The 57,671-nt window shown below is 69.8% G+C and carries 49 protein-coding genes and 1 riboswitch (2 of these 50 cut by a window edge); of the genes, 24 read left to right on the forward strand and 25 right to left on the reverse strand.

Features of this window, described 5'->3' with window-relative positions:
• From thiS to thiE, 3 genes are all read right to left on the reverse strand, one after another.
• Positions 1-138 carry the 5' portion of a sulfur carrier protein ThiS gene (thiS, locus tag ACFWQC_RS07760; RefSeq protein WP_378675421.1) on the reverse strand. 63 nt of this gene lie to the left of the window's left edge, so 138 of the gene's 201 nt are visible here — the first part of the coding sequence; it begins with the start codon at positions 136-138; the stop codon falls past the left edge of the window.
• Entirely contained in the window at positions 135-1,184 is a 1,050-nt protein-coding gene (thiO, locus tag ACFWQC_RS07765) for a glycine oxidase ThiO (RefSeq protein ID WP_378675423.1), read from the reverse strand. Before thiO ends, thiS begins: the two co-directional genes overlap by 4 nt.
• Positions 1,184-1,789: a thiamine phosphate synthase gene (gene thiE / locus ACFWQC_RS07770; RefSeq protein ID WP_378675426.1), complete on the reverse strand. Its 606-nt coding sequence runs from the start codon at positions 1,787-1,789 to the stop codon at positions 1,184-1,186. The genes thiO and thiE overlap by 1 nt, the downstream gene beginning before the upstream one ends.
• Positions 1,783-1,892: riboswitch (TPP riboswitch) on the reverse strand. It overlaps the preceding gene by 7 nt.
• A 281-nt stretch (positions 1,893-2,173) precedes the next feature.
• Between thiE and ACFWQC_RS07775 the strand changes: the two genes are divergently transcribed.
• From ACFWQC_RS07775 to ACFWQC_RS07810, 8 genes are all read left to right on the forward strand, one after another.
• Complete coding sequence (locus tag ACFWQC_RS07775) at positions 2,174-3,607, forward strand: Gfo/Idh/MocA family protein (protein ID WP_378675429.1); 1,434 nt, start codon at positions 2,174-2,176, stop codon at positions 3,605-3,607.
• A 35-nt stretch (positions 3,608-3,642) separates the two neighbouring features.
• Positions 3,643-4,644, forward strand: a complete 1,002-nt coding sequence (locus tag ACFWQC_RS07780) for an NEW3 domain-containing protein (protein WP_378675432.1) — start codon at positions 3,643-3,645, stop codon at positions 4,642-4,644.
• Between the two features lie 93 nt (positions 4,645-4,737).
• Positions 4,738-5,637, forward strand: a complete 900-nt coding sequence (locus ACFWQC_RS07785) for a Gfo/Idh/MocA family protein (protein ID WP_378675435.1) — start codon at positions 4,738-4,740, stop codon at positions 5,635-5,637.
• A gap of 166 nt (positions 5,638-5,803) precedes the next feature.
• Positions 5,804-7,492 (forward strand): fumarate hydratase, encoded by a 1,689-nt coding sequence (locus ACFWQC_RS07790; RefSeq protein WP_378675438.1) that lies wholly within the window; start codon positions 5,804-5,806, stop codon positions 7,490-7,492.
• A gap of 56 nt (positions 7,493-7,548) precedes the next feature.
• Positions 7,549-8,493: an ABC transporter ATP-binding protein gene (locus ACFWQC_RS07795; protein WP_378675441.1), complete on the forward strand. Its 945-nt coding sequence runs from the start codon at positions 7,549-7,551 to the stop codon at positions 8,491-8,493.
• The gene (locus ACFWQC_RS07800) at positions 8,490-9,356 is read left to right on the forward strand and encodes an ABC transporter permease (RefSeq protein WP_378675444.1); all 867 of its coding nucleotides are present in this window, start codon (positions 8,490-8,492) and stop codon (positions 9,354-9,356) included. The genes ACFWQC_RS07795 and ACFWQC_RS07800 overlap by 4 nt, the downstream gene beginning before the upstream one ends.
• Before the next feature lie 3 nt (positions 9,357-9,359).
• Positions 9,360-9,593 carry a helix-turn-helix transcriptional regulator gene (locus tag ACFWQC_RS07805; protein WP_378675447.1) on the forward strand — a complete coding sequence of 78 codons (234 nt, stop codon included), beginning with the start codon at positions 9,360-9,362 and terminating at the stop codon, positions 9,591-9,593.
• Between the two features lie 114 nt (positions 9,594-9,707).
• The gene (locus ACFWQC_RS07810; protein ID WP_378675450.1) at positions 9,708-10,022 is read left to right on the forward strand and encodes a zf-TFIIB domain-containing protein; all 315 of its coding nucleotides are present in this window, start codon (positions 9,708-9,710) and stop codon (positions 10,020-10,022) included.
• Positions 10,023-10,139: 117 nt separating this feature from the next.
• Here ACFWQC_RS07810 and ACFWQC_RS07815 read toward each other — a convergent pair whose 3' ends face one another.
• The 7 genes from ACFWQC_RS07815 to ACFWQC_RS07845 all read right to left on the reverse strand — a co-directional run bounded on the left by ACFWQC_RS07815 (position 10,140) and on the right by ACFWQC_RS07845 (position 14,781).
• Entirely contained in the window at positions 10,140-10,367 is a 228-nt protein-coding gene (locus ACFWQC_RS07815) for a hypothetical protein (RefSeq protein ID WP_378675452.1), read from the reverse strand.
• The gene (locus ACFWQC_RS07820; protein WP_378675455.1) at positions 10,364-10,930 is read right to left on the reverse strand and encodes a GNAT family N-acetyltransferase; all 567 of its coding nucleotides are present in this window, start codon (positions 10,928-10,930) and stop codon (positions 10,364-10,366) included. Before ACFWQC_RS07820 ends, ACFWQC_RS07815 begins: the two co-directional genes overlap by 4 nt.
• 93 nt (positions 10,931-11,023) lie before the next feature.
• A complete protein-coding gene (locus ACFWQC_RS07825; RefSeq protein ID WP_378675458.1) occupies positions 11,024-11,476 on the reverse strand; it encodes an adenylyltransferase/cytidyltransferase family protein in 453 nt (150 codons plus the stop codon).
• Positions 11,477-11,863: 387 nt separating this feature from the next.
• Positions 11,864-12,892, reverse strand: coding sequence for an SPFH domain-containing protein (locus tag ACFWQC_RS07830; RefSeq protein ID WP_378675460.1), 1,029 nt, complete (start codon positions 12,890-12,892; stop codon positions 11,864-11,866).
• A gap of 15 nt (positions 12,893-12,907) precedes the next feature.
• Positions 12,908-13,354, reverse strand: coding sequence for an NfeD family protein (locus ACFWQC_RS07835; RefSeq protein WP_378675463.1), 447 nt, complete (start codon positions 13,352-13,354; stop codon positions 12,908-12,910).
• Between the two features lie 60 nt (positions 13,355-13,414).
• A complete protein-coding gene (locus ACFWQC_RS07840; protein WP_378675466.1) occupies positions 13,415-13,915 on the reverse strand; it encodes a DUF6328 family protein in 501 nt (166 codons plus the stop codon).
• Complete coding sequence (locus ACFWQC_RS07845) at positions 13,915-14,781, reverse strand: glucose 1-dehydrogenase (RefSeq protein ID WP_378675469.1); 867 nt, start codon at positions 14,779-14,781, stop codon at positions 13,915-13,917. The genes ACFWQC_RS07840 and ACFWQC_RS07845 overlap by 1 nt, the downstream gene beginning before the upstream one ends.
• A gap of 45 nt (positions 14,782-14,826) precedes the next feature.
• On the opposite strand from ACFWQC_RS07845, the gene ACFWQC_RS07850 reads away from it, so the two are divergent.
• Both ACFWQC_RS07850 and ACFWQC_RS07855 read left to right on the forward strand, forming a co-directional pair.
• Positions 14,827-15,504 (forward strand): spermidine synthase, encoded by a 678-nt coding sequence (locus ACFWQC_RS07850; RefSeq protein WP_378675738.1) that lies wholly within the window; start codon positions 14,827-14,829, stop codon positions 15,502-15,504.
• Positions 15,505-15,522: 18 nt separating this feature from the next.
• Positions 15,523-16,911, forward strand: coding sequence for a class II fumarate hydratase (locus ACFWQC_RS07855; RefSeq protein WP_378675471.1), 1,389 nt, complete (start codon positions 15,523-15,525; stop codon positions 16,909-16,911).
• Between the two features lie 14 nt (positions 16,912-16,925).
• Here ACFWQC_RS07855 and ACFWQC_RS07860 read toward each other — a convergent pair whose 3' ends face one another.
• The 3 genes from ACFWQC_RS07860 to ACFWQC_RS07870 form a co-directional block, all read right to left on the reverse strand.
• The gene (locus tag ACFWQC_RS07860; RefSeq protein WP_378675474.1) at positions 16,926-17,636 is read right to left on the reverse strand and encodes a lytic transglycosylase domain-containing protein; all 711 of its coding nucleotides are present in this window, start codon (positions 17,634-17,636) and stop codon (positions 16,926-16,928) included.
• Positions 17,637-17,832: 196 nt separating this feature from the next.
• The gene (locus ACFWQC_RS07865; protein ID WP_378675476.1) at positions 17,833-19,242 is read right to left on the reverse strand and encodes a PhoH family protein; all 1,410 of its coding nucleotides are present in this window, start codon (positions 19,240-19,242) and stop codon (positions 17,833-17,835) included.
• Positions 19,243-19,542: 300 nt separating this feature from the next.
• The gene (locus ACFWQC_RS07870; RefSeq protein ID WP_355018188.1) at positions 19,543-20,319 is read right to left on the reverse strand and encodes an isoprenyl transferase; all 777 of its coding nucleotides are present in this window, start codon (positions 20,317-20,319) and stop codon (positions 19,543-19,545) included.
• Positions 20,320-20,407: 88 nt separating this feature from the next.
• Between ACFWQC_RS07870 and ACFWQC_RS07875 the strand changes: the two genes are divergently transcribed.
• Entirely contained in the window at positions 20,408-21,148 is a 741-nt protein-coding gene (locus ACFWQC_RS07875) for a hemolysin III family protein (protein ID WP_355018189.1), read from the forward strand.
• On the opposite strand, the gene ACFWQC_RS07880 is transcribed toward ACFWQC_RS07875, so the two are convergent.
• Positions 21,109-22,374, reverse strand: a complete 1,266-nt coding sequence (locus ACFWQC_RS07880) for an MFS transporter (protein WP_378675480.1) — start codon at positions 22,372-22,374, stop codon at positions 21,109-21,111. The genes ACFWQC_RS07875 and ACFWQC_RS07880 overlap by 40 nt on opposite strands.
• Positions 22,375-22,429: 55 nt before the next feature.
• Between ACFWQC_RS07880 and ACFWQC_RS07885 the strand changes: the two genes are divergently transcribed.
• Positions 22,430-23,392, forward strand: coding sequence for a DUF5937 family protein (locus ACFWQC_RS07885; RefSeq protein ID WP_378675483.1), 963 nt, complete (start codon positions 22,430-22,432; stop codon positions 23,390-23,392).
• A 50-nt stretch (positions 23,393-23,442) separates the two neighbouring features.
• Here ACFWQC_RS07885 and ACFWQC_RS07890 read toward each other — a convergent pair whose 3' ends face one another.
• Positions 23,443-24,942, reverse strand: coding sequence for an amino acid permease (locus ACFWQC_RS07890; protein WP_378675486.1), 1,500 nt, complete (start codon positions 24,940-24,942; stop codon positions 23,443-23,445).
• 54 nt (positions 24,943-24,996) lie between these two features.
• Positions 24,997-26,664, reverse strand: a complete 1,668-nt coding sequence (locus ACFWQC_RS07895; RefSeq protein ID WP_378675489.1) for a tannase/feruloyl esterase family alpha/beta hydrolase — start codon at positions 26,662-26,664, stop codon at positions 24,997-24,999.
• Between the two features lie 189 nt (positions 26,665-26,853).
• Between ACFWQC_RS07895 and ACFWQC_RS07900 the strand changes: the two genes are divergently transcribed.
• Genes ACFWQC_RS07900 through ACFWQC_RS07920 form a run of 5 tightly spaced genes read left to right on the forward strand, consistent with a single transcriptional unit; the run spans position 26,854 to position 31,502 of the window.
• Positions 26,854-27,627 carry an ABC transporter ATP-binding protein gene (locus ACFWQC_RS07900; RefSeq protein WP_378675491.1) on the forward strand — a complete coding sequence of 258 codons (774 nt, stop codon included), beginning with the start codon at positions 26,854-26,856 and terminating at the stop codon, positions 27,625-27,627.
• Positions 27,620-28,312, forward strand: a complete 693-nt coding sequence (locus ACFWQC_RS07905; RefSeq protein WP_378675493.1) for an ABC transporter ATP-binding protein — start codon at positions 27,620-27,622, stop codon at positions 28,310-28,312. Before ACFWQC_RS07900 ends, ACFWQC_RS07905 begins: the two co-directional genes overlap by 8 nt.
• A 50-nt stretch (positions 28,313-28,362) precedes the next feature.
• A complete protein-coding gene (locus ACFWQC_RS07910; protein WP_378675496.1) occupies positions 28,363-29,610 on the forward strand; it encodes an ABC transporter substrate-binding protein in 1,248 nt (415 codons plus the stop codon).
• A gap of 24 nt (positions 29,611-29,634) precedes the next feature.
• On the forward strand, positions 29,635-30,507 hold the full coding sequence (locus ACFWQC_RS07915) for a branched-chain amino acid ABC transporter permease (protein WP_355018197.1): 873 nt from the start codon (positions 29,635-29,637) through the stop codon (positions 30,505-30,507).
• On the forward strand, positions 30,504-31,502 hold the full coding sequence (locus ACFWQC_RS07920; protein WP_378675500.1) for a branched-chain amino acid ABC transporter permease: 999 nt from the start codon (positions 30,504-30,506) through the stop codon (positions 31,500-31,502). Before ACFWQC_RS07915 ends, ACFWQC_RS07920 begins: the two co-directional genes overlap by 4 nt.
• A gap of 7 nt (positions 31,503-31,509) precedes the next feature.
• On the opposite strand, the gene ACFWQC_RS07925 is transcribed toward ACFWQC_RS07920, so the two are convergent.
• The 6 genes from ACFWQC_RS07925 to ACFWQC_RS07950 form a co-directional block, all read right to left on the reverse strand.
• Positions 31,510-33,405 (reverse strand): helix-turn-helix domain-containing protein, encoded by a 1,896-nt coding sequence (locus ACFWQC_RS07925; RefSeq protein WP_378675503.1) that lies wholly within the window; start codon positions 33,403-33,405, stop codon positions 31,510-31,512.
• 123 nt (positions 33,406-33,528) lie between these two features.
• Positions 33,529-35,670, reverse strand: a complete 2,142-nt coding sequence (locus ACFWQC_RS07930) for a thioredoxin domain-containing protein (RefSeq protein ID WP_378675505.1) — start codon at positions 35,668-35,670, stop codon at positions 33,529-33,531.
• Between the two features lie 32 nt (positions 35,671-35,702).
• The gene (locus ACFWQC_RS07935) at positions 35,703-37,454 is read right to left on the reverse strand and encodes a beta-galactosidase family protein (protein ID WP_378675508.1); all 1,752 of its coding nucleotides are present in this window, start codon (positions 37,452-37,454) and stop codon (positions 35,703-35,705) included.
• A gap of 74 nt (positions 37,455-37,528) precedes the next feature.
• Positions 37,529-38,872, reverse strand: coding sequence for an ABC transporter substrate-binding protein (locus ACFWQC_RS07940; RefSeq protein WP_378675511.1), 1,344 nt, complete (start codon positions 38,870-38,872; stop codon positions 37,529-37,531).
• A gap of 15 nt (positions 38,873-38,887) precedes the next feature.
• Positions 38,888-39,748, reverse strand: a complete 861-nt coding sequence (locus ACFWQC_RS07945) for a carbohydrate ABC transporter permease (protein ID WP_378675514.1) — start codon at positions 39,746-39,748, stop codon at positions 38,888-38,890.
• 8 nt (positions 39,749-39,756) lie between these two features.
• A complete protein-coding gene (locus tag ACFWQC_RS07950; protein WP_378675517.1) occupies positions 39,757-40,692 on the reverse strand; it encodes a carbohydrate ABC transporter permease in 936 nt (311 codons plus the stop codon).
• Positions 40,693-40,802: 110 nt separating this feature from the next.
• On the opposite strand from ACFWQC_RS07950, the gene ACFWQC_RS07955 reads away from it, so the two are divergent.
• The 4 genes from ACFWQC_RS07955 (at position 40,803) to ACFWQC_RS07970 (ending at position 47,035) form a co-directional block, all read left to right on the forward strand.
• Positions 40,803-41,843, forward strand: coding sequence for a LacI family DNA-binding transcriptional regulator (locus tag ACFWQC_RS07955; RefSeq protein WP_378675520.1), 1,041 nt, complete (start codon positions 40,803-40,805; stop codon positions 41,841-41,843).
• A complete protein-coding gene (locus ACFWQC_RS07960; protein WP_378675523.1) occupies positions 41,840-43,900 on the forward strand; it encodes a beta-galactosidase in 2,061 nt (686 codons plus the stop codon). The genes ACFWQC_RS07955 and ACFWQC_RS07960 overlap by 4 nt, the downstream gene beginning before the upstream one ends.
• The gene (locus tag ACFWQC_RS07965; protein ID WP_378675525.1) at positions 43,897-46,068 is read left to right on the forward strand and encodes an alpha-galactosidase; all 2,172 of its coding nucleotides are present in this window, start codon (positions 43,897-43,899) and stop codon (positions 46,066-46,068) included. The genes ACFWQC_RS07960 and ACFWQC_RS07965 overlap by 4 nt, the downstream gene beginning before the upstream one ends.
• Before the next feature lie 148 nt (positions 46,069-46,216).
• Positions 46,217-47,035 carry a substrate-binding periplasmic protein gene (locus ACFWQC_RS07970; protein ID WP_378675528.1) on the forward strand — a complete coding sequence of 273 codons (819 nt, stop codon included), beginning with the start codon at positions 46,217-46,219 and terminating at the stop codon, positions 47,033-47,035.
• A 98-nt stretch (positions 47,036-47,133) separates the two neighbouring features.
• On the opposite strand, the gene ACFWQC_RS07975 is transcribed toward ACFWQC_RS07970, so the two are convergent.
• On the reverse strand, positions 47,134-49,374 hold the full coding sequence (locus tag ACFWQC_RS07975) for a LuxR C-terminal-related transcriptional regulator (protein WP_378675530.1): 2,241 nt from the start codon (positions 49,372-49,374) through the stop codon (positions 47,134-47,136).
• Between the two features lie 227 nt (positions 49,375-49,601).
• On the opposite strand from ACFWQC_RS07975, the gene ACFWQC_RS07980 reads away from it, so the two are divergent.
• The 3 genes from ACFWQC_RS07980 to ACFWQC_RS07990 all read left to right on the forward strand — a co-directional run bounded on the left by ACFWQC_RS07980 (position 49,602) and on the right by ACFWQC_RS07990 (position 51,782).
• Positions 49,602-50,039, forward strand: a complete 438-nt coding sequence (locus tag ACFWQC_RS07980) for a hypothetical protein (protein ID WP_378675533.1) — start codon at positions 49,602-49,604, stop codon at positions 50,037-50,039.
• Between the two features lie 113 nt (positions 50,040-50,152).
• Positions 50,153-50,482 (forward strand): carboxymuconolactone decarboxylase family protein, encoded by a 330-nt coding sequence (locus tag ACFWQC_RS07985; RefSeq protein ID WP_378675535.1) that lies wholly within the window; start codon positions 50,153-50,155, stop codon positions 50,480-50,482.
• 109 nt (positions 50,483-50,591) lie between these two features.
• Positions 50,592-51,782 carry a hypothetical protein gene (locus ACFWQC_RS07990; RefSeq protein WP_378675538.1) on the forward strand — a complete coding sequence of 397 codons (1,191 nt, stop codon included), beginning with the start codon at positions 50,592-50,594 and terminating at the stop codon, positions 51,780-51,782.
• A gap of 22 nt (positions 51,783-51,804) precedes the next feature.
• Here ACFWQC_RS07990 and ACFWQC_RS07995 read toward each other — a convergent pair whose 3' ends face one another.
• Together ACFWQC_RS07995 and ACFWQC_RS08000 are read right to left on the reverse strand one after the other, a co-directional pair.
• Complete coding sequence (locus ACFWQC_RS07995; RefSeq protein WP_378675541.1) at positions 51,805-57,321, reverse strand: carboxyl transferase domain-containing protein; 5,517 nt, start codon at positions 57,319-57,321, stop codon at positions 51,805-51,807.
• 109 nt (positions 57,322-57,430) lie between these two features.
• Positions 57,431-57,671, reverse strand: the 3' portion of a protein-coding gene (locus tag ACFWQC_RS08000; RefSeq protein WP_378675543.1) for an agglutinin cell wall attachment protein. Its footprint extends 218 nt past the window's final position; only the last 241 of its 459 coding nucleotides appear in the window; its start codon lies off the right edge, out of view; the stop codon is at positions 57,431-57,433.

Here is a 57,671-nt window from a genome sequence, read left to right on the forward strand (position 1 = left end):
CCAGTCGTCGCGCGGCACGATCTCCTCGTCGACGGCGACGGCGATGCCGCTCGGCCGCCGCTCGCCGGTCCTGGCCTCGAGCAGGTCCGCGACGGTGCCGCTGACCTCCATCGGCGCGCTGTTCACGGTGATCTTCATCCGTCCTCCTTCGTCCGGAACCGGCGCGGATCGACCGCGGATTCCACTGAACCTGTCTCGATGTGATCGGCCACCAGCTGCGCGATGAGCGGCGCCAGCAGGACCCCGTTGCGGTAGGCACCCGCGGCGAGCACGACGCCCGGCTCGTGGGTCGGGCCGACCAGGGGGAGGTTGTCGGCGGTGCCCGGGCGGTCCCGCGAGGTCACCTCCACCACGCTCGCGCGGTCGAGCGCCGGCACCACCCGGCGGGCGGAGTCGAGCAGCCGCCACACCCCCTCGACGGTCGGCAGCAGCGGACCGTCGCGCTCCTCGGTGGTGGCCCCGATGACCACCTCGTCGCTCTTGATCCGCGGCACCACGTAGATCTGCTCGCCGTGCGCCCAGGCCCGCACCGTCCGCTCCACCCGCTCCTGCGTCCGTACGCGCACCACGTCCCCGCGCACCGGGCGGATGAGGGAGGAGTACGGAGCGGGCAGTTGGGCTCCGGTCGCGATGACGGTGAGCGTGTTGGTCTCGACACGCCTCCGCCTAGCTGCTCCGGCGGCTCGACCAGCGGATTCGTCGAGACCAACACGGTCCCCGACTCGTTCGAGCAGGGACGCGACGACGGCACGCGGGTCCACCGAATGGTCCTCGGCGAGGAAGGCCCCGCCGGCGACGCGGCCGAGTCCGGGCTCGCGGGCGACCAGCTCGCGGCGCAGGAGTCTTTCGTAGGAGACCCCGGCGAGATCGAGCACCGAGAGCTGCCGCTCGACCTGCTGGACGTCCCCGGCATCGACACCGACCAGCAGGGTCCCGCGGGTGTGCACGGCAACCCCGAGCCTGGCGGCGAAGTCGGGCCAGAGCGCGAGGGAGGACAGGCAGAGCCGGGTCAGGTCCTCCTCGCCGTACCAGGCCTCACCGGCCGGGCTGAGCATGCCGGCCGCGGCGTACGACGCACCCGAGCCCGGCGCCGGATCAACCACCGTGACCTCGTTCCCACGACGGATCAGCTCGTCGGCCACGGACAGCCCGACGATCCCGGCACCGAGGATCCGCACCCGCATCAGCCGACCGCTTCCACGAGCTCCTTCGCGGCCTGGAGCGGATCGGGTTGTCGCCAGAGCCCGCCGATCACGGCGACCCCGTGAGCGCCGGCGGCACGTACAGCCCCGGCGGAAGCCGTCGAGATCCCGCCGATCGCGATCAGCGGGAGGACATCGGCCGCCTCGGAGACCGCGGAGACCCCCAGCGGATCGGGAAGCCCGGCCTTGGAGGTGGTGGCGAAGACTGGTCCGAAGCCGGCGTAGTCAGCGCCCGCGGCGGCGGCCGCCTCGACCGCAGCACGGTCCCGGCAGGTCGCGCCGATGATCAGCCCCGGCGCGGCCGCGTCGGCGATCCGCCGGGCCTCCGCGAGCGGAAGGTCGGAGGCGCCGAGGTGGACGCCGTGCGCACCGGACGCGAGCGCCACGTCGAGCCGGTCGTCGACGACCACACATGCCTCGTACGCACCCACTCGCTCGATCACGGCCGCCGTCAGCGCGAGCAGCTCCCGGGTGGTCGCGGACTTGTCTCGGACCTGGAAACCGGACACACCGGCCCCTGCGAAAGCGGGCAGCAACTCGAGGTCATCCTGCGAGGAGACCAGAGAGAAAATACGTGGAAGAGGCACAACCAATCACTTCCTTCGCCGGCATGATCCGGATCAGGTGTAACGGTCGGAGCGGCCTTAGCTCCCTCTCAGCCCGCTGCCGCGGACTCCCGTGTGGACGTCTCCGACCATAGCGCGCACCACCGAGAACCCCCAGCCCTAGGCCCATCCAGCGGGATACCTCTGGTAGGTCGAGATCCGCGGCGCCGTCGCCCCGTCGCCCCTGACCCCCCGCGGCGAGCCGATCGTGTCGATCGACGATCGCGGCGCGCGAACGTCTGGCGCCGCGATGTGACGTGCCCTACAGTCTTCCCTGAGCGATTGATTCTGCCGATACAAGCGTTGATTCGATCATAAACGATCACTCAGGCCGTGTCGGCCCGACCTCGACTTCGGAGCGAAGACATGCAGACGACGTCCATCACCACGCCCGACACCAAGCTCGCTACCGGGTTCTCCCGGCGCAGCGTCCTGGGCTCCGCCGCCGCAGTGGGCGGGGCCGCCCTGGGCATCGGCGCCCTCACCGCCGGCGCCACCCCGGCGCGGGCCGCCGGCCAGCGCACCATGGTCAACCAGGCCTTCGAGGCGCACGAGATCGTCCGCATCGGACTGATCGGCCTTGGCAACCGCGGCTTCGGCATGGCCCGTGGCTGGGCCGACATCCCCGGCGCGCAGGTGGTCGCGGTGTGCGACATCCGCGCCGACCGCGCCACGCGGGTGGCCGACGACCTCGTCGCGCGCGGCAAGACCCGCCCCAAGGAGTACGGCGGCAAGCGTGGCTCCTTCAAGCAGATGCTCGACCGTGAGGAGCTCGACCTCATCTACATCGCCACCCCCTGGGAGTTCCACTACGACCAGGCGCGGACCTCGATGCTGGCCGGCGCGCACGTCGCTGTCGAGCTGCCGATCGCCACGCAGCTCAACGAGCTGTGGGACCTCGTCAACACCTCCGAGATGACCCGGAAGCACCTGCTGCTCGCCGAGAACTGCAGCTACGGCCGCAACGAGCTGGCGATGCTCAAGATGGCGCACGAGGGGGTCTTCGGCGACATCACCCACGGCGCCGGCGGCTACCTGCACGATCTGCGAGCCCTGCTGTTCAACGACGGCTACTACACCGACGACTGGCGGCGCCTGTGGCACACCCGCAGCACCGCCAGCTTCTACCCGATGCACGGCCTGGCGCCGATCGCTGCCGCGATGGACGTCAACCGCGGCGACCGAGCCGTCACGCTGGCCGCCACCGCGACCGCGCCGCGGGGCCTGGCCGACTACCGCGAGCGCTTCGTCCCCCGCGACCACCGGTCGTGGAAGGAGGAGTACATCAACGGCGACCGCATCAGCTGCGAGATCACCACTTCCGGGGGTCGCACCATCAGCGCCGAGCACAACGTGAGCCAGCCCCGGCCCTACAGCCGCATCAACAGCATCGAGGGCAGCCGCGGCCTGTTCGAGGACTACGTCGGCGGCGACTCGACCGGCGCCCGCGTCTACGCCGAGCCGTTGCACAGCGGCGACACCTGGCGCGGCTTCAAGGCGCTGCGCCAAGAGTTCGACCACTGGCTCTGGAAGGAGCTCGAGGACGACGCCTCCGGGAGCGGTCACGGCGGCATGGACTACATCCTGCAGTGGCGTCTCATCCAGACGATGCGCGCCGGGCTGGTCCCCGACATCGACGTCTACGACTCGGCCATGTGGTGCTCACCGGTCCCGCTGAGCGTCGAGTCGCTGGCCAAGAACGGCAAGCCGGTGGAGATCCCCGACTTCACCCGGGGCAATTGGCGCAAGCCGAGGGTCGGCCTCGACTCGCGCCAGACCGAGATGCCCCCCGTCCCCTGATCCCTACCGACCTCACCTTCCGAAAGGCACCTACCATGGTCGCTCCGTCGTTCATCGCCCGCGCGGCTCTCGCGCTCACGATCGCCCTCGGCGGTCTTCTGGTGGCCCCCGCCGCCACCACAGCGGCACCGGCAGCGGCTGAAGCGACCACGGACACGGTCGGTGTCACCATCGGAGCGGTCGACCTCGACGGGCCGGCCATCGTCGAGGTGCCGGTCACCGTCCGCAACCAATCGACGGCGGCGCTGCGCAAGCTCACGGTCTCGCTCCGGGGACCGGTGGGCTGGCAGGTCGCCCCTGCTTCGCGGTCGGTCTCGGGAGCCGTGAAGCCGGGCGCCAGCGCCACCGTCACCTTCTCGGTGCGGGTGCCCGCGCGGCGTCCGGGCTTCCATCTGCGCACCTTCACCGCCACGGCCGCCTACCGCGGCGGTGACGGCGCGGGTGCCGCGGTCGGCACGCGGGTGGAGCGCTCCGGCGAGCCGATGGCCAATCTGGCGGCGGCCTTCAACAACACCGGGGTCACCGACGAGAGCGCCACCACCGCCGGGAACTTCGACGGTGCCGGCAACAGCTTCTCGGCCCAGAAGCTGGCCGACGTGGGCCTGGGCCGGGGGGCCGAGGTCGAGGCGCTGGGCGCCACCCTGACGATGCCCGACGTCGCGCCCGGCACGGCCGACAACGTCGCCAGCGGCGGCCAAGCCGTGAAGGTGAGCGGCAGCGGCGACGCGCTGGTCCTGCTCGGCTCGGGCAGCAGCTTCGGTGCCACGGGCACGGTCACCGTCTTCTACACCGACGGCACGTCGTCGACGGACGAGACCGGTCTGCCCAACTGGTCGTTCCAGGAGGCCGACGCGCACGGCGCGACGTTGGTCGCCTCGAGCGTCGGTCGCAACCGACCCGACGGGTACGGCGACGCGGCCTACCAGTACCGGGTCTTCGCCAACTGGGTGCCGCTGACCGCCGGCAAGACCGTCGACTTCGTGGTCCTGCCCGCCAACAGTGCCCTGCATGTGTTCGCGATGGGCCTCGCCGGCTGACCCGCTCCGGTAGGTTGCCGAAGTCAGGAGAGCACCCGAGCGAGTTCGAGGATCACATGTCCAGGCACACCCGGCTCGTGGCGGTGCTCACCGATGCCTGAGCGCGTCCTGCGCGTGGGGCTGGTGGGCTCCGGGCCCTGGGCCCGGCTGACCGTGGCGCCGGCGCTCGCCGCCGCACCCGAGGTGCGGCTGACCCACGGCTGGTCGCGCAACGACGCCGACCTCGCCGACCTGGCCCGCCGACACGGCTTCGAGCCGGCGAGCACCTACGTCGACCTGCTGGACCGGGTCGACGTCGTCGCGTTCTGCGTGCCGCCCGACGTCCAGGCCGGGCTGACGCCGGCGGCGTTGGACGCCGGCAAGGCGCTGCTGCTCGAGAAGCCGGTGGCCCGTCGGGTCGAGCAGGCCGAGAGGCTGCACGGACATCCCGAGCCGGTGCTCGTCCACTACTCCCGGCTGCTCGACAGCACCGTCGCCCCGTGGTTGGACGCCGCGGCCGAACGCACGTGGTCATCGGCGAGGGCGGTGCTCACGAACACGGCCACGGTCGGCGACGACCCCTTCGGCCGATCTGCGTGGCGGCGCGAGACCGACGGCGCCCTGTGGGATCTCGGACCCCACGTGCTCGCCGCCCTGCAGGTCGCGCTCGGTGACGTGACGACCGTCTCGGCCCGCCGTACCGACGAGGGCATCGTGCTCGAGACCACCCATGCGCGAGGGGCGAGCGCGCGGTCGCTGGTGTCGGTCTCGGCGTCCACGAAGCAGGACGTCCTCGAGCTGGTCGGCACCGACGACTGCGTGCACCGCCTGCCCCGGGACCCACGGCAGGGCGGGGTCCAGACCTACCGCGCGCTCGTCTCCGGCCTGGTGCCGCCGTCCGGCCCGTCCCTCGGCCCGTGCGCCGCGGCGGTGATGGATCCCGCCTTCAGTACCTCCGTGGTGGCGACGCTGGTCGCGGCATCGGCTGCCCTGCGAGCCGGGCCCGCCGCCTGACGGCCGGCTCCCAGCCCCCGCCCCGCCCCGCGCATAACAGCCACGACTCCACGCCGCTCTCGAGCAGGCTGGCGCCAACATCCTCTGCCCTCGATGTCGCGGCCCCGGAGCCGACGCCGGGACCGAGGCCGGGACCGAGGCCGGGGGCGGCGTACGATTCTCTTCCGTGGCTGACGTTGAGTTCCGATACTCCGACCTCCTCCCGACCGGCAAGGACGACACCCCTTACCGCTTGATCACGAGCGAGGGGGTGGAAGAGATCGAGGTCGACGGGCGCAAGTTCCTCAAGGTCGACCCCGAGGCGATCCGCCGGCTGACCGCCGAGGCGATGAAGGACATCAACCAGTACCTCCGCCCGGCCCACCTCCAGCAGCTCCGCAAGATCATCGACGATCCCGAGGCCTCCGGCAACGACCGCTTCGTCGCGCTCGACCTGCTCAAGAACGTCAACATCTCCGCCGGCGGGATCCTGCCGATGTGTCAGGACACGGGCACCGCGATCGTGATGGGCAAGAAGTCCGAGGGCGTGCTGACCGGCGCCGACGACGCCGAGACCGTCTCGCGGGGAGTCTTCGACGCCTACACCAAGCTCAACCTCCGCTACTCCCAGCTCGCGCCGCTGACCACGTACGAGGAGAAGAACACCGGCTCCAACCTGCCCGCGCAGGTCGAGATCTACTCGACCACGGAGGGTGAGAACGGCCCCGAGTACAAGTTCCTCTTCATGGCGAAGGGCGGCGGCTCGGCCAACAAGTCGTTCCTGTTCCAGGAGACCAAGGCGATCCTTCACCCCGACCGGATCCTGACCTTCCTGGACGAGAAGATCCGCTCGCTCGGCACGGCCGCCTGCCCGCCGTACCACCTCGCCGTCGTCATCGGCGGGACCTCCGCGGAGTTCGCGCTGAAGACGGCCAAGTACGCCTCAGCCCACTACCTCGACAACCTCCCGACCGAGGGCTCGATGAGCGCCCACGGCTTCCGCGACACCGACCTCGAGACTCAGGTCTTCGAACTCACCCAGTCCTTCGGGATCGGGGCCCAGTTCGGTGGCAAGTATTTCTGCCATGACGTACGCGTCGTCCGGCTCCCCCGCCACGGCGCCTCCTGCCCCGTGGCCATCGCGGTCTCCTGCTCCGCCGACCGCCAGGCGCTGGGCAAGATCACCCGCGACGGAGTCTTCCTCGAGCAGCTCGAGACCGACCCGGCGCAGTACATGCCCGACGCCGGCATGGCCGAGGAGATCGCGGCCGGCGAGGTCGTGGACATCGACCTGAACCAACCGATGTCGGAGATCCTGGCGACGCTGTCGCAGCACCCGGTCAAGACCCGTCTCTCCCTGTCCGGCCCGATGGTCGTGGCCCGCGACATCGCGCACGCCAAGATCAAGGAGCGCCTCGACGCCGGCGAGGAGATGCCGGACTACCTGAAGAACCACCCGGTCTACTACGCCGGGCCCGCCAAGACGCCCGAGGGGATGGCCTCAGGCTCCTTCGGCCCGACCACCGCCGGCCGGATGGACTCCTACGTCGAGCAGTTCCAGGCCGCGGGCGGCTCGATGGTCATGCTCGCCAAGGGCAACCGCTCCAAGGTCGTGGCCGAGGCCTGCGGGACCTACGGCGGCTTCTACCTCGGCTCCATCGGTGGCCCCGCCGCTCGGCTGGCACAGGACTGCATCAAGTCGGTCGAGGTGCTCGAGTACCCCGAGCTCGGCATGGAGGCGGTCTGGAAGATCGAGGTCGAGAACTTCCCGGCCTTCATCGTCGTCGACGGCGAGGGCAACGACTTCTTCACCGACCCCTCCGGCACCACCACCATCCCCCTCACCGGGATCAGGGTGCGGTCGAAGGAGCGCTGAGCCGGCGCCGCCCAATTCGCTGTCGCACTTCGTCTATCGGTCGTAGTATTCCTGCTATGCCCGATAGCGAGAGCACAACGGCGCTCACCGACCTGGCGCTCGACGTACGCGACCTGCGGGTGCGCTACGGCAGCAACGAGGTGCTCAAGGGCGTGACCTTCTCCGCCCGTCGCGGTGAGGTTGTCGCCCTGCTCGGCCCCAACGGCGCCGGCAAGACCACGACCATCGAGGTCCTTGAAGGATTCCGGATGCCGACCTCAGGCGACGTCTCGGTGCTGGGCTCCGACCCGGCACGGGGCGACGAGCGGTGGCGCGCGCGGGTCGGCGTGGTGCTCCAATCATGGCGGGACCACAGCCGCTGGCGGGTGCGCGACCTGCTCGACTACCACGCGCGGTTCTACGCGCCGTACGCCACCGCTGAGGTCCCTCGCCCGTGGGACGTCGACGAACTCCTCGCCGTCGTCGGCCTCACCGCCCACGCAGACCAGAGGGTGATGCGGCTCTCCGGCGGCCAGCGCCGCCGGGTCGACGTCGCGATCGGCATCGTCGGCCGTCCTGAGCTGGTGTTCCTCGATGAGCCGACGGCCGGCTTCGACCCGCACGCGCGACGAGAGTTCCACGAACTGGTGCACCGGCTCTCCGACTTCGAGAACACGACCGTGCTGCTGACCACCCACGACCTGGCCGAGGCGGAGAAGCTCGCCGACCGGATCCTCGTGCTCGACCGCGGCACGATCATCGCCGACGGCAGTCCCGACAAGCTGGCCCTCGACCTCACGACCAAGGCGGAGGTCCGCTGGACCGCCGGAGGCGAGCGGCACGTGCATGCGGTCGAGGACCGCGACCCGACCGAGTTCGTACGCCGCCTGCTCGCGACCGACCCCGACGTGACTGAGCTCGAGGTGAAACGGGCCAACCTCGAGGACACCTACCTCGCGCTCGTCCAGCGGGTCGAGAGCGGCCAGGCCGAGGAGCACGAGAAGCTGGAGGCGCTGTCATGATCACCACCGGGACGAAAGGCACGCGCGGCGTCGCCGTACGCGCTGGGCTGCACCGCGGCTGGCTGGAGACCAAGTATTCGCTGACCGACGTCGGCGACATCTTCTGGATGCTCCTGTTCCCGGTCAGCTTCACGGTGACGCTGCTGTTCATGCGCGGCAACACCGTGCCCGGCACCGACCTCGCACTGGGTGCGATGGTGCTGCCGAGCCTGATCGGGATGTCGATCGCCTTCGGCGGCCTCGCGGGCCCGGCGATGCAGATCGCCACCGACCGTGAGGACGGCACGCTGCTGCGGGCCAAAGCGACGCCCGACGGGATGCTCGGCTACCTGATCGGCAAGATCTGGTTCTTCGGGCTGACCACGCTGGCCAGCCTGGTGCTGCTCGCGATTCCCGCGATGACGGTGATCGGCGACCTCCGGATCGACGGCCGCACGGCGCTGCTGCTCCCGGTCATCTTCGTCGTCGGCATGGTCGCGACCGTTCCGATCGGGTCGGCGCTCGGCTCGATCTTCAAGTCGAGCGCCCAGTCGATGCTGATCATGCTGGCCTCGATGCTGTTGATCGCGATCTCCGGCATCTTCTACCCGATCACCGCGATGCCCACCTGGCTGCAGTGGGTCGGGCAGATCTTCCCCTTCTACTGGCTCGGGCTCGGCACACGGTCCGCGATGATGCCGGCAGGGGCGGAGGCCGCGGAGATCGGAGACTCCTGGCGCACGGTCGAGATGTTCGGCGTCCTCGGCGTCTGGGCCGTGGTCGGCCTCGTCCTGGCACCGATCGTGCTCCGCCGGATGGCTCGCCGCCAGACCGGCTCCGCGATCGCGGCCGCGCGCGACAAGGTCATGACCAGGGGCTACTGACCTGTGGCCAACGAATCGGACACCGTCTACAACCGGATCGCGATGCTACGCGCCGAGCGCGGCATCTCGCGTCGGGAGCTCGCCGACGCCCTCGGCGTCCACTACCAGACCGTGGGCTACCTCGAGCGTGGCGAGTACAGCCCGTCGCTGCACCTCGCGCTTCGGATCGCCGCCTACTTCGGGGTCGCCGTCGAGGTCGTCTTCGCCATCGAGCCGTTCAAGCGTCTCGGCGACTGATCCCATTCCTTCCGGAGCAGCCGAAGACCGGACCTCCCCCGGCGCTGAGCCTCGGCGATGCGGGGCGACCGGCTAGGTTGAAGGGCGCCGATCCCCGACGACGAGGAGACCCCCATGCAGTGCCCCATCGACGGTGCCACCCTGGTGATGAGCGAGCGCCAAGGCATCGAGATCGACTACTGCCCGCAGTGCCGTGGCGTGTGGCTGGACCGCGGCGAGATCGACAAGATCATCGAGCGGTCCGTCGGTGCCCCGCAGCCCGGCAGCTACCAGCAGCCCCGCCAGGAGCAGAAGCGTGACGAGCGACGCTATGAGAAGCGGGACTACGAGAAGAAGGAGTACGAGCGGCGCGACTACGACGACGACCGGCGCCACGACAAGCGCCACAGCCACCACCGTGAGTCCTGGTTGGGTGACCTCTTCGGCTGATCCGGCTGGAGGCCACGAACGCGCTCGATGGCCCCTGCGACACGCCGACATGCGGTGTGTCGCAGGGGTTTCCCGCCCGCCCTGTGGCCGCAGGACCTGCCAGGACAGAGGTTCCCCTTAGACGTCGTTGTCGCGCCGGTTCTCCGGTGGCGCCTCGCTCGGTCCGGAGCCCTGCGTGTCCGGGCTGCCGGACTCGGAGTCGGGATAGCCGGCGGTGGCGTCCGACGGCGCGATCGGGGTCTCCTCCTCGTCCTCGTCGAGGCGCTGGGTCTCGGAGACCTGCCCGGACTCCTCGGTGTATCCGGGGTCGTCGGGCCCCTCTGCTGGAAGTTGCTCGTGGCTCATGCCCGTGCGGTACCCGGTTGGCGGGCGAACCACTCTCTCCGGAGCAGCCCGAACACCCACGAGTCGGAGACATCGCCGTTCACGATGCAGTCCTCGCGTAGCGTGCCCTCCAGCTTGAACCCGAGCTTCTCCAGCACCTGGGCGGAGGCAGCGTTGCGAGTGTCGGCCTCCGCTTGGACCCGGTTGAGGTCGAGAGTGTCGAAGGCCCAGGTCAGCAGGGCACCAGCCGCCTCGGTCGCATAGCCCTTACCCCAGGCCGCCTCGCCGAGGCAGTAGCCGAGCGACGCGCTGCGAAAGTCCGGGTTCCACGAGTTGACGGTGCACCAGCCGAGGAACACGGAGTCCCGTTCGATGGCCACCCGGACGCCAGCCCCCTCCTCCGCCATCTCCTGAGACCTGGCGATGAACTGCCCGGCGCGGGCCCGATCGGTCCACGGCGGCGAGTCCCAGTAGCGCAGTACGTGGGCGTCGCTCTGCAACGCGAAGAGGTCATCCGCATCCGTGTCGGTGAACGGCCGCAGCCGCAACCGGGTCGTGGCGAGCGTCGGAGTGGGCAGCGACATGGCCCGATGCTGTCAGCCCGTGACCGCTCGCCGCATCAGGTTTTCGGTCATCGATGCTGAGGCTCCGATAGCCCGACCAGTTCGGCGTGCCCGTTACCCCAGGGCACCAGCCGCCTTCGCGTCGAGCACTCGCTGGATGAGACCAGTGGTCGAGATCCCCGTCGTACGCGAGACGTACTCGAGCTTGCCAGCGGCGAGCGCTGCACCGTAGACGGCTTCCGCGCCAGCGGGTGAGAGGTCCTCGCCATGAACGACGGTCGCGATGTCGTGCTCGCGCAGGAAAGCATCATCGACCTGAAAGGGTGCGTCGCTGATGACCTCATCGACGTACCTACATGCCTCGATCACCGTGACTCGCTCTTCCAAGGTCATGATCGGCGTGCGCTTGTAAGCCGCCGCAGTCCCGTCCGACAGGACTCCGACGATGAGGTGGTCGCCGCGAGCGCGGGCTGCACGTAGCAGTTCGACGTGGCCCGCGTGGAACAGGTCACCGACCATGTCGACATAGACCCGGGAGGTGTCGGGGCCTGCGGGCAGATCGTCCATACCAACACATCATGCCGCGGGCGCTCGCCATCATGACTGTCGGTGGTCGGTCTCATACTGACCCGCATGGATGCAGTCGGGGCGCTGGAGCAGCTGGGCGGGATCGCCCGCGCTGCCGATATCGTCGCCCTCTCCAGCCGCCGTCGCCTCCGCACCGCGGTGTCGAACGAGGCGATCGTCCACGTCGATCGCGACCGTTACGCCCTCCCTGTGACCGACCTCGGCAAACGGCTCGCGGTGAAGCACAGCGGGCTGCGGCAGCCTGATGCGTACGAAGGCGGCCACAACCTGTGCCGAGAGGGCCACGGCACGCCGACATCCGGCGTGTCGCGCGGCAGTACGGCAGCCGCGATGGCCGCCGAATCGAGGCGGGGCCGCTCACTGATCTCACCCGATGATGCGATCCGCCCGCGCCGACTCCTCGTGGGCCGCTTCGACCGCCTTGGCCGCCTCGTGCTCGGCCTGCTCGATCGCGTCGCGAGGCGAGGGAAGCGGCGGCGTACGTCCTGCGTCGTGGCCGTTGTCCGACCCCTTCGCCGACTGCATAGAGGAGTCGTTGTCGGCGAAGGCGCCGGTGACTGTGCGCATCGCCTCGGTGAGCTCGCCGGGGATGACCCAGAACGAGTTGCCGTGCGAGGCGAGCGAGGGCAGCATCTCGAGGTACTTGTAGGCCAGGACCTTGGGGTCGGCGTCGTTGGCGTGGACCGCCTGGAAGACCCGCTCCAGCGCAGTGGCCTCACCCTCGGCCTCGAGGATCCGGGCCTGCTGGTTGCCCTCCGCCTCCAGAATGGACTTCTGCCGGGTGCCCTCGGCCTCGAGGATCAGCGAGGCCCGCTTGCCCTCCGCGTGCAGGATGGCGGCGCGCTTGTCACGCTCGGCGCGCATCTGCTTCTCCATCGCCTCCTTGATCGACGCCGGCGGGTCGATCGCCTTGATCTCGACCCGGTTGACCCGGATCCCCCACTTCCCGGTGGCGTCGTCGAGCACCTCACGCAGCCGCGCGTTGATCGTCTCGCGCGAGGTCAGGGTGCTCTCCAGGTCCATCGAGCCGATCAGGTTTCGCAGGGTCGTGACGGTGAGCTGGTCGATCGCCTGCAGGTAGTTGGCGACCTCGTAGGCGGCCGACCGCGGGTCGGTGATCTGGTAGTAGAGCACCGTGTCGATGTTGACCACCAGGTTGTCCTCGGTGATCACCGGCCGCGGGTTGGAGGAGTAGACCGTCTCGCGTACGTCCAGCTTGGTGTTGACCCGGTCCACCAGCGGGATCACGAAGTTGAGCCCCGGCTGCAGGGTGATCCGGTAGCGCCCGAAGCGCTCGATGTTGTAGCGCCTGGCCTGCGGCACGATCCGCACCGTCGAGGCGACGGCCCCGACCACCAGCCCGACCAGAACCAGAACGATCAGTAGAAGTTCCATGTCGTACGTCTCCTCCTAGGGCGACAGCGACAGCGGGTCCCGCGGATGCACGAGCGCCGTCGCGCCTTCGATCTCGAGCACGTCGACCCGGCATCCGACAGGGATGACCAGGTCCTCGTCATAGGGGCGGGCGGTCCATTCCTCGCCCGCGAGCCGGACCAGCCCGTGCGCGTAGCTCACCTCCGCGACGACGACCGCCTGACGGCCGACCAGCGCGTCGGTGCCATCACGCACCGGCGGCGGCAGGGCCATGTGACGGCGTGCGATCGGCCGCACCAGCAGCACGCTGCCGCCACCGGCGACCGCGAAGATCAGCATCTGCAGGAGCACGGGCGCCCCGAGGGCGGCGCTGCCCGCGGCAAGCAGCGCCCCGCCGGCGACGAAAGCGAACGCCAGCGTCATCGTGAACGCCTCGGCAACTCCGAGCAGTACCGCGACGATGATCCAGAAGTACGACCACATAAGCCCACCAGACTTGGTTCCTCACCAGGGTACTCCCGGCGTGGTGGACATCACATGGGATCAGTGCGAGTTATTTCGCCCGCTCATCAGCGGCAGTCCCGCCCACAGCGAGACGAACAGGACGAGGACGCCGAGGGCGGCGACGACCCCGGCTCCGAAGGAGAGGACGACGTCGAAGACGAGCAGCACGACCAGCGCCGAGGTGATCGCGAAGCCCGCCAGGCCGGCCCGCGCACAGGCGTGCGAGGCCGTGACCAGCCACGGCCGCTGGCGGCGCCGGAACAGGATCCGGTGGAAGGAGACGGGGGCGATGATCAGGGACGTGGTGACGACCGAGCCGACCAGCACCACGAGGTAGATCGTCTGCTGATGGTCGGCCAGGTCCGGGAAGCGTGGTGAGAACGGGACCGTCAGCAGGAACCCGGTCAGAATCTGCACACCCGTCTGCAGCACCCGAAGCTCCTGGAGGAGCTCGTTCCAGTTACGGGTGATCCGCTCCGCCGGGCCCTCGTCCGGCCCACCACCGTCGATCGAGTCGTGGTGAAAGCTGCTCGCGGCCATCAGAACACCGGCCGTCCCCCAGTCACCCCGAGGACGGTGCCGGAGACGTAGGACGCCTCGGCCGGAGAGGCCAGGAACACGAACGCCGGCGCGACCTCGGCCGGTTGACCGGCGCGCCCCAGCGGTGTGTTGGCCCCGAACTTCTGCACCTTCTCCGGCGCCTGCGTCGCCGGCTGCAGCGGGGTCCAGATCGGCCCCGGCGCCACCGCGTTCACCCGGACCCCATCGGGCCCGAGCTCGGCGGCGAGGTTGACGGTGAAGTTGTTGACGGCCGCCTTGGTCGCGGCGTAGTCGAGCAGGCTGGTCGTGGGTTCGTACGCCTGGATCGAGGCGTTGTTGATGACGCAGCCCTTGCTCTTCTTCAGGTGCGGGACGGCGGCCCGGCTCAGCCAGAGCAGGGCGTACAGGTTGGTCTTGAACGTCCGGTCGATCCGCTCGTCGTCCATGTCCGTCAGACCCTTGTCGCGGGCGAACTGGTAGCCGGCGTTGTTGACCAGGATGTCGAGGCCGCCGAGCTCCTGCACGGTGCGTTCGACGACCTCGTCGCACGCCTCGCGCTCGCGCAGGTCGATCGGGATGGCCAGCGGCGTACGTCCGGCCTCCTCGACCAGCTTGGAGGTCGCCTGCGCGTCCGGCTCCTCCTCCGGGAGGTAGGTGAAGGCCACGTCGGCCCCCTCACGGGCGTACGCGATGGCGACCGCGCGGCCGATGCCGGAGTCGGCACCGGTGATGAGCGCGACCTTGCCATCGAGGCGACCGTGGCCCTGGTAACTGGACTCGCCGTGGTCGGGCGGCGGGTCCATCTCGCCGGTGAGCCCGGGAGGCTCCTGCTGCTGGGCTGGGAACTGGGTGTCGTCATCGCTCATGTCCGACCCGGTACCCACATCCGACACAATGGAACCGTGAATGGGATGGAGTCGGTGATCGTCGACGGTGGGTTGGCCCTACGGCATCGAGCGGACGGCCACCTGGAGCTGCGGGCCAACGGGATCTTCGTGATGGACACCCGGGAGACCTCGACCGAGAAGGCGTTGGCCACGCACGCCCTCGAGCTGCACCCGGCGCCGAGGCACGTGCTCATCGGTGGCCTCGGGCTCGGGTTCACCCTCGAGGCCGTGCTGACCGACTCACGGGTCGAGGCGGTCACGGTCGTCGAGATCGAGCCGCGCCTGGTCGAATGGATGCGCACCGGGAGGATTCCTCACGGGCCCCATCTCCTCGACGACGAGCGCGTCCACATCGAGGTCGCCGACGTGGCGGTGGTCCTGCGGGAGAGCCGGGCCGAGGCGTACGACGTCGTGCTGCTGGATGTCGACAACGGCCCCGGCTACCTGGTCCACGACGCCAACGGAGCGCTCTACGAGGCGCCCGCGCTGGCGGATGCCCGGCGGGCGACGGCCCCGGGTGGCACCGTGGTGGTGTGGTCGGCGGCGAAGGCTCCGGCGCTGCTGGAGGTGATGGCGCAGGTCTTCGACGACGCCGAGGCGCTCTCCTATCCCGTCGACCTGCAGGGGCACTCCGAGACGTACTGGCTCTATGTGGGCCGGCTCTCTGCCGGCGGGGTCTCGCGAGGGAATGGCACCAACTAGTCAAAGGTTGAATCAGACATGGACGACATGAGCTTTCGCATCGAGCACGACTCCATGGGAGAGGTCCGGGTCCCGAAGGACGCGTTGTGGCGCGCCCAGACCCAGCGGGCCGTGGAGAACTTCCCGATCTCGGGCACGCCCATCGAACCGGCGCTGATCCATGCGATCGGTCATGTGAAGGCGGCTGCCGCCAAGGCCAACTTCGACCTCGGCGTCCTGCCCGGCGACAAGGCCGAGGCGATCATCGCCGCCGCGGGCGAGGTCTCCGAGGGCCGCCACGACGACGCGTTCCCGATCGACGTCTTCCAGACCGGTTCCGGCACCTCCTCCAACATGAACGCCAACGAGGTGATCGCGTCCTTGGTGGCGCGGGCGGGTGGCGACGTACATCCCAACGACCACGTCAACGCCTCTCAGTCCTCCAACGACACCTTCCCGACCGCGATCCACGTCGCGGCCGCCGTCGCCGTCACCGAGCAGCTGCTGCCCGCGATCGACGTGCTGGCCGGCTCGCTCGAGGCGAAGGCCGAGGAGTTCTCCGGACTGGTGAAGTCGGGGCGTACGCACCTGATGGACGCGACGCCGGTCACCCTGGGCCAGGAGTTCGGAGGGTACGCAGCCACCATCCGCTACGCGGCCGAGCGGCTCGAGTCGGTGCTTCCACGATTGCGCGAGCTGGCGCTGGGCGGCACCGCGGTCGGCACCGGCATCAACACGCCCGCCGGGTTCCCGCAGGCGGTGATCGCCGACCTCTCCAACCGCACCGGTCAGCCGTTCACCGAGGCCCGCAACCACTTCGAGGCCCAGGGCACCCGCGACTCGCTGGTCGAGCTATCCGGCGTCCTGAAGACGATCGCCGTCGGCCTGATCAAGATCAACAACGACCTGCGCTGGATGTCGTCGGGCCCCACCACCGGCCTGGCCGAGATCCACCTGCCCGATCTCCAGCCGGGCTCCTCGATCATGCCCGGCAAGGTCAACCCGGTCGTACCGGAGGCCACCTTGATGGTGGCGTTCCAGGTGATCGGCAACGACGCCGCGGTGACCGCCGCCGGAGCCTCGGGCGCCTTCGAGCTCAACGTCGCGATGCCGGTGATGGCCCGCAACGTCCTGGAGTCGATCCGCCTGCTCTCGACCTCGATGACCGTGCTGGCCAAGCGCACCGTCGACGGCATCGTGCCCGTCCCCGAGCGCCTCCGCGCCTACGCCGAGTCCTCCCCCTCGATCGTCACGCCGCTCAACAAGTACATCGGCTACGAGGCCGCCGCCAAGGTCGCCAAGCAGGCCCTCGCCGAGGGCGCCACGATCAGGGACACCGTCATCAAGCTCGGCTACGTCGCCGACGGCACCCTCACTGAGGCTCAGTTGGACGAGGCTCTGGACGTCGAGTCGATGACCCACCCCTGAAACGCCGAGTCGGCTCAGTACCAGCCGACGGACTGGGAGTGGCCCCAGGCGCCGCAGGGGGAACCGTAGCGGTCGTTGATGTAGCCGAGGCCCCACTCGATCTGGGTGGCGGGGTTGGTCTCCCAGTCGTCGCCGGCAGAGGCCATCTTGGAGCCGGGGAGGGCCTGCGGGATGCCGTACGCGCTGGAGGAGGGGTTGGCGGCGGTGTGGTTCCAGCCGGACTCCTTCTCCCACAGCGGCTCGAGGCAGGAGAACTGGTCCATCCCCCAGCCGAAGTCGCCGAGCATCGACTTGGCGATGTCCTTGGGGTTGCGAAGATCGATCTCGATCTCTTCGACGCCGGCGATGGCCCGGACCTCGTTGCCGGCCGACAGCGCGGCCTGCTTGCCGGGGTCGGCGACCTCACGACGGTCACCGGCCGAACGCGACAGGGAGGTCTCGCCGCCGCGGGCAGCGGACTCGGCCTCGATGGCGGCGCGCTGGGCATCGGTGAGCTCGGGGATGTCGGCGGCGGCCGACTCACCCGCGCTCAGCGTCGGGTCGTCGGTGGCTGGCCCGGAGTAGGCCACCCCGCCTGCGACGGCGGCGCCGGTCCCGCCGAGGGCGAGGACGGAGAGGAGGAGGGTTGTCTTGGCGGTCGTACGCGCAGCCTTGTGCGGAACGTCGACAAGCGGATTCGCTGGCGCACCGCGATGTCGCGGGGCGCGATGAACAGGCTTGGTCACGGGCTCTCATTCGGGGGCTGAGGCATTGCAGACCCGCAAACAATGCATGAGCACCCACCTCGTATCAAACCGGACGCACCGTTTGTAGGTCAGAAATGACCGTCCTGAGCATCACTTCCGTAACATGAGTCACAGAAATCACAACGGCCCCAGACCTTACCGGTCTGGGGCCGTTGACGTGACAATGATTACGGCATCACGGGACCACGTTCTCCAGCATCTCGGTGACCAGCGCCGCGATCGGCGAGCGCTCGGAGCGGGTCAGGGTGACGTGGGAGAAGAGCGGGTGGCCCTTCAGCTTCTCGATCACCGCGACCACGCCGTCATGGCGTCCGACCCGGAGGTTGTCGCGCTGGGCGACGTCGTGGGTGAGCACTACCTTCGAGTTGGCGCCGATGCGAGAGAGCACCGTCAGGAGCACATTGCGCTCCAGCGACTGCGCCTCGTCGACGATCACGAACGAGTCGTGCAGCGAACGGCCGCGGATGTGGGTCAGCGGCAGCACCTCCAGCATGCCCCGGTCGATGATCTCGTCGATCACGTCCTGCGTGGTGACCGCGGAGAGCGTGTCGAAGACCGCCTGGCCCCACGGCGACATCTTCTCGCCCTCGGTGCCGGGGAGGTAGCCGAGCTCCTGGCCGCCGACGGCGAAGAGCGGGCGGAAGATCAGCACCTTCTTGTGCTGGTTGCGCTCCATGACCGCCTCCAGCCCGGCGCACAGCGCCAGCGCGGACTTCCCGGTGCCGGCCCGGCCACCGAGGGAGACGATGCCGACCTCGGGGTCGAGCAGCATCTCGAGCGCGATCCGCTGCTCCGCGGAGCGGCCGTGGATCCCGAAGACCTCCCGGTCCCCGCGGACGAGGTGGACCTGCTTGTCGGGGCCGACCCGGCCCAGCGCGGTGCCGCGGTCCGACATCAGCACCAGACCGGTGTGGCAGGGCAGATCGCGGGCCGCGTCGAGCTCGAGGACGCCGTCGTCGTAGAGCTCGTCGAGGGCCGCGGCGGCGACGTCCAGCTCGGCCATCCCGGAGTAACCCGGGTCGGAGTCGTTGATCCGCTCACCGCGGTAGTCCTCGGCCTTGAGCCCGACCGCGGACGCCTTGATCCGCATCGGCAGGTCCTTGGAGACCAGGGTGACGTCGAGCCCGTCACCCTTCAGGTTGCGCGCGACCGCGAGGATCCGGGTGTCGTTGTCCCCGAGCCGGAATCCGCTCGGCAGCGAGGACGGGTCGGTGTGGTTGAGCTCGACACGGATGGTGCCGCCGTCCTCGCCGACCGGGACCGCGGTGTCCAGGCGACCGTGGGTGATCCGCAGCCCGTCGAGCTGCCGGAGTGCGGAGCGGGCGAAGTAGCCCAGCTCCGGATGGTGCCGCTTTCCCTCCAGCTCGGTGATCACCACCACCGGGAGCACGACCTGGTGCTCGGCGAAGCGCGTCATGGCCTTCGGGTCCGAGAGCAGGACGCTGGTGTCGAGAACGAACGTACGCGCTGAGGGCGCCTCGCTCGCGGAGGGAACTCTTCCCGATTCTGGGGCATCCGACGCCGGTGTCGGAGCGGCCGACGTATCGGCCTCGGTGACGTGCTCGTTCGTGGTTGGGTTGGCCACGCGGATCACCTCTCGCGACCGGCTCATACACCCATGAGTCCGGTCATTTCATCACTAATCAGATGGACCGGACGGTGGACCGTCAGTCGGGGTGCCGACCGCCTCACACCCGTCGGGATCGATGAGATCCTGACGCAGGTTCGGTTCGTGACTACTCACGTAACGGGCCTCCAGGTGCGACGGGAATTTGTTCCCCGCCGTTGGTACAACGCTACGACGCCGAACCAACGGTCCGTGGCAACACGAACGATTTTTCTTTGTGAACTCCTGGTGACACCACCGAACTGTTCCGTTCAGCGGTCACCTTCCGAGGCGACGCTCGCGGTGGGCGTAGGCCCGCAGGGCCCGCAGGAAGTCCGTGCGGCGGAAGTCGGGCCAGTAGGCCTCGCAGAAGTAGAACTCCGACTTCGCGCTCTGCCAGAGCAGGAATCCGCCCAGGCGCTGCTCCCCCGACGTACGGATCACCAGGTCGGGGTCGGGCTGGCCCTTGGTGTAGAGGTGGTCGGCGATGTGCTCGACGTCGATGATCTGGGCGAGCTCCTCCAGCGAGGTGCCGCGGGTGGCGTGCTCGTTGAGCAGGGCGCGTACAGCATCGGCGATCTCGCGGCGGCCGCCGTAGCCGACCGCGACGTTGACCAGCATCCCGTCGACGTCCCGGGTCGCCTCCTCGGCGGCCTTGAGACGCTGGGACAGCCAGTCGGGCAGGAGGTCGAGCGCGCCGACCGGGTGCAGCCGCCAGCGGCGTACGTCCGCGAGCGAGTCCACCGCGTCGGCGATGATCTCGAGGAGCGGTGCCAGCTCGTCGGCGGGGCGGTTGAGGTTGTCGGTGGAGAGCAGCCACAGGGTGACCACCTCGATGCCGATCTCGTCGCACCAGGTGAGCAGCGGCTCGATGTTGGCCGCGCCGGCCCGGTGGCCGTGGGCGGTCGACTGGCCGACCTCCTTGGCCCAGCGACGGTTGCCGTCGAGCATCACCCCGACGTGCTTGGGCAGCTTGGAGGAATCGATCTTGCGGAGCATCCGCGCCTCGTAGGCCGGGTAGAGAACCCGACGTACGCCTTCCTTCCAGTCTGCCACGTGCAGAAGGGTATCGGCGCCGTGCCCACATCTCCCAGCGGGACGGGGTTCACCAGGTCTTCAGGTCGAGCCGATAGTCTTGGCCGTTATGAGTGAGATGACAGACGCGATGCGCCTCAAGGTCGGCACGATCACCGACTCGGTCTCCTCGAGCGTTCACGAGGCCCTCCCGAAGCTGCGCGGCTGGATCCATCTGGCCACCGCACCGCTCACGCTCGCGGCCGGCATCGTCCTCATCGTGCTGGCGCCGGCGGGGGCGCCGCGGGTCGGCGCGGCAGTGTTCACCATGGCCGCGCTGCTGCTCTTCACCGTCTCCGCCGTCTACCACCGGGTCAACGCCCTCGGCCGCTGGAACGAGCGCTGGTTCACGATCATGAAGCGCTGGGACCACGCGAACATCATGCTGATGATCGCCGGCTCCTACACGCCGTTCTCGCTGCTCCTCCTCGACGGCGCCACGCAGGTCGTGCTGCTCTCGGTCGTATGGACCGGCGCGATCCTCGGTGTCCTGTTCCGGGTCTTCTGGAACGACGCCCCGCGCTGGCTCTACGTCCCCAACTACATCGCGCTCGGCTGGGCGGCGATCTTCTTCATCCCGTCGTTCTTCACCGGCGCGGTCGCGCTCGGCCTCGGCATCGGCATCGCCACCTTCACGCTGATCTGTGTCGGCGGTGCCCTCTACACCGCCGGCGGCGTCATCTACGGCTTCAAGCGCCCCAACCCCTGGCCTCGCTGGTTCGGCTTCCACGAGGTCTTCCACACCTTCACGATCCTGGCATTCGTCGCGCACTACACCGGCGTCTCGCTGGCGACGTACTCGCTGCGCTGAGGCTGATCCCCGGCGCGTGCCGCGGCCGCGTGCCGGGCGAGCAGCGCGGTGAGGATGCCGGTGGCGGCGAAGAGCCCGCCCAGCACCATCCAGCCGCCGGTGCCGTGGTCGATCGCGGTGGCGGTCACCACCAGGGGCGCGAGCATGTGCGCCAGCGCGTAGCCCATCTGGCTCACGCCCTGGTAGGCGCCGGCACGTTGCTGGTCGGCGAGCTCGAAGGCCAGTCCCCAGCTGCCCGCCTCGCCACGCGTCTCGGCCGCCGAGGACGCCAGCGCGGCGAGCAGCAACAGGCACGTGGCGAACACCGGGCCCGCATAGGCCGCCCCCGCGAAGAGCAGGCAGGCGGCGAGCAGCAGGAACCCGGCGCCTCTCACGGCCCGGCCCGCCGTGGCGATGTCGTGGGTGCCGCGCGAGGCCCGCACCTGGAAGAGCGCGACGTAGACGGTGTTCACCACCAGGAGGAGCGAGACGAGGACCGTCGGCGCGTCGGTGTGGTCGGCAACCCACAGCGGCACCCCGATCGAGGTCACCCCGAAGTGGATCGCCATCACCCCGCTGAGCACGGTCGCGGTCACATAGGTGCGGTCACGCAGCGGTGAGGGTCCCGCGGCCATGGTCGGCCCGGAGCCGGCGTCCATGCACGCGGCCAGGCCGGCGACCCGGCGCCTGAGGCCGATGAGCGGCACCGCCGCGAGCGAGGTGAGCACCCCGACGAGCACCATCGTGGCGCGATAGGCGGCCCCGGTGTCGACCGCCAGGGCCAGGGCGGCGAGCAGGGTGCCGACGCCGATCATCACGTTCATGACCACGCGCAGCCGGGCACGTACGGCGACCCGGTCAGGGCCGTCGAACCAGCGCGCGACCAGCGTCGACTGGGCGCTCGACTGGAAGCCTCGCGAGGCCGAGACCCACGTCGCGACCAGCACGAACGCGGCGACGTCACGCGCCAGGGCGTAGGCGAGCAGGGCGATGCCGTAGCTCGCCATCGCCCACAGCTGCACCCGGTCGGCGCCCCACCGGTCGCTGAGCCGCCCGCCTGCGTACGTCGCCACGACGCCGACTCCCCCGGCGAGGGTCAGGCCGATGCCGACGGTCACCGCCGAGAGGCCGATCGTGCGGGTGAAGTAGAGCGCGCTGACCGCGAAGAACATGCCGCGGGCGAGCGAGAGGGCGGCGACCGCGCCGACGAGCGGGCGCTCGACCGGGTCGCTGGGAAGGCGGATCATGGGCCAGTTGTCGCACCCAGCACCCGCGCGCGCTAACGATGTAGCGTATTGCTTCATGATCAGGTACGAGCTGGCCGGCCCCGACCTGAGCGAGGTCCGGTTCGCCATCTCACCGCTCAACGAGCTCACCCTCTCGTTGCGAGCGCTGCGCGACCCCGGCCGGTTCCCGCTCCACCTGCCCTGGCTGCGCACGGTCGCCGCGGCGGACCTGGATCGGGAGACCCTGCTCGCGCTGACCAACGAGCGCCTCTGGACACCCGACTTCCTCAACCCGCGACCGCGCAACCCGCTCGCCCGGCTCGAGGACGAGCTCGAGGTGATGGCGGCGACGTCACCGCAGCGCGTACGTGCCGATCTCGACGCGGTCCACTTCGACAGCGGCCCGCCGCCGATCCTGAGCGGACGCCCGCAGGAGGTGCTACGCCGCGTCCTCACCGCTCTCCGCGGCTACTGGGACGCCTGCTTCGAGCCCCACTGGCAACGGATGCGCGCGGTGCTGGAGGCCGATATCGTCCATCGCGGCCGGACGATCGTCCACTCCGGCATGGCGTCGATGTTCGCCGGCATCTCGCCGCGGGTCACCCTTGCCGACGATCTCCTCACGATCCGGCTCACCACGTCGAAGGTCGACTACCGGCGTACGACCGCGGGCGACGGGCTCACCCTGGTGCCCACGCTGTTCAGCCGCAATCCGTCGACGCCGATCTCGCCCGAGGAGCCGCCGGTCATGTTCTACCCGGCACGCGGTCTCGGCACGCTGTGGACCAGCGACCGGCCGCAGGCGCCGCACGCGCTGCGCGACCTCATCGGCGAGACCCGCTCCGGGCTCCTCACCCTGCTGGAGGCTCCGGCATCCTCGACCGAGCTGGCCGTACGCCTCGGGGTGACCCCTACGGCCGTCAACCAGCATCTGCGGGCGATGCGCGCAGCCGGACTGCTGACCTCGGCCCGCCACGGCCGATCGGTGCTCTACCTCCGCTCCGACCTGGGCGATCGCCTCCTCGACGCCGGCAACTGAGAAGGGGCGCGCGGCCATCGGCCCCGCGCCCCTTCCTCGTCATACGAGCCTCACATGTGCAGCGGCTCGACAGTCTTGTCGTCGCCACCCTTGCCGACCCGCGAGTTGCGGTAGCCGTAGAGGAAGTAGATGGCGAAGCCGATCGCCATCCAGACCAGGAACCGCAGCCAGGTCTCGACACTCAGGTTGAGGGTCAGGTAGATGCAGATCAGCGCGGCCACGATCGGCAGCACCGGGCTGAACGGCACCTTGAAGGAGCGCGGCAGGTCCGGGCGGCGCTTGCGCAGGATCGGCACGGCGATCGAGACCAGCGCGAACGCGGTCAGGGTGCCGATGTTGACCATCTCCTCGAGCTGGCCGACCGGGGTGAAGGTGGCCACGATCGCGACGAAGATGCCGATGGTGAGGGTGATCCGGACCGGGGTGCCGGTCTTCGGGTTGACGTGGGCGAACCTCACCGGGAACAGACCGTCGCGGCTCATCGCGAAGACGACCCGGATGGCGCCGATCATCAGGGTCATCACGACGGTGGTCAGACCGGCGACGGCGCCCGCCGAGATCAGGGTCGCGAAACCGCCGCGGCCGACGTCGCGGAACGCGGTGGCGAGCGCGGCCTCGGTATCGATCTGGTCGTACTTCACCATGCCGGTGATGACCAGGGCGACGGCGACGTAGAGGATCGTGCAGATCACCAGCGAGCCGATGATGCCGCGGGGCAGGTCACGCTGGGGGTTCTTGGCCTCCTCCGCGGTCGTGGCGACCACGTCGAAGCCGATGTAGGCGAAGAAGACGACCGACGCGGCGGAGATGATCCCGAGGACACCGAAGGTCTGCGGCTCCAGGCCGAAGGCCCACTGGATCAACGGCTGGTGGATGCCCTCACCGCTGACGGTACCGGCGCGTTCGGGGATGAACGGGTCGTAGTTGGAGCCGGAGACGTAGAACATGCCGGCGACGATGACGAACAGGACGATGAAGAGCTTGACGGCGACGAGCGCGAGGTTGACCCGCAGCGACTCCTTGATGCCGATCGTGATCAGGCCGACCAGGACGATCACGAGCAGCAGCGCGGCCAGGTTGGGCTGACCGAAGTCGGCGTTGGCATCCGGCCCATAGCCTTCGGGCCAGCCGAGGCCGATCTCCTCGAGGAACGTCACCAGATAGCTGCTCCAGCCCTGCGCGACGACGGAGGCACCGAGCACCATCTCCAGGATCAGGTCCCAGCCGATGATCCAGGCGAGCATCTCGCCGAGGGTGGCGTAGGAGAAGGTGTACGCCGACCCCGAGACCGGCACGGTCGAGGCGAACTCGGCGTAGCACAGCGCCGCCAGGCCACAGCAGATCGCGGCGATGATGAAGGAGAAGACCACACCCGGCCCTGCATACTCGGCCGCGGCTCTACCGGTCAGCGTGAAGATTCCCGCTCCGATGATGACGCCGATCCCGAAGACGGTCAGGTCGACGGAGGTGAGCCGCCGTTTGAGCTTGAAATCAGGGTGGTCGGCATCGGCGAGGGACTGCTCGATGGACTTTGTTCGCCAAACAGACATGAGGAATAGCAAACCATCTCGATCGGTGGACTCGATAGGTCGGGGGGCAAACCTTTATCCGCCGCACCGGAAGCTGCTCGCCTCCGAGGCGGGGCCGCCGACGTACGCGGGCCAGGCCGGCCATTCGCACAGCGGCCGCGTCCGGGCGGCTCCGGCGTTGCCGTCGGCGACCACCTGGTTCTCGCCCGGCGCGACGCCCCGCTCGGCCCACTTCTCCAGGGCCGTGAGCGAGTCGTACGAGGCGGAGAAGGCGACCGGGGCGAAGTTGGCGTGGTTGGCTCCGGACACCAGATAGAACCGGGAGAACCCCTCGGTCGCCCGCTTGCCCATCACCCGCTGGACGCGCTGGTAGTAGTCGATCGTGGAGCGGTGGCTGACCAGCTCGTCGGCGGCCCCGTGGACCATGATCAGCCTGCCGCCGGAGCGGGCGAACGGGCGCAGGTCGGCGTCGTTGACGTCCTGCAGCGCGGTCAGCTCGCTGATCCGGCGCTGCCACTTCCCCGGCGCGGCCGGGTCGATCGCGAAGGGGCTGATCTGCGGGTCGCGGGCGACGAAGTACTTGGCCCACTGGTTCCAGAACTGCATGCCGTAGCCGGCGGTCACCGGCATCGGGTCGGCCGGCGCGATGGTGCCGAAGCCGAGGACCGGCGTCGACATCCGTGCCCCGGACAGCAGCGGGAACCCGGGGTAGCCCCGCTCCCCGCTCGCCACCCGGTAGGGCAGCCGCCAGCTGCTGTCGGCGACCACCACCGCGTCCACCTGCTCGCGGGAGAGGCAGGTGTCCTCGGGCGTCTCGCCCTCGCCGCACAGCAGCGACTCCGGGTCGAAGTCGCAGCCGGCCTCGTCGGAGATCACTCCGTCCGCGAGCCCGTCGCCGCCGTCGCAGGCGGCCAGGACCCGCTGCGCCACGAGGTCCTGCTGCGCCTTCGACGGGAACGCACCGGGCTTGGCGAACTCGTGGGTGATCCGGCCGAAGAAGAGGTCGAGGGTGGCGGCGTTCCAGGCGGGGTAGGCGGAGATCACCCCGTCGAAGTCGCGCGGCCAGCGCTGCGCGACCGCGAGGGCCTCGCGCCCGCCGGTCGAGCCCCCGGCGAAGTAGGTCGTGCCCGGTCCGCGTCCGAATGCCGTCGCGATGACGAACCGGGCGGTGTCGTGCACCTTCTTGAGCGCGTCACCGGAGAAGTTGCGCACCGCCTCGTCGTTCTGGCCGAACCAGCCGTCCAGGCTGGCGATCGGGTGGCGGCCGGTGTCGGCCTGATGGCCGGAGTCGCTGGCGTAGGTGGCGTAGCCGCGTCCGAGCGGGGTGCGCTGGTCGACCGGCCCGAAGGGCACGTTCTGAGCGAGGTTGGGGACGGTGCCGTTGTAGCCGCCACCACCGAACATCATCGACTTCCCGTTCCACCCCTGCGGCAGCGCCAGGCCCATCCGGATGTCCGGAGCGGCGGGGTCGACCGGGTGGATCGCGACGTCGGCGCGGCAGTAGGCCGGGAGCGCGGTCGGGCCGGTCCCGGAGGCCGGCATCGATGTCGTCGCGGTGACCTCGGCACCGGTGGTCGGCAGGCCGATGCGGTGGGCGGGGATCATCAGCCCGACCAGCGACTCGCAGGCGACGGCCGTGGACGGGGCGGCAGACGCGGGCGTCTGACCGGCGACCAGGGCCGCGGCGGCGAGGGCGAGCGAGGAGCCGACGGTCAGGGATCTGCGTACGAGGGTGGGGGCCATTGCTCCAGGATCGCGACGCGGTGTGACCTGCGCCATGTGGCCGCCGCACACAACTCCGGTGCGCGCGATGTGGCCAGCCGAGAGTGGAGCACCGAGAGGCCGGCATGGGGACGAGCCACACAACGGATGGGTCCAGTGTGTCCCGAACCCCTATGGCGTACGTCTCACCACTTCCCTAGCGTCGCCCCTGTGACGAGCACCACACCGGCGCCGAGGTGCGCACTACGGACCGAGGGTCTCACCAAGGACTTCCGCGGCTTCCGCGCGGTCAGCTCCGTCGACCTGGAGGTCGCCGAGGGCACCGTACACGCGCTCGTCGGCCCCAACGGCGCCGGCAAGACGACCCTGTTCAACCTGCTGACCGGGTTCCTCAAGCCCACCGGCGGACGGATCACGGTCTTCGGTGACGATGTCACCGGGATGGCACCGGAGCGGATCACCCGCCACGGGGTGGCCCGCTCCTTCCAGATCACCAGCCTCTTCGAGAACCTCACCCCACGCGAGCACGTCGAGATCGCGCTCCAGGGGCTGACCAACCAGGGGCTGAAGTTCTGGCGCTCGGAGAAGCTGCTCGGGCGCCGCCGCGAAGAGGTCGACCGGCTGCTGGCCGAGGTCGGCCTGACCGAGCTGGCCGACAAGCCGACCGGGCTGATGGCGTACGGACAGAAGCGGGCGCTCGAGCTCGCCCTCGTCCTCGCCGTCGAGCCCCGGCTGCTGCTCCTCGACGAGCCGACGGCAGGGATGGGCATCGAGGACGTGGACCGCACCATCGAGCTCGTCCGGCGCATCGCCATCGGGCGCACCGTGGTCTTCGTCGACCACAACATGCACGTCGTCGCCCACCTCGCCGACCGGGTCACCGTCCTGCAGCAGGGCGCGGTGCTCGCCGAGGGGCCCTACGACGAGGTGCGCGCGGACCCGCGCGTCATCACCGCCTACCTCGGAGAGGCTCACAGTGCTTGAGGTAGAGAAGCTGAGCGCGTGGTACGGCGAGGCGCAGGCCCTGCGCGAGGCCACCCTGAGCGTCGGCGCGGGCGAGGTCGTCACCCTCGTCGGCCGCAACGGCGCCGGCAAGACCACGCTCGTACGCTGCCTGATGGGCCTCCACAAGCACCTGACCGGGTCGATCCGGCTCGACGGCCGAGAGATCACCTCGCTGCCCGCGCACAAGCGGGCGCGCGCGGGGCTCGGCTGGGTGCAGGACGACCGCGGCATCTTCGCCAACCTGAGCGTGGAGGAGAACCTCCTGCTTCCGCCTCGCGTCTCCGAGTCGGCGTGGACGTTGGAGCAGGTCTACGACGCCTTCCCGGCTCTCGGCAGCCGCCGGCGAGCGGGTGGCACGACGCTCTCGGGCGGTGAGCAGCAGATGCTCGCCGTCGCCCGGGTGCTCCGCACCGGTGCCCGCCTGCTCCTGCTCGACGAGCCCTCCGAGGGGCTGGCCCCCGTCATCGTCGCCCAGATCGGCGACATCGTGCGGACCGCGAAGCAGTCCGGGATCGGCGTGCTCCTGATCGAGCAGAACGTACGTTTCGCCGCCACCGTCGCCGACCGCCACTACCTGCTCGCCCAAGGCCGCCTGGTCGAGAGCCTCGACAACGACGAGTTCGTCGAACGTCAGGACGAGCTACTCGAACACCTCGGGATCTGACGTACGTCCCCAGAGATCGAGCACAGCCCTACCCCACGAGGAGAGACACGATGAACAAGCGACGCACAGCCGCCGGCGCCTCGATACTGATGGCAGGCGTCCTGGTCACCGCAGGCTGCGGAGCCGGCGGGCCGAGCGCGAGCGGGGGCGACTTCACCGACGACAAGGTGGTTCTCGCCCTGCTCAACGACGCCTCCGGTGTCTACAAGGACGTCTCCGGCCCCAACTCGAAGATCGCGATCCAGATGGCGATCGACGACTACCAGGAGAAGTACGGCGACGAGGCCGTCGTCGACGACATCGAGGTGACCTCTGCCGATCACCAGAACGAGCCTGATATCGCCAACACCAAGGCCCAGGAGCTCTACGACCGCGAGGGCGCCGACGTGATCCTGGACGTGCCGACCTCGTCGGCGGCGCTGGCCGTCGCTACGCAGGCGAAGAACAAGAAGAAGCTCTACATGAACATCGGCGCCGGGACGACCGAGCTCACCGGCGCGCAGTGCAACAAGTACACCTTCCACTACGCCTACGACACCTGGATGCTGGCCAACGGCACCGGCACCGTCGTGACCGAGGAGGGCGACAAGAACTGGCAGCTGATCTACCCCGACTACGCCTTCGGCCAGGACATGGTGAAGTCGTTCACCGGCGCGATCGAGAAGGGCGGCGGCAAGGTCGCGGGCACGATCGCGACGCCGTTCCCGAACGACAACTTCGCGACGTACATCACCAAGGCGGGAGCCGCGAAGCCGCAGGTCATCGGCACCATGCACGCCGGTGGCGACCTGATCAACCTGGTCAAGCAGTACAACGAGTCCGGGCTCAAGGACCAGGGCATCGACCTGGCCGTCGGACTGATGTTCATCTCCGACATCCACTCGCTCGGCGTCGAGGCGTTCGAGGGCACGATCTTCACCGACGCCTGGTACTGGAACCTCGACGAGAAGTCCCGCGAGTGGGCCGACCGCTTCATGGAGGAGACCGGCGACAGGCCGACGTACGCCCACGCGGGCAACTACTCGGCGGCGACGCAGTATCTCGAGGCGGTCCAGGCGGCCGGCACCGACGACGCCGACAAGATCGTCGAGGAGCTCGAGGGCAAGAAGGTCGAGGACATGTTCCTGCGCAACGGTGAGATCCGCGCCGAGGACCACCGGGTCATCCACGACGTCTACCTGGCTCGGGTCAAGGGCCCGGCCGACGTCAAGGAGGACTGGGACTACGAGGAGATCATCAAGACCATCCCGGCCGAGGAGGCGTTCCGTCCGGCGGCCGAGTCCGGCTGCTCGCTGTAGGCGGCGAGGTCTAGAGGGATTGGTATGAACGCGGTTCTGCAGTACACCGTCCAAGGGCTCGCGGCCGGCAGCTTCTACGCTCTGGCCGCGCTCGGGCTGGCAGTCATCTTCGGGGTGCTGGGCGTGGTCAACTTCGCCCACGGCGCCTTCTACATGCTGGGAGCGGTCGCCGCCGCGGTGCTCCTGGACACCGTCGGGATGAGCCTGTGGCTGGCGCTGATCGTGGTGCCGCTGCTGATGCTGGTCTTCGGGATGCTGGTCGAGCGGCTGCTGGTGCAGTGGCTGCTGCCGCTCGACCCGCTCTACAACCTGCTGCTCACCTTCGGGCTGACACTGCTGCTGGTCGACCTGGTCAAGCGCCGCTACGGCGTGAGCGGCCTGCCCTACGAGCGCCCCGCCGCACTCGACGGACGGGTCGAGCTGGCCGGGGTCGGGCTGCCGATCTACCAGCTCTTCGTGATCGGTGTCGCGCTGCTCGTCTGCCTCGGCGTCTGGCTGCTGATGACACGTACGCGGGTGGGCATGATCGTCCGCGCCGCGACCGAGCGGCCCGAGCTCGCCGGTGCGCTCGGGATCAACGTCGGGCGCTGGGTGACACCGGTCTTCGGTTTCGGCGTCGCGCTCGCCGGGCTGGCCGGGGTGCTGGCGGCACCGTTCCGTGCGATCACCGCCGAGATGGGCAGCGACTTCATCATCATCCTGTTCGCGGTCGTGGTGATCGGCGGGCTCGGCTCGATCGTGGGCGCCGTCGTCGGCGGCTTCCTGGTCGGGCTCGTGGAGGCGTTCGGGCAGGCGTACGCACCGACGTTCTCGCAGGTGCTCATCTTCGTGCTGATGGCCGTGGTCGTCCTGGCCCGGCCGGCCGGGCTCTTCGGCCGAGAGGAGGCGACGGCATGACGTCCATCGCTACGGCTGGTGCGAGCGTCACCGAGCAGCATGCGGCGATCGCGGGCGCACGCCCGTGGCAGCGACTGGTCGTGCTGGCCGTCGGGCTGGTGGTGGCGCTCGCGCTGCCGTGGTTCGTCTATCCGCCGGTGGCGATGGACATCGCCGCGTGGGCGCTCTTCGCGGTGGCCCTCGACCTGCTGCTGGGCTACTGCGGGCTGCTCTCGTTCGGCCATGCCGCGTTCTGGGGCGGATCCGCCTATGCCACCGGGCTGATCGCGATCCATCTCGGTGTGCCGTTCCCGGTGGCGGTCCTCGGCGGGGCGCTCTTCGCGATGCTCCTGGCGGTGCCGATCGGCTACCTGTCGGTGAAGCGGTCCGGGATCTACTTCGCGATGGTCACCCTCGCCTTCGCGCAGATGCTCTTCTTCATCGCCAACCAGGCCTCCTCGCTCACAGGAGGGGAGAACGGGCTCCAGGGCGTGCCGCGCTCCTTCTTCGGGATCGAGGCCGTCGAGACCGACTCGTTCTTCTTCTACTACGCGGCGCTGCCGATCATCCTGCTCGGGATGTGGGTCGCCTGGCGGATCGTCCACTCCCCCTTCGGACGGGTGCTGGTCGCGATCCGCGACAACGCACCGCGGGCCCGGGCGCTGGGCTACGACGTCGAGCGCTACAAGCTGATCGTCTTCGTGCTCTCGGCCGGGCTCTCCGGGCTGGCCGGCGGCGTCTTCGCCGTCTCGCACGGCTTCGTCGCGCTGCCCGAGCTGCACTGGGCCACCTCCGGCGAGGTCGTACTGATGACCGTGCTCGGCGGGATAGGCACCCTGTGGGGCGGCGTCATCGGCGCCGGGCTGATCGTGATGCTCGCCGACTACCTGGCCTCGTCCGGGTTCGACGGGATCGGGATCGTCACCGGCGCCGTGTTCGTCACCGTGGTGCTGCTCTTCCGTCGCGGGATCTGGGGCACCGCCCGCCACCTCTGGCTGACCCGTCGTCGTTCCTGAGCCTGCTCTAGGCGACCAGCTGATGGAGCCGGAGCGCCAGCTGCACCTCGAGCTGGCGCTCCGGCTCCTGCCAGCCCTTGCCGAGCAGCCGGGTGACCCGCTCCAGGCGCTGGGTGACCGTGTTGACGTGCACGTGCAGCGCGCCGGCGGTGCGGGTGAGGTTTCGGTCGGCGGCGAAGTAGGCCCGCAGCGTCTCCACCAGCTTCGACCCCTTCGCGGTGTCGTAGTCGATCACCGGACCCAACCGCGAGGTGACGTACGCCGCCGGGTGGCCGTCGGAGCCGAGCAGGAGCCCCACGAAGCCGAGGTCCTGGGCGGTGACCACCTGTCCCTCGCGCCCCAGGGTCATCGCGGCCGCCAGGCAGCGGCGAGCCTCGTCGTAGCCCTTCACCACGGCGTCGGGACTGCTCAGCGGTCCCGGCACCGGGCCGGCGGCGCCGACCGTCACCGGCGCACCGGCGGACAGCCGCAGCCCCTCGACCACCAGCTCGCCGGCGGCGCGGGCGTCGCAGTCGGGGAAGATCAGCACGACCTGCCCCTGCCGCACGGCCGCGAACCCGTCGTGGGTGGCGGCGACGAACGTGGCCGCCTGACCGACCCGGGCTCGGTCGCCGGGGACGTTCGCCACCACCACGGCATAGGGCCGGGACAGATCCGCCTGCAGCAGCCGGCCGCGTTCGCGCAGCGTCTCGGGGTCCGGAGTGGTGCCGGAGAGGAGCTCGTCGAGGAGCTCGCCGCGTACGCGTCCCTCGGCCTCGGCGACGCTGCGGCGGAAGAGCAGCAGCAGCGCCGTCACCAGCGCCGCCCGCTCCAGGATCCGCTGGTCGCCATCGTCCAGATCCCCGTCGTCGCGGTCGACCTCGCGCGGGCCGAGCAGCATCGAGCCGAGCTGCTCGGCGCCGGCGAGGACCGGGGTGGCGTAGATGTCGCCGCTGCCGGCGGTGCGGCTCAGGTCGAGGCTGCGCCTGGTCACGGCCGCTTCGTAGTCGGAGACGGGCTCGCCCGGGGCGCTGCTGGCGATGGTCTCGCCGCTCAGGTCCAGTAGCACAACCCGGGCTCCGAGGACCTCGGCGACACTGCGTACGACATCGTCGACTCCGCCGCCCTCGACGACGATCCGGGTGAGCCGGTCATGGGCGTCGGCGGCGCGCTCCACCGTCTCGTTGCGCGTCTGCAGCTTGCGGGTGGTCACCTCGAGCTCGGCGACCGCGGCGCGGGTCTCCTCCAGCAGCCGGGCCTTGTCCACGGCGATCGCGGCGTGGGCCGCCAGGGAGACGAGCAGCGCGCTCGCCTCGGCTCCGAAGGGACGTACGGTGCGGTTGGCGGCGAAGAGGACGCCGATGACCTGGGTGCCGAGCAGGAGGGGTACGCCGATGATCGCGCGGATGCCCTCGCCGCTGACCGCGCCGTCGATGTCCGGGGCGTGCCGGAACCGCTCGTCCGGGATGTAGTCGGCGGTCGAGTAGGGCTTCATGGTCTGGGCGACCAGGCCGCCGAGCCCGATGCCGTAGGGGATCCGGGTCGAGCGGAAGGCCGCGGTCAGGATCCCCTCGGTCACCCGCATGTACTCGCCGCGACGCTCGTCGTTGAGGGTCAGGTAGGCGACGTCGCTGTTCAGCAGCTGCCTCGCCCGGGTGACGATCGCCTGCAGCACCGCTTCCAGGTTGGTCAGCATCGCCAGGTCGTTGGCCGACTCGAACAGCGCCCCCAGCTCACCCTCGCGCCGACGACGCGCCTCCAGGGTCGCCCTGACCTGCAGCGCGAGCCTCTTGGCGTAGTCGATCCGCTCCTGCTCCTCGGCGCTCGCCCCCGCCGCTCGCGCGGCCTGCGACGGTCCCTCGAAGTCGGCCTCCGCGGCATCCCCGGCCAGCAGCTCCAGGAACGCGACCACATCGACCGTCATGTGACCGAAGTTACACTTCTACGCGCGCACCGACATAGGGGATCACCACATAGTTGCCCGGGATCAGGTATGGGTTCTCGCCAGATCCCTTCGACAAGCCCTTCGACAGGCTCAGGAGGGCCCTCAGGAGATCGCCTCCACGGCGGTGACGGGACGCTCGCAGACGAACCCCCGACAGACGTACGCCGCCGCCTTCCCACCCACGGGAGTGCGGCCGCTCAGCAGCGGGATGTCGTCGCGAGCCTCGTCGGCGACGACCACCACCGCGCCCGGCTTGCGTCGGGCCGCGGTCTCGAGGGCGTCGCGGTCGGGTCCCGACGGCCCGACGACCGCGATCTCGAGCGGGCCGTCGGCCAACGTCACCGCGGCCGCCAGCGACCAGCCGGCGAACCGGGGCGCTTTGGTCATCAGGTTGCTCGTGGCCGCGAGCGCCTCCTCGGCGGCCGCGCGGTAGCGGCCCTCTCCGGTCAGCGCGTGGGCGGTGACGAGCGCATGGACCATCGCACTGGTGCCGCTGGGGCTCGCGTTGTCGGAGGGGTCCCGGGGCCGGGTGACCAGCGCCTCCGCGTCGTCGGCGGTGTCGTAGAAGCCGCCGTCCTCGGAGCGGAAGTGGGTCAGTGCGGTGTCGAGCAGCGCCGTCGCCCGGTCGAGCCACGTGGCGTCGCCGGTCGCCTGGGTCAGGCTCAGGAACCCCGATGCGACGCAGCCGTAGTCCTCCAGCACTCCCGCGTGCGCGCCGGCCACGCCGTCGCGGCTGACGCGGAGGAGGCGGACTGTGTTGGTTTCGACACCGGCTCGCTGGCGCTCGCCGGGCTCAACCGACGGTAGTTCGCTGGTCGAGCCGCCGGAGCCGCTATGCGACCGAGTGAGGTCGCCCGGCGAGCTTGCTCGTCCGGGCGCGCCGAGCGAGGGAGCAACCGAGCGAAGCGAGGTCGGCGGAGGCGTGCCGAGACCAACACAGTGCTCGTCCCACAGCAGTCCCCCCGCAGCGAGTGCCGCGTCGAGGTAGCGCGACTCCCCCAGCAGCAGCCCGGCATCGACCAGCCCGCTGATCGCCAGCCCGTTCCAGGCCGCGACGACCTTGTCGTCGCGGGCGGGGCGCACCCGCTCCGCACGCGCCGCCAGGAGCCGCGCCTTGACCGACTCGAGCCGCTCGGTGTCGTCGGGCCGGTGGCGCAACTGGAGGGTCGAGGCACCTTCCTCGAAGGTGCCGGCCTCGGTCACCTCGAAGACCTCCGCGGCCCAGGCTCCGTCCTCGGCGCCGAGGACGTCGACGAGCTCGCCCGGGGTCCAGACGTAGAACTTCCCCTCGACCCCTTCGCTGTCGGCGTCGAGCGCGGAGGCGAACCCACCCTCGGCGGTGCCGAGCTCGCGGATCATCCAGTCGGCGCTCTCCCGGGCGACCCGGTCGCCGAGCTCGGTGCCGAGGCGGGCGTAGAGGCCGACCAGCTGGGCGTTGTCGTACAGCATCTTCTCGAAGTGCGGAACGACCCAGCCACGGTCGACGGCATAGCGCGCGAACCCGCCCCCGACCTGGTCGTAGATCCCGCCGCCGGCCATCGCGGCCACGGTCCTCGAGAGCATGTGCGAGACCCGCGAGTCCGCCCCGAGCGCGCCGGCCGCCCGCCGCAGGAACTCCAACACCATCGACGGCGGGAACTTCGGAGCACCTCCGAACCCGCCCGCCATCGGATCGAACTCCCCCGCCAGCGTCTCGACCGCGGCATCGACGTCGACCTGCCAGTCGCCCGCGGCCCCGGCCGCCCCGGAGATGTTGGCCAGGTGCTGACGTACGTTCTCCGCCACCGCCCCGATCTCCGAGCGCCGCTGCGTCCACGCCTCCGAGAGCGCCTGCAGCACCTGCGTGAACGCCGGCTGCCCGTGGCGAGGCATGTCGGGGAAGTAGGTGCCCGCGAAGAACGGGTTGCCGTCGTGGTCGAGCACGACCGTCATCGGCCACCCGCCCGACCCCGTCATCGCCGTCGTCGCCGCCATGTAGACCGCGTCCACATCCGGCCGCTCCTCCCGGTCGACCTTGATGTTGACGAAGTGCTCGTTCATGTACGCCGCGGTCGTCTCGTCCTCGAACGACTCGTGAGCCATCACATGGCACCAGTGGCAGGCGGCGTACCCGACCGACAGCAGCACCGGCACGTCGCGCTCGCGCGCTTCGGCGAACGCCTCGGGTGACCACTCCCACCAGTCGACAGGGTTGTCCTTGTGCTGCTGGAGATACGGGCTCGTCGCTGCGCCAAGTCGGTTCACGGTTCCATGATCCCGCAGGCCCAAGCGGGGGCTCAGTCCTCGAGCGGACCCAGGGACGGCCCGGCGACGAACCGGGCCGTCGGATCGGCGAGCACCTCAAGCTCCAGTACGACCAGCTCGTTGCCTTCGGGACGCAGCACCGGGCCCGGCACGAAGAGAGTGCGCTGCGGCCCGCGGCGCCAGTAGCGGCCCAGGCAGAAGCCGTTGATCCAGGCGATGCCCTTGCCCCAGGCGGTGGTGTCGAGGAAGAGGTCGACGTGGGGCTCGGCCGAGAAGAGTGCGCGCCACGCGGTGGGCCCGACTCCGGAGCCACGGCCGTCCGGTGGGCCGGTCTCCCACAGGCGCGGCACCCGGTCGAGGTCGATGGCCAGGACCTCCCAGTCCGTGAGCGGCACCCCGTCGAGCAGAGCCGGCCCGACCAAACCCTTGTGCTCACCGATGCGGGCGCCGTAGTTGACCCGGCCCTGGTCCTCGACGACCAGCTCCAGTCCGCGCCCACGCGGGAGCGCGATCGCCCGCTCGTCGTGCTCCCGCTCGAGGACGCCGACCGGAGCGCCGTCGAGGAAGACGGCCGCCCGGTCACGGACCTCGCCGAGTGCGAGGACGCCCGGGCGGTCGCCCGGCAGCTCGGTCCGGTAGACGGCCAGACGAGTGTCCGTCTCCAGCTCGTCCAGCACCGGCAGCGACTCCCAGCTGCTCCAGGAGCCCCATCGCGCCGGGTCATCGAGCAGCCGGACCGGCTCGCCCAGCTCCACCGTCTGCTCGGGCGCGGGACCGGCCAAGCCCGGGACCTCGGCCGGCACCGGCGCATAGCGAGAGATGACCTCGCGGAACGCGAAGTACTTCGCGGTCGGGTTCCCGGCCTCGTCCAGGGGAGCGTCGTAGTCGTACGAGGTCACCGTCGGCCGGTAGATCCCCTTGTCGTTGGCCCCGCTGGTCAGGCCGAAGTTCGTGCCGCCATGGAACATGTAGACGTTGACCGAGGCGCCGGCCGCGAGCAAGGCGTCGAGCTCTTCGGCGGCCCGCTCGACGGGGGTGGTGTGGTGCCGGCCTCCCCAGTGGTCGAACCAGCCGTCCCAGAACTCCATGCACATCAGCGGCCCGGTCGGCTGGTGGTCGCGGAGGGTGCGCAGGCGGTTCACGCTGTCCGACCCGAAGGAACTGGTACGCAGCACCCCGTCGAGGCCACCGGCGGCGAGCATGGCATCGACGGGCTGGTCCACGGTGACCAGCGGCACGCCGATGCCGGCGCCGCGGATGATGTTCGCGATTGCCTGCAGGTAGTCCTGGTCGTCACCGTACGCGCCGTACTCGTTCTCCACCTGGACCAGCAGCACGGGTCCGCCCAGGTCGACCTGGTGCGGGCGCACGAGCGCCAGGACCTGGTCGAGGTACTTCTCGACCTCGTCGAGGAAGCGCGGCTCGTGGCGGCGGATCCCGACGCCCGGCTCCCGGAACAGCCAGGGCGGCAGCCCGCCGTTGTCCCACTCCGCACAGATGAACGGCCCCGGACGCACGATCGCGTGCAGGCCGGCCTCTCCCACCAGGCGCAGGAACCGCGGCAGGTCGAGGATGCCGTCGGTGTCGAAGACGCCCGGGCGAGGGCTGTGCGCGTTCCACGGCACGTAGGTCTCGATGGTGTTGAGGCCCATCAGCCTGGCCTTCTCGATCCGGTCCGCCCAATGGTCAGGATGGACCCGGAAGTAGTGCAGCGCGCCGGACAGGATCCGGAACGGCTCACCGTCGAGGAGGAAGTCGGTCTCGCCGATCGTGAACTCGGGCATGCCTACCTCTCGCGAGGGACCGACAGCCGCCGTTCCGCGATGTGCGGCGGCTGTCGGTCCTTTCCAGTCGTGGGTCAGTTGACGCTGAAGCCCTGCTCGTTGCCGTACTTCACGAGCGCTTCCTGCCAGGCTCCCAGCCCTTCGTCGAGGGCGGTGTGGGTCTGGTAGGACTTGCCGACGGTGTCGCCGTAGATCGTGTCGGCGTAGAGCTGGTAGGGCAGGTACTGCCAGCCCTCGACCACCTGGGTGGCTGCTTCGGTGAGCACCTGGTTGACCTGCTGGCCACCGAAGTAGTCGAGCTTCTTGTCGACGAACGCCGGGTCCTGCAGGTCCGCGACCGTGGCCGGGAAGCCGCCGCTCTCCAGGAACGGCTCGACGCCCTCCTCGTGGTTGAGCCAGCGTACGAACGCCGCCGCCAGCGCGGGGTTCTTGCTCTGCTCCAGCACCGACTGGGTGCTGCCGCCGTTCTCGGCGGTCACCGGCTGGCCGTCGTACGTCGGCATCGGTGCGGCCCGCCACTTGCCCGCGCCATCGGGCACGGACTGCTCGAACACGCCTGGTGCCCAGGCACCGAGACCGATGGACGCGATGGTCCCGTCTCCCAGCGCCTTGTACCACTCCTCGGTCCAGCCGGGGATGGTGCAGACCAGCTCGTCCTCGATGAGCTGGTTCCACACGCCCGTCCACTTCTGCGTGCCCTCGTCCTGCAGGTCGATCGTGACGCTCTCGCCGTCGGACTCGAACGGCGTGCCACCGGCCTGCCAGATCATGCTGGTGGTGAACCCGGCGTCACCGCTGTCGTTGGTGATGCACTGCGACGGGTTCTCCTTCTTGATGGTCCGGGCGGCCTCGACGTACTCGTCCCAGGTGGTCGGCACCTCGAGCTTGTGCTCGTCGAAGACCTGCTGGTTGTAGAAGAGCGCCATCGGGCCGGAGTCCTGCGGCAGCCCGTAGAGGCCCTCGCCGGCCTGCACCGAGGCCCAGGTCGACGGCGTGTAGTCCGACTCGAATTCGTCGAAGCCGTACTGACCCAGTTCGACCAGGTCGCCGGGCAGCGCGAACTGCGGCAGCGCCTTGTACTCGACCTGCGCCACGTCGGGGCCGCCGGAGCCGGCCTTGATCGCATTCTGCAGCTTCGTGTAGTGGTCGTTGCCGGTGCCGGCGTTCACGAGCTTCACGTCGACATTCGGGTACTGGTCCTCGAACGCCGCCACCTGAGCCTCGGCGGACGGGGTCCACGTCCAGTAGGTGATGGTGCCCCCGTCCTCGAGAGCAGCGTCGAGGTCTGCGGCCGTACCTCCGCCTCCGCCGCCTCCGCCTCCGTCGTCCGAGCCGCAGCCGGCGAGCACGGAGGCGGCGGTGAGGGCTGCCGCGACAAGGGCGATCCGGCGGGATCTGCGCCCATTGATGATCAACATGGCGTTCCTTTCATTTCACTGTTTGACGCTTCCCGCGCTCAGGCCGGACTGCCAGAACCGCTGGAGGAGGATGAAGGCGATGACGAGCGGGACGATGGTCAGCAGGGATCCGGTGACCACCAGGTTGTAGACGGGCTGCGCGTTCGCGCCCGTCGCCTGGGCGCTCCACTGGGTGAGGCCCACGGTGAGCGGGTAGAGCTTCGGCTCGCTCAGCATGATCAGTGGCAGGAAGTAGTTGTTCCACGTCGAGACCACGGCGAAGAGCAGCACCGTGACGATGCCGGGAGCGAGCAGGCGCAGGGTGACCGTGAAGAAGATCCGGATCTCGCCGGCACCGTCGATGCGCGCCGCCTCGAGCAGCTCGTCCGGCACGGCGTCCGCGGCGTAGACCCACATCAGGTACAGGCCGAACGGGCTGATCAGCGAGGGGATGATGATCGCCCAGACCGTGTTGGTGAGCCCCATGTTCGAGAACATCAGGAACGTCGGGACGGCCAGCGCGGTGCCGGGCACGGCCACCGCGCCGATGATGACGGCGAAGACCGTCCGGCGTCCGGGGAAGCGATATTTGGCCAGGCCGTAGCCCGCCGCGGTGGCCAGCAGGGTCGCGCCGCCGGCACCCACCACGACGTAGAGAAGGGTGTTCGCCAGCCAGCGCAGGAAGATGCCGTCGCGGTAGGTCAGCGTGTCGCGGATGTTGCTGAAGAGCGCGAACTCGTCGCCGACCCACAGCCCGGGGCTCGAGAACAGATCCTCCTGTGTCTTGGTGGCGCTCAGGATCAGCCACGCCAGCGGCACCAGCGTGTAGACGAGGAACAGCGCCATCAGCGCGGTCACCAGCGGCGACCGTCGCGGCGCCAGCGGCGACGTGCTCACCCGGCCCGTCACTTCATCGCCTCTCGTGCGCCGCGGAGCTGGACGGCGTACGCGATCACCGCGGTCAGCAGGCCCATCACGATCGCGACCGTCGCCGAGTAGTTGTACTGCTGTCCGCCGAAGGACAGGTTGTAGGCATAGAGGTTCGGTGTGTAGTAGGTCGTGATGATGTTGGGTTCCAGCGTGCGCAGGATGTTCGGCTCGTTGAAGAGTTGGAAGGTCCCGATGATGGAGAAGATCGTGGCGATCAGGATGGCCCCGCGCAGGGCCGGGATCTTGATCGAGAGCACGGTCCGCAGCGCCCCGGCGCCGTCGAGCGCGGCGGCCTCGTAGATCTCGCCGGGCACGGTGCGCAGCGCGGAGTAGAAGATCAGCATGTTGTAGCCCACGAACTCCCAGGTCACGATGTTGGCGATCGAGGCGAGCATCCAGTTGCTGCTGAGGGGCACGATCGAGGTGCCGAACAGGTTGTTGAGGTCGGCGGCCAGCCCGAAGTTGGTGCCGTACATGAACCCCCACATCAGGACGGCGACGACGCCGGGGACGGCGTAGGGCAGGAAGATCACGAGCCGGAAGAAGCTCGTGCCGTAGAGCCGGGCGCTGTCGATGGCCAGCGCGGCCACCAGGGCGAGGCCGAGCATGATCGGCACCTGTACGACGAAGAACAGCAGGACCCGCAACGAGCCGTCCCAGAACTTGTCGTCGGTGAACACGTCGACGTAGTTGTCCAGGCCGACGAACTCCGTGGTGCCGAAGAACGCCTGTGCACGGAAGAGGCTGAGGTAGGCGGCGTAGCCGATCGGCGCCAGGAAGGTCAGCGCGAAGACCGTCAGGAACGGGCCGACGAAGATCCACCCCTTCGTGTCGGTGCGCGACCACCGGCGACCGGGCACGGGCGGTCGCCCAGCACCGAGGGTCTCCCGGCTTCTCTGCAACTGGGTCACGGTCCCGCCTCCCTTCACCGCCTTTCCGTGGCGGCCTGTTAACGTCAACAGGTACAGTGACGTACGACACATGTTGACGTCAACAGGTTGGCGGAAGGATTATTCGGTCCATGGCGACAGAGAGCACGGCCCGCGGACCAGCGACACGGCGGGGGGCCTCACAGGCCGACGTTGCCCGGATCGCTGGAGTCTCGGGGCAGACGGTCTCGCGGGTCGCGAACGGCGCCCGCTACGTCGACGCGGCCACCCGGGAGCGGGTCCTGTCCGCGATGCGCGAGGTCGGCTACCGGCCCAACCGGGCGGCCCGTGCGCTGCGCAGCGGACGGTTCCAGAGCATCGGCGTGATCGCGTTCGAGCTCTCCAGCGTCGGCACCACCCACACCCTCGACGCGATCGCGGCCGCCGCCACCCAGACCGGGTACGCCATCAACCTGCTGCCGGTGCTCGACGCCACCCAGGACGCCGTTCGAGCGGCGTTCGACCAGCTCGGCGAGCAGGCGGTGGACGGCATCATCATCCTGGTCGAGACGCACCGGCTCGACGGCGTCGCGGTGCCGGAGGGACTGCCGGTGGTCGTGGTCGACTCCAGCGCGGAGTACGACTACCCGATCGTCGACAACGACCAGGCCCTCGGAGCACGGTTGGCCACCGAGCACCTGCTCGACCTCGGTCACGAGACCGTCTGGCACGTCGCCGGGCCCGAGCTGTCCTACTCCGCGCGGCGCCGCTGGACGTCGTGGCAGCAGACGCTCGAGGCACACGGCCGACCTGTGCCGCCGGTGCTGCCGGGCGACTGGTCGACCGGAGCCGGCTACGAGGCCGGCCTCCAGTTGGCCGACAACGAGGAGGTGACCGCGGTGTTCACCGCGAACGACCAGATGGCCCTGGGACTCCTGAGAGCCCTGCACGAGCGCGGTCGCCGCGTCCCCGACGACGTCAGCGTCGTCGGCTTCGACGACATGGAGGAGGCGGCGTACTTCTGGCCGCCACTGACCACCGTTCACCAGTCGTTCGACGAGGTCGGCCGGGGCGCAGTCGATGCGCTGATCCGGGAGATCCAGTCCGGCGAGCACGAGCACCAGGAGGCCCTGGTGCGGCCCCGGCTGGTGGTCCGGGCCAGCACCGCCCCGCCCCGCGGGACGACCGCATGAGCCGGCGACCGCACCGCTGGGTGCGATGGCCCGAGTCGCTCGCGACCGAGAACGCTCGCGGACCGCTCGGCTTCGGGGCCGACTACAACCCCGACCAGTGGGCACGGGAGGTGTGGGACGAGGACGTCCGGCTGATGCGTCAGGCCGGGGTGAACATCGTCTCCCTCGGGATCTTCTCCTGGGCCCGCCTGCAGCCGGCCGCGGACACCTGGGACTTCGCGTGGCTCGATGAGGTGATGGATCTCCTGCACGCCCACGGCATCGCCGTCGACCTCGCCACCGCGACCGCCTCGCCGCCGCCCTGGTTGAGCGCCGGGCACCCGGAGATCCTTCCTGTGACGCGCACCGGCGAGACCATGTGGCCGGGCGCCCGGCAGCACTGGCGGCCGACGTCACCGGTGTTCCGACAGCACGCCCTGGCTGTCGTCGAGGCGATGGCGAGCCGGTACGCCCATCACCCGGCGCTCGCCGCCTGGCACGTCTCCAACGAGCTCGGATGCCACAACCTCTACGACTACTCCGACGACGCCGCGGCGGCGTTCCGGACCTGGCTGTCGCAGAGGTACGGCGACCTCGACGGGCTCAACCACGCCTGGGGCACCGCGTTCTGGTCGCAGCGCTACAGCGACTGGCGCGAGGTGCTGCCGCCACGGCTGACGCCCACCATTCCCAACCCGACACACCAGCTCGACTTCAAGAGATTCTCCTCCGACGCCCTCAAGGACTACCTGCGCGCCGAGCGGGAGATCCTCGACCGGCTGACCCCCGACGTACCGGTGACCACGAACTTCATGGTGATGGATCACTTCGACGGTATCGATTACGCCGACTGGGCGGCCGAGGTCGACTTCGTCTCCAACGACCACTACACGCTCGTCGACGACGGCGCCCGCGACGAGCTGTCGTTCTCGGCCAACCTGACCGGCGGCATCGCCGGCGGTGAGCCGTGGTTCCTGATGGAGCACTCGACCAGCGCGGTCAACTGGCGAGCGATCAACCCGCCCAAGGCGGACGGCGCGCTGGTGCGCGACTCGCTCACCCACGTGGCGCACGGTGCGGACGCCGTCTGCTTCTTCCAGTGGCGGCAGTCCGTGTCCGGCGCGGAGAAGTACCACTCGGCGATGGTGCCCCATGCCGGCGAGGACAGCGAGGTCTATCGGACGGTGGTCCGACTGGGCGGACACCTCGAGCGGCTCGCCTCCGTCGTCGGGTCGCGGCGCCAGCAGGCCCGGGCGGCGATCCTCTTCGACATCGAGTCGTCGTGGACCCTCGACCTGGAGGCCAACCCGAGCTCCTCGGTGAGCCATCGGGCGGAGGCGCTCGACTGGTACGTCGCTTTCCTCGCGCTCGGTGTCCGGGCTGACGTCCTGCCCGTCGGCGCGCCGCTCGACGGGTACGACGTGGTGGTGGCGCCGGTGCTGCACGTGATGCCGGCCGCGACCGCCGACCTGTTGGGGAAGTTCGTCGACCTCGGTGGCCACCTGGTGACGACCTACTTCTCCGGCGTCGTGGACGAGAACAACCATGTGTGGCCGGGTGGCTACCCGGGTGCGCTGCGCGACCTGCTCGGCATCCGCATCGAGGAGTTCGGGCCGCTCCTGGACGGGTGCGAGGTCGTTCTCGACGACGGCAGTACCGGGACGCGGTGGACCGACCGGATCACCGCGACGACTCCCGAAACGCAAGTCCTCGCGTCGTACAAGACCGGTCTGCAGGCGGGCCGCCCGGCAGTGACCCGACGGGCCCTGGCTCGCGGCTCGGCCACCTACGTCTCCACCCGGTTGGGTGCAGATGGTCTCGAGCCGCTGCTGGCCCGACTGCTCGAGGCCGCCGGGGTGGACAGCGAGCTGCCCGCGGGGCTTCGCGGCCGGGTGGAGCTCGCCATCCGCACAGACGGCGAGAGGGAGTACTGGTTCCTGGTCAACCGGACCGACGACGTGGTCGACCTCGGCGTGCCGGGCGACCTCGGCGAGCCGGTGTTCTCCTCGGGTGCCGATCGTGGCGTCGCCGAGCTGGCGGGCTCCGGGGTGGCCGTGTTCACCCGCACCGCCCGATGACCAGCGAGACCCGCCCCGCCCGCGGCGCGCACCTCCGGCGCGGCGACACCAGCCTGGTCGTCCGACTGGACTCCACCGAGCTCCCGTGCATCCTCCACTGGGGACCGGATCTCGGCGAGACCGCGGCCGAGCACCTTCCCGACCTTCTCCGCTCGCTGGAGATGCCGAGCCTCGACGGGGCGATCTATCAGCACTCGTGGGCATCCGTGCTGCCGCAGCAGACCAGTGGCTGGGTGGGTCGTCCGGGTCTGCTGGGCAGCCGCGCCGGCCAGGCCTGGACGCTCACCTTCGACGTGGTGGACCACACGGTCACCGAGTCGACCGACTGCACCCGGCTCACCAGCGTCGCGCTGGACGGGCCGGCCGGTGTGGAGGTGACCACCGAGATCGAGCTGTTCGGGAACGGCCTGTTGCGCCTGCGTGCCTGCGTGCGGAACCTGGCGGCGTCGCCGTACGAGGTGACGCTGCTCGAGCCGGCTCTGCCGGTGCCTGCCGATGCCGACGAGCTCCTGGACATGGCAGGGCGGCACGCCCACGAGCGCACCCCGCAGCGCCACGCGTTCACCCAGGGACAGCACGTCCGCGAGGCGTGGGGCGGTCGTCCCGGCCACGACTCGGCCACCGTGCTGTGTGCGGGCCGGTCCGGATTCGGCTTCCGTGCGGGTCGGGTGTGGGGTGTTCACCTCGGCTGGAGCGGCAACCAGGTGCTCTGCGCCGAGAGCTCCTTCACCGGCTGGAAGCTGCTGCGCGGAGGTGAGCTGCTCATGCCCGGCGAGATGGTGCTGGGCCACGACGAGACCTATGCCTCGCCCTGGCTCTACGCCTCCTGGGGCGAGGGGCTCGATGCCTTCTCCGGCCGCTTCCACGAGCACCTGAGGGCGCGGGACGTGCACCCGCGGCGCGTGCGACCCGTACTCCTCAACACCTGGGAGGCGGTCTACTTCGACATGGGCATGCAGAAGCTCGTCGAGCTCGCCGAGCGTGCTGCCGAGCTGGGCGTCGAGCGCTACGTCCTCGATGACGGCTGGTTCAAGGGACGGCGCGACGCCACGAGCTCCCTGGGTGACTGGGTCGTGGACGAGGACGTGTTCCCCGAAGGGCTCACCGAGCTGGTGAAGACCGTGCACGGCCTGGGCATGGAGTTCGGGCTGTGGTTCGAGCCCGAGATGGTCAGCCTCGACTCCGACGTGGCCCGGGCGCATCCCGAGTGGATCCTCGGCACCCACGCCGGTCCCGGCATCAGTTCGCGCGACCAGCACGTCCTCGACCTCTCCAACCCGGCCGCCTGGGACCACGTGTTCGGCCAGATCTCGGCGCTGGTGGACCGCTACGACATCGCCTACATCAAGTGGGACCACAACCGTGCGCTGACCGGCGCGGGCCGCGGCCGGGACCAGAGGCCCGCGGTGCACCTGCAGACACTCGCGGCCTATCGCCTGATGGACGCGCTCCGTGCCCAGCATCCCGGGCTCGAGATCGAGGCCTGCTGCGGCGGCGGCGGGCGCCTCGACCTGGGAGTCCTCGAGCGGACCGACCGGGCCTGGGTCTCCGACTGCATCGATGCGCACGAAGGACACCGCCTGGTCCGGTGGACAGGGCTGACCCTCCCGCCCGAGCTGATGGGCACCCACGTGGGATCGAGCACCGACCACACCACCGGACGCCGGCACCCCCTGCGCTTCCGCGCCGGCACCGCCGTGTGGGGACACCTCGGCATCGAGTGGGACCTCACCACCATGGCGGACGAGGAGCGCGAGGAGCTCCGGGCCTGGATCGCGCTGCACAAGCGGTTCCGTGGCCTGCTCCACTCCGGCCGCGTCGTGCGGGCGGACACCTTGCACGACGGCCTCCAGCTGGACGGCGTGGTCGCCCCTGACGAGCGCGAGGCGCTGTTCCGTCTCTCGGCGCTCGACCACACCCTGGGCCAGCCGGCCGGCCGCATCCGGTTCCCCGGCCTGGCCCCGGAGACGGCGTATCGAGTGACGCCGGTGCCGCTTGCGGTGTCGCCCAAGGACCGCCCGCGACCCGCGTGGTACGACGGCGGCGCGGTGATGAGCGGCCGACTGCTCGAGGAGGTCGGCATGGTCGCGCCCCTGCTGGAGGCCGACGACCTGGTCATCGTGCACCTGGTCGCGGCCGGGGCAGCCCCGCTGCCGCGACGAGGCTGATCCCCCGGCCGCGACACCCGGGATTCGTCGCTCGTTCGCGCCTTGTTGGTCTGGCCGGGTTCCACATGACGTACGGGTCCTGTTGTCTGACTCACGCCTTGCCGCTCGGGCTCGCATGTCAGCCATCGCCAGCAAACAGGACCCCCACATGAACCAGATCAAGTTGGTCGTCGCCGGCGCAGTGGCCCTTCTGGGCGTGATCGCCTTCAGCGGACACTTCTCGGAACCCGCACCATCCGCCAGCGAAGGGGCGAGCGCCGCGGCCGGCAGCAGCAACACCCTTCGGATCGGTGTCGACAGCACCGAGCCCGTCTACTACGAGAGCGGCGGCGCGACCAAGGGCTTCGACTACGAGATGGCGCACAGCGTCGCCGTGGGCATGGGCGTCGAGCCTGAGTTCGTGGCGATGGAATTCAACGAGCTCTTCCCGGCCCTGCGAGCGGGCAAGATCGACATGATCGGAGCCCAGGTCACGAGCACCTCAGAGCTCGAGCGGGAGTTCGACTTCAGCGCGCCGTACTTCTCGACGTACGTTGCCTTCCTCACCCCCAAGGGGTCGACCATCCGGACGCGCGGTGACGTCAACGGGAAGAGGATCGCGGTCGTCGACGGCGCCGTCCAAGGGTCCTACCTCGAAGAGAAGTACCACGACGTCGAGATCGTCCGGGCCCCTGACGTGAGCGCTGCCATCGAGTTGATCAGGCGAGGCGAAGCGGACGCGTTGTTCCATGGAGCTCCGTACGCTCAGTCGATCATCAAGGGCGCACCCGTAGCCCTGGAAGAGCCGATCGTCTACCCGGTCAAGGACGCCCCGATCGGATTCGTGATCCGCTCCGGCGACCAGCGTAAGGAACAGATCGACGAGGTCCTGAAGGACATGGTCCTCGACGGTGAGTGGATGAGGATCAAGACCGCCTACTTCGACGCAGACCCGCTCTCCGACGTGTTCCGCGACAAGGGAGCCTGAACCCGGTCGACCTCGATGTCGACGACGTGGGTCTGGCCTCCGCCGGATGGCTAGTTGTGATGCCCAGCCAGGTTGTTCAATCTGGCTGGGCATCACAACTAGGAGCCGAGGAGCCCGATCGAGATGACCTGCCGGACCGCGTCGCTCCGCGACGTGACACCCAGCTTCCGGTAGATCGAGGCGACCTGCGAGCTGACGGTGTTGCGGGAGACGAACAGTCGCTCGCCGATCTCCCCGATCGTGAGGTGGGTCTGGAGGTAGGGCAGCAGGCGCAGCTCGGCCGGGCTCAGGGGCGGCCTGCCGGCGGTGACGTGTTCCGAGGTGCTGATCCTGGCGCGCAGCCTCGCGACCTGGTCGACCAGCACCCCGAGGTCCGGTCGGCGCTGCAGCACGTCGTCGATCTCACGCAGCAGGTGCCGGGCGGACGTCTGGTCGCCGCGTGCCCAGAACACCCTGGCCAGCTGGAGGCGACTACGCACGGCCAGGTGCGGCAGCACGTACGTGCAGGACGGACGCCCACGCATCGCCCGCGTCAGCTGCCGGTCCACCTCACCGAGATTCCCGTCGTGCAACCCGAGGCGGGCAGCGGCCGCGAATGCGAGGACGCTCATCGCGTAGTCGTACATCCGGTGCTTCTCGACGACGGCGAGGGCGAGGGCCACCCGCTCCGCCGCCTCGTCCCATCTCCCGTGTTCCATCGCCAACAGCGCGAGCTCGGCCTGAGCGTCGACGATGGTGTCGGTGTTGCCGAGCTCGGCTCCGGCGGTGGAGCTCTCGGCGAACAGGGCGGCGGCCCGCTCGACGTCCCCCATGAGCAGATGCGCCTCGGCAGCGCCGGACAGGGCAGTGTCGCGCCAGGGGCTCCACGGCGGTTCCTGTGCCATGGCGAGGTCTGCATCACGCATCATCGCCGCGGGCCCTGCCGGGCACATGGCGGCCCGCAACATGGCGCGCGCTGACTCGAACGATGCGGTGCCGTCCATCGGCACCCAGTCGTACTGCGCAGCCTCTGCCACGGCAGCCCAGCGCTGCGCCCCGATGGGGTCGCCACCCAGGACGTCCATCCAGGCGGCCAGTACGGCCAACGGAGGGTGTTCCTCGATGGCCGAGTCTCCGAGCGCGGACAGCCACCGCCCCACGGTCGACATCTGCCCGGCGCTGTAGGTCGGCAGCACCAGCTGCGTCGCTATCTGGACGCACCGATCACGCTCGGGCGTGTTCAGCAGGTGCTCGAGGGCCATGGCCGAAGACTCGTTGGCCTCGAACCAGTCGGCGGCCCGCAGGTGCAGCTTCGCGACGACCTCGGGTTCGACCCGACGCAGCTCTCCGAGCAGGAACTCTCGATACAGCGGGTGATAGCGGTACCACTCCCGCCGCCGGTCGAGCGGGAGCAGGAACGAGTTGGATCCCTCGAGCGCGAGAAGCCGATCCTGACCGTCGGTATCCCCCGAGAGCGCATCGCACAGCGAGCCACAGAGCCGGTCGAGCACAGCGGTACGCCGCAGGAACCGTTGCGTCGCCTCGTCCTGCTGGCTCAGCGACTCCCGGTAGAGGTAGTCGGCCACGTACCGGTCGTCGCCGGAGATGCTCGACACGTCCTGCTTCGTGTCCCGGGCGATCATCGCCGCCAGGTGCAGGCCGGCCGCCCAACCCTCCGTCCGCTCGGTCACCCTCAGCGCCTGGTCGCGCGTGAGCGGCACCTGTGCCGCGGTGAAGATCTGCTCGGCACCCGTCACATCCAGCGCCAGGTCGGGCCCCAGCACCTCGAGGACCGTGCCGGAGGCGCGCAGCCGAGCCAGATGCGGCTGCTCGACCCGGCTCGCCGACACCAGCTGGGAGCCGGCCGGGACACCGGAGATGACCACGCTCAGCACATCGTGGCAGGCCGAGGAGTGCAGCTCGTGCAGGTCATCCACCATCAGCACGAAAGGCTTCGGGCTTCGGCTGAGGGCGGCGGCCAGGTGGGGTGCGGCGCGCCCCAACGGCGAGACGCCCAGACCGCTCACGTCGGCGACCACGCCCTGCTGATCCGGCACGGCCCGCGCGTACGCCGAGGCGAGCAGCACGAGGAGGGCGCTGGAGTCGTCGTCCAGGCGGTCGAGCGACACCCAGCCGACCGGGCGGTCCTCGGCCTGTGCCCACTGCGCCAAGAGGGTGGACTTGCCGTAGCCGGCGGGCGCGGTGATTCCGACCGACTGCGCGCCGCTGCTCCGGGCCGCCTCGATCAGAGGGACCCTGCTCACCAGTCTGAGCGGCAGCTCGGGAACCGAAAGCTTGACGTCCAGCAGAACGTCGTCGAGCCCGGCAGCCGTTCGCGCGGCTTCGCCAGCGTCTTCCACCCTTCGCACGCTAGAGATCCGGGCAGCCCGACGTCTCATCCCTGACGGATGACTTGTGGGTGGCCCGGCGGAGTCTCAGCCACCTTCTCAGTCCTGACACCCTCACGTTTCACACAATGAGGATGATTCGCCAACGGGCCCTGGCGACCAGATTGAGATCGTCGGTTCACTTCACGACCCGACATCGAGTCCGTCGTGGTCGGCGGCAATCCAAGGAGCGTCCCGTCATGACCGAACAGACCCCATTGAACGAAGAGACCACCTGGCAGGCGCAGGAGCCTCCGCCCAGTGGCTGGGCGACCGGCTTCATCATGTTCGCCGGCGTGATGATGATCATGGCCGGAAGCTTCCAGGCCTTCTCCGGCCTGGTCGCCATCTTCGAGAACGAGTTCTATGTCACGACCCCCAACTACCTGCTCCAGCTCGACGCCACCAGCTGGGGCTGGATCCACCTGCTGCTGGGACTGCTCGTGGTGTTCGCGGGCTTCGCTGTGCTCAACGGCATGGTCTGGGGTCGCATCATCGGAGTCGTCCTGGCCGTACTGAGTGCCTTCGCCAACTTCGCGTTCATCCCGTACTCGCCGTTCTGGTCGATGCTGATCATCGCTGTCGACATCTTCGTCATCTGGGCGCTGACGGTGCACGGGCGCGACATCACCCGCTGACCTGGCCGGTTCGTCCACTTCGGGTGATGCCTCGGGCGGACCCGCCAGACAGCCTGGGGAGTGGCCTCGTTCGAGGCCAGTCCCACGACCACCGAAGGGTTGCCATGTCAGACATGACCGCATCCGACACCCCCGTCCTCGACCTGCTGGCCACCATGACGGCCGAGTCCGTGCAGGCATCGAGCCTCGACGTACAGTCCATCGCTCTCGTCCGACTCGCTGCCCTCGTCGCGAGCGATGCTCCGGCCGTCTCCTACGCGTTGAACCTCGCGATCGCCGACGAGGTCGGCCTCGACGCCGAGGCCGCCCGCGGTGTGCTCGCGGCGATCGCACCCATCGTCGGGACGTCGCGGGTCGCAGCGGCGACCAGCCGCATCGTCATGGCGATCGGAGTCGGCATCGAACAGGCATCCGCGCAGATGGCCGACGACGAACTGAGCTGACCCCACCATGTCGAGCGACTCGCCCATCACACGCGAACTCCGAGAACCCACCGACGACCCCGTCGTCACCACCGCAGACCGACCCTCACGAGGCCGCTCGATAGCGGCGGTGATCTGCCTGGTGCTGGCCGGGTTGTTGACCACGCCGGCCGCGGTGGCCTACTGGGGGCAGCGCACATTGAACGACGCCGAGCGGTACGTCGAGACCGTCGGCCCTCTCATCGAGTCCCCCGAGGTGCAGGACGTGATCGCGACCCGGGTCACCGGGGCGATCCAGCAGCAGGTCGACGTCGAGGCGATCCTCAACACCGCGTTCGCCGGCGTGATCGACGACAGACCGCGCCTGGAGCAGCTCGTGGCGCCACTCGCCGCGGCCATCAACGGTCTGGTGGAGCGCGAGGTCCGCGCGTTCATCGCCTCCGACGAGTTCGCCGACATCTGGGTCCTGGCCAACACCAGAGCCCAGCAGACCCTCCAGCGAATCCTGAACGGCGACGACTCCGGTGCCGTCTCGCTCCAGGGCGAAGAGGTCGTGCTCGACGTCGACGAGGTCATCGAACGGGTCAAGGAGCGACTCGTCGCCCGGGGTCTGACCATCGTCGAGAACCTGCCCATCCCCGAGACCGACCGTCAGATCGTGCTGATGGAGGCACCCCAGCTCAGGCAGGTACGCACGATCTACGCGTTCTCGAACCCGGTGGCCCAGTGGCTCCTTCCCGCGGTCGGGGTCCTGTTCCTGGCCGCCTTGGTGCTGGCCCGCCGCCGGCCACGGATGGCGGTGTGGATCGGGGCGGTCGTGGCCGTCAACGCGCTGCTGCTGGCGTGGGTGCTGTCCATCGGGCAGCAGATGTTCATCAACGCGCTCTCCGGCACCGATTTCGGGCCGGCGAGCAGGGTCTTCTTCGACACCCTGCTCTCCTACCTGGAACGCGGCCAGCAGGTGGTCCTGTGGCTCGGTCTGGTGATCGTGCTCGCCGGCTGGTTCGCCGGTTCCAACAGGTACGGCACCACGGCACGTACGACCATCGGCGGGGGTCTCGAGAGCGTCGGCGCTCGCCTGGGGGACAGCCCCGTCGGCGGGGCGGGCCGTTGGGTCGCCGCCAACGTGACCTGGCTGCGAGTCGCCGCGGTGGCGTTGGGCGGCGTGGTCCTGCTCTGGGGCAACAACGTCACGATGGACCGGCTCTGGTGGTCCCTTGCTCTGGTGCTCGGCCTGCTGGTCGTTCTCCAGGTTCTGGTCGGAGCAGGCCGACAGCCCAGGGAGCCAACCTCCTCCCTGGGCTCCAGCCCGGCGACCTAGAGCATGTGGTGACCTAGCTCGGTCATCCCTCGCCCAACGCCCGTTCGATGACCTCGACCACCTTGGGCCGCAGGTCGCTGGCCGCGATCACCTCGTCCACCGAGCCGACCTCGACGGCTCGGTGGATGTCGTGCACGTCGTCGAACTCGGCCGCGACCTCGGCGATCTTGTCCGCCCGCAGCTGGGCGCGGAGCTCGGCCAGCTCGACGACGAGCTCGCCGCGCTCCCCGTCCTCGGCGTGGTCGATGCGCTCCTCGAGCGCGGCCACCCGCGGGTCCGCCGCTGCTCGCTTGGAGACCTCCGCAGCGAACACGACGGCCGCCGCAGGAGCGCCACCGAGGACCGAGGCGTACGAACCCTCGATGGCGAGCACGGTCATCGACGGGTTCAGGTGCTTGGAGAACACCACGAACGCACCCCCGTGGTAGCGGGAGATGACGCAGAAGACGATCGGGCCCTGGAAGTTGACGACCGCGCGGCCGATCTCGGCGCCGTACTCGAGCTGCAGGTTGCGCATCGACTCCGGAGAGCCGTCGAAGCCGGACAGGTTGGCGAGCACCACCAGCGGCCGGTTGCCCGATGCCGCGTTGATCGCGCGCGCGACCTTCTTCGACGACCGCGGGAACAGGGTGCCCGCGGTGTAGGTGTCGGGCCCGTCGGTGGGAGGGAAGCCGGCACGCGGCACCGGCTTGGACTCGATGCCGACCAGGCTGACCGGGTAGCCGCCGATCCGGGTGTCGACGACGACGGCGGTGTCGGCATCGGCCATGCCGGCCCACCGCTCGAGCATCTCGTGGTCGGCGTCGGCCAGCGCCCGCATCACCGTGCGGATGTCGAAGGGTCGCTTGCGGTCGGGGTTGTGCTCGGCCGAGAAGATCTCGCCGACGCATGCGAAGTCACCCTCGTGCGGGTAGGACGACACGTCGCGGTCGATCGGGTCAGAAGTCGGCGCGCGGCGCGGCCCGGTCTCGCCGGGGACCACGTAGCTGTGCTCATAGTGCGCCATGAGCACCCGGAAGGCACCGGCCAGGTCGGGCACCCAGTACTGCGCCTGCCCGTTCGGGCCCATCACCCGGTCGTAGCCGCCGATGCCGTGGTTGTCCTCGGCGGACACCCCGCCGGAGAAGTCGAGCGACTGCTTACCGGTCAGCACCATCGCGCTGTCCGGGGTCATCACCAAGATGCCCTTGGTGTGCATCAGCATCGTCGCTTCGGCGTTCCAGTACGGCTGGGCGCCGACGTTGATCCCGGCGACGACGATGTTGATCTCGCCGCCGTCCTGGGTGAAGTGGACGATCCGGCGCAGAGCGGCGGCGACCCAGTCCATGTTCTCGGTGCCGCTCTCCATCGAGATCCGCGCACCGGCCGAGACCGCGAACCACTCGACCGGAATCTGCATCCGCTCGGCGAGGTCGATGGCCGCGATCACCCGGGCGCACTCGGGCTCCGAGAGCGCTCCGAGCGACTTGAGCGGGTCACCGCAGAGCACGACTCGGCTGATGCCGTCAGGGTAGAGAGTGCTCGGCGTGGTCACGACGGCGACGATGATGCCGGCACTGTTGAGCCCGGGAGCACGATCGACGGGTACGAGTACGCCGTCGGCGTCGAGGTCGTGCTCGACGACCGTGCCGCTGCCTGCCAGGGCGCGCTGAAGCTCGTAGGGGTAGACGAGACCGCGGCGGCGGGCGCGCAGCACCTTGGCGGCGTACTCGTCCATCGGGGCGAGCGGTTCGGTGGGCGGTTCGATGACGTCGGCCACGACGCCTGCGCCCGGCTTGGCGTGGAAGCGGATGGCCAGCGGGGTCGGGGCGTCACCGTCCCGCCCGGCCACGCGGCCCTGCGCGAGCACCTCCTCGATCCCGGCGCCCTCGCTGAGCGGGGTGATCTTGCTCTGCAGCGCGGTGATCTGGTCGAGATCCGCCTCGACGACCGGCCACACCGTCACCCACACGTGGTTGACGTCGAGCTTGGTGCCCTCGCGGCCCCGGGCGGAGCGTACGCGGCGGATCGCCTCGAGGCAGTTCTCCACGGCCCGCTCGACGTGCGGCAGCGCGATCACGCGGCCCTCGTCGTCGCGGACCACGGCGAGCTGTCGGGCCTGGGCCGCCGCGACGAGGCGGCGGTCGGCCGGGTTGGCCCGGGCGACGCACTCGTAGAGCAGGACGTCGTCGGGCGCGGCGAGCCTGGTGACGTCGAACTCGCTGAGCCGCCACAGGTTGAGCCTGCGACCGACCATCGGGTGCATGCCCCGGACCAGGCTGTCCTCGACCAGCTCGGCGGTCGGGGTGTGCGGGGCGCCGTCTGCGTGGTGGCGGTAGGTGAAGTAGTCGATGGGCTGTGGCGCGGCATGGCAGACCGCGATCGAGACACGGCGGGCGCGGCGAGCGAACTCGTGGCCGGCGAGCATCTTGGCGAGCTCGGACGAGGCGAGGTCCGGATCGGCGGGCGCGTCGGTCCAGCGCAGGTAGATCTCGACGACGTCGTCGTGGTCGGAGCTCAACGCCGAGGTGATGGCAGCACCGAGTGGGCCGTCGGGACGGGCGAGCTCCGTCACGTCGCCGATGGTGGACACGACTCGGGTCGCACCCTTCTCGTCAGTGGCGTACTCGGCGTGCGCGAGCGGGCGTCCGCCGTCGTCCATGCCGGTGACGGTCAGGTCGTGCAGGTGGTAGTCGCGGTAGTGGCGGCGGATCAGCACCTCCAACAGCGGCTCGCGCTCGGGAAGTCCCTCGACCAGCCGGTCCCTGAGGAAGCCGACCAGCGGCTCGGGCACAGCGGCCAGTGCATCGATGCGGGCGGCCCGGTCGGGGGCGTCCGGGTCGGTGAGGGCGGCGACCTCGGCCGGCACTCCCTCCAGCACCACGCGGCGCTCGTCGTCGACCAGCGGCTGGTCGAACCAGCCGAACCGGACCGAGCGGGCCAGGTCGCCGACCACGGCGAACCGGAGCTGCGTGGCACGCACCATCCGATCGAGCAGCGCGCGGACCTCAGCGGCGTCCTCCGACACCGGCGCCGGGTCGCCGAGCCAGCGCTGCAGCACCCCGATCGCGACGTCGACGTCGGAGGGATGCTGCTGGGCGAGGAAGATGCGGAACACCGCGCGCTCGAGCTCCGGCGTACGTTCGAGGTCGGAGACGCCATAGTGCGCGAGCACCCGCAGCAGCTTGTCGCGGAAGTGGTCCGGGAGCGCGCCCCGGTCGGGGTCGAGACTGCGCAGGTAGGTGTGGAAGTACTCCCGCGAGCTGTGCACGCGCAGCTCGGTGGACGGCTCGTCACCGGCCGGGCGGTTGCGGCTGAGCTCGGCGAAGTCGGTGAACAGGGCCAGCAGGTCCATCTCGGTGCGGAGGGTGTCCTCGGGTGCACCGGTGGAGCGAGAGGCCAGATGAGCGGCGAGCAACGCCGGACGCTGATCCTCCTCGACGTCGTAGCCGAGCAGCAGGCTGCTCAGGTCGTCCAGCGCACCGTTGCTGCGGCCGGACTCCGTGATGGGTGCGGGCAGATCGAGGTCGGCCAGGGTGGCAGTGGTCGCCTCGCCCTCGGCCTCGCCGGTCGGCTCGAGGCGCAGCAGCGGCGCCGCGGTCTCGACCTGGCTCCCGACCCGGACCAGGAGCTCCTTGACCCGGCCCGTGAACGGCGCGGTCAGCGCGGTCTCCATCTTCATCGACTCGAGCACCAGCACGGGGTGCCCGGCTGTCACCTCGTCGCCCACGGCGAGCGGGGTGGACACGACGAGCGCCGGCGCGGGGGCGCGGACCATGCCGCCCTCGTCTCGGCTGACCCGGTGCATCACGTCATCGACCTCGACCAGATGGACGGGGCCGTGGGTGGCGGTCACCAGGCGGTAGCGATGGCCGTCCACCGTGAGCCGGCCGTGCACCTCGTCGATCCGGTCGAGGGTGGCGGTGAGGGTGCGCCGCTCGCCGCCGGCCGTGATGGTGACCTGGTAGCGGGCGGGTCCGGACTGCCGCACGGTCAGGGCGTACGTCGCCCCACGCAGCTTGAGCTCGATGGTGCGGGCAGGGTCGTGCTGGATCTGCGGCCGACCGCCCTGGGCGGTCTGGAGCATGCGGGCGATCTCGCCGCGCTCGGCCTCGTCGTACCCCTCGATCGCGGCGGCGACGAGCGCGACGCCGGCGTGCCGGGCCGCCTGGAGCCGTCCCTCGCCGCGCACCCGGTCGATCCACCCGGTGTCGGCCCAGGCGGGGCTGCCGGTGGTGACCTCGGGCTGGTCGAGGAGGTCGAGGATGAAGCTCTTGTTGGTCGCGCCGCCGTCGATGATGACGGTGGTCTCCCCCATCGCCCGGCGCAGCCGCGCCAGCGCCTGCTCGCGGTCGGCTCCCCAGGCGATCACCTTGGCGATCATCGAGTCGAAGTCGGCCGGGATGGTGTCGCCCTCGGCCACGCCGGTGTCGACCCGGATGCCGGGGCCGGCCGGGACCTCGAGGCGGCTGATCCGGCCCGGAGCGGGCGCGAAGTCGCGGTCCGGGTCCTCGGCGTTGAGCCGGGCCTCGACCGCGTGGCCGCGCTCGAGCGGCCGGTCGCCGGCGAGCGGTACGCCGGAAGCGACCTGGATCTGCAGCGCGACCAGGTCGGTGCCGGTCACGGCCTCGGTGATGGGGTGCTCGACCTGGAGGCGAGTGTTGACCTCGAGGAAGGCGAACGTCTTCTCGCCCGGGTGGTAGAGGAACTCGACGGTGCCGGCTCCGGCGTATCCCACCGCCGTGGCGAGCCGCTCGGCGGACGCCTTGAGCTCGGCGGCCTGCTCCTCGGTCAGCAGCGGGGAGGACGACTCCTCGATGACCTTCTGGTTGCGCCGCTGCACGGAGCAGTCGCGTACGCCGATCGCCCAGGCGGTGCCCTGGCCATCGGCGATGACCTGGACCTCGACGTGGCGGGCATCGGTGACCAGCTTCTCGAGGAAGACGACGCCGCTGCCGAACGCCCGCTCCGCCTCGTCCCGGGTTCGCTGGTAGGCCTCGGCGAGCTCGGCACCGGAGGTGACCTTCCGGATGCCGCGACCGCCGCCACCGGCGGTGGCCTTGAGCATGAGCGGGTAGCCGATCTCCTCGGCGCTGGCCAGTGCAGACTCGAGGTCGTCGACGCCGCCTCGGCTCCAGGGGGCGACCGGGACGCCGACCTCCTCGGCGATCAGCTTCGAGCCGATCTTGTCGCCCAGCTTCCGCATGGCCTCGGCGCTGGGACCGATGAAGGTGACGCCCAGCCGGTCGCACAGCTCGGCGAAGGCGGGGTCCTCGGCGACGAAGCCCCAGCCGACCCAGGCGGCGTCGGCCCCGGAGGCGACCAGCGCCTGCTCGAGGACGGCGAGATCGAGGTAGGGGCGATCCGCGGCGGCGCCGAGCAAGTAGGCCTCGTCGGCCTCCCGTACGAACGCAGATCCGGCGTCGACGTCGGTGTGCAGCGCGATGGTGCGGATCGTCCCAACGGATGTATCCCGCGCGTTGAGGTCGCGGACGGCATGGATCAGACGCATCGCGGCTTCACCGCGGTTGACGATGGCAATTCGAGAGACCTGTGGCACGGTGCAGACTTTTTCATCAGACGCCGCTCTTGTGACCTCTTGACATCGACAGGCTTCTGGAGGATTCCTTGTGGGCCCTCACCTAGCGACATCGCCGAGAACCACGTACCTACAGCGTCCGGCGGGCGCCGTTGACCTTCTGGCGGAGCCAGTCGGGGACGCGGTCCTCGGCGCGTGGGAAGGTCTCGAGATCGAGCGCGTACAGGCCCGGATGGGCAGGCCAGCGCCAGACCGGCTCGTCGTCGTAGTTGAAGACGACATTCGTCGAGTTCTTCTCCTCGTCACCCTCGCTGCTCGCGATCGTCCAGCGCGCGGAGAACCAGGCCCCTTTGTCGGGTTCATACATCACC

Origin of the sequence: Nocardioides sp. NPDC058538 (assembly GCF_042719275.1) — a bacterium.
GTDB lineage: Bacteria > Actinomycetota > Actinomycetes > Propionibacteriales > Nocardioidaceae > Nocardioides.

Coding starts and splice junctions, on each gene's coding strand:
- thiO (WP_378675423.1), bottom strand. CDS start 1,184: ATGCGGGTGCGGATCCTCGGTGCCGGGATCGTCGGGCTGTCCGTGGCC.
- ACFWQC_RS07775 (WP_378675429.1), top strand. CDS start 2,174: ATGCAGACGACGTCCATCACCACGCCCGACACCAAGCTCGCTACCGGG.
- ACFWQC_RS07780 (WP_378675432.1), top strand. CDS start 3,643: ATGGTCGCTCCGTCGTTCATCGCCCGCGCGGCTCTCGCGCTCACGATC.
- ACFWQC_RS07785 (WP_378675435.1), top strand. CDS start 4,738: ATGCCTGAGCGCGTCCTGCGCGTGGGGCTGGTGGGCTCCGGGCCCTGG.
- ACFWQC_RS07795 (WP_378675441.1), top strand. CDS start 7,549: ATGCCCGATAGCGAGAGCACAACGGCGCTCACCGACCTGGCGCTCGAC.
- ACFWQC_RS07800 (WP_378675444.1), top strand. CDS start 8,490: ATGATCACCACCGGGACGAAAGGCACGCGCGGCGTCGCCGTACGCGCT.
- ACFWQC_RS07810 (WP_378675450.1), top strand. CDS start 9,708: ATGCAGTGCCCCATCGACGGTGCCACCCTGGTGATGAGCGAGCGCCAA.
- ACFWQC_RS07815 (WP_378675452.1), bottom strand. CDS start 10,367: ATGAGCCACGAGCAACTTCCAGCAGAGGGGCCCGACGACCCCGGATAC.
- ACFWQC_RS07820 (WP_378675455.1), bottom strand. CDS start 10,930: ATGTCGCTGCCCACTCCGACGCTCGCCACGACCCGGTTGCGGCTGCGG.
- ACFWQC_RS07825 (WP_378675458.1), bottom strand. CDS start 11,476: ATGGACGATCTGCCCGCAGGCCCCGACACCTCCCGGGTCTATGTCGAC.
- ACFWQC_RS07830 (WP_378675460.1), bottom strand. CDS start 12,892: ATGGAACTTCTACTGATCGTTCTGGTTCTGGTCGGGCTGGTGGTCGGG.
- ACFWQC_RS07835 (WP_378675463.1), bottom strand. CDS start 13,354: ATGTGGTCGTACTTCTGGATCATCGTCGCGGTACTGCTCGGAGTTGCC.
- ACFWQC_RS07840 (WP_378675466.1), bottom strand. CDS start 13,915: ATGGCCGCGAGCAGCTTTCACCACGACTCGATCGACGGTGGTGGGCCG.
- ACFWQC_RS07845 (WP_378675469.1), bottom strand. CDS start 14,781: ATGAGCGATGACGACACCCAGTTCCCAGCCCAGCAGCAGGAGCCTCCC.
- ACFWQC_RS07850 (WP_378675738.1), top strand. CDS start 14,827: ATGGAGTCGGTGATCGTCGACGGTGGGTTGGCCCTACGGCATCGAGCG.
- ACFWQC_RS07855 (WP_378675471.1), top strand. CDS start 15,523: ATGGACGACATGAGCTTTCGCATCGAGCACGACTCCATGGGAGAGGTC.
- ACFWQC_RS07875 (WP_355018189.1), top strand. CDS start 20,408: ATGAGTGAGATGACAGACGCGATGCGCCTCAAGGTCGGCACGATCACC.
- ACFWQC_RS07880 (WP_378675480.1), bottom strand. CDS start 22,374: ATGATCCGCCTTCCCAGCGACCCGGTCGAGCGCCCGCTCGTCGGCGCG.
- ACFWQC_RS07885 (WP_378675483.1), top strand. CDS start 22,430: ATGATCAGGTACGAGCTGGCCGGCCCCGACCTGAGCGAGGTCCGGTTC.
- ACFWQC_RS07890 (WP_378675486.1), bottom strand. CDS start 24,942: ATGTCTGTTTGGCGAACAAAGTCCATCGAGCAGTCCCTCGCCGATGCC.
- ACFWQC_RS07895 (WP_378675489.1), bottom strand. CDS start 26,664: ATGGCCCCCACCCTCGTACGCAGATCCCTGACCGTCGGCTCCTCGCTC.
- ACFWQC_RS07910 (WP_378675496.1), top strand. CDS start 28,363: ATGAACAAGCGACGCACAGCCGCCGGCGCCTCGATACTGATGGCAGGC.
- ACFWQC_RS07915 (WP_355018197.1), top strand. CDS start 29,635: ATGAACGCGGTTCTGCAGTACACCGTCCAAGGGCTCGCGGCCGGCAGC.
- ACFWQC_RS07920 (WP_378675500.1), top strand. CDS start 30,504: ATGACGTCCATCGCTACGGCTGGTGCGAGCGTCACCGAGCAGCATGCG.
- ACFWQC_RS07925 (WP_378675503.1), bottom strand. CDS start 33,405: ATGACGGTCGATGTGGTCGCGTTCCTGGAGCTGCTGGCCGGGGATGCC.
- ACFWQC_RS07935 (WP_378675508.1), bottom strand. CDS start 37,454: ATGCCCGAGTTCACGATCGGCGAGACCGACTTCCTCCTCGACGGTGAG.
- ACFWQC_RS07940 (WP_378675511.1), bottom strand. CDS start 38,872: ATGTTGATCATCAATGGGCGCAGATCCCGCCGGATCGCCCTTGTCGCG.
- ACFWQC_RS07955 (WP_378675520.1), top strand. CDS start 40,803: ATGGCGACAGAGAGCACGGCCCGCGGACCAGCGACACGGCGGGGGGCC.
- ACFWQC_RS07960 (WP_378675523.1), top strand. CDS start 41,840: ATGAGCCGGCGACCGCACCGCTGGGTGCGATGGCCCGAGTCGCTCGCG.
- ACFWQC_RS07965 (WP_378675525.1), top strand. CDS start 43,897: ATGACCAGCGAGACCCGCCCCGCCCGCGGCGCGCACCTCCGGCGCGGC.
- ACFWQC_RS07970 (WP_378675528.1), top strand. CDS start 46,217: ATGAACCAGATCAAGTTGGTCGTCGCCGGCGCAGTGGCCCTTCTGGGC.
- ACFWQC_RS07980 (WP_378675533.1), top strand. CDS start 49,602: ATGACCGAACAGACCCCATTGAACGAAGAGACCACCTGGCAGGCGCAG.
- ACFWQC_RS07985 (WP_378675535.1), top strand. CDS start 50,153: ATGACCGCATCCGACACCCCCGTCCTCGACCTGCTGGCCACCATGACG.